Here is a 57,671-nt window from a genome sequence, read left to right on the forward strand (position 1 = left end):
CAAGTACAACACTCGATGAAAAAGTAAACTCAACTAAAAACCGGACGTGCCAAGTTCACTAGTCCGGTTTTTATGAAAAAACTTAATAATTTTGATTCACCTCTGACCCAAGAGGCACTTCTTTCGGAAGCTTATACGAAGCGCTAGGAATTTTTCGCGGCTCGTTATTAATGGCATCTGACGAATATACCAATATTCTTACGGTTCCACCGTATACATTTGATCGAATCAATATAGGCTGGTTGTATTTGTTCGTAAAGCGGAAATCGGGTCCATACCAGCTGACAGTAGCATCTCTTCCAGAAGGTACATAGCCAACCCGTTTGCTATGGGAGTATCGTTCTGTAATAGTCAACCCCGCTGTATCTACTGCATTGTACAGCGTTGAAGAAATTTGGCATATGCCACCACCAATGTCCTCCGACAATTCACCCTTTACAATCACCGGTGCCCGCTTATAGCCTTTTTCCCTTGTTCGTTTTCCAACCACTTTATTAAAGGAAAAAGTCTCACCAGGAAAAACAACGTGGTTATTGATTGCTTCACTTGCAAGTATAATATTATGAGAACGCTCTTTGTTATTTGAATTAAAATAGGTAGTATAATGTCCGATTCGATTTACTCTTATTTGTGAGAGCAGTTCGCTATCCACGTTTGGAAATATTGTATGCATGGGAGCTTCTATGTAAGAGGAACCTTTATTGAAAAAATATGTATAAAACAATCGTGTGAATGCCTCATGGTCCAGTTTATACCCTACTTTTTCAGCAACGATATTCCCATTGTTATCGAGAGAAGCGTTTGTTGGCGGTTTATAGATGGTCTTATCTAGTTTTTGAATAAATTCATTGTAGTTTTTTTGATCAATAAGCGGAAAATCTATTAATGGGTTTGAAAAATAAGCGCGATTCACATTTGCAATTGTTTTTCCTTCATGACTAACGACTAAATTGTCAGGAAGATTGTTCTGACTTCCTATCAATAATAATACTGACAACCAGATGAATTTCATAAGATAGCCTACCTCCCAGTGTTAGTATGGGTATAGGGATACCTTTTCATGTGTATATATACATGAAAAATCCTTAGGAGGGGAAAGGTTTTAGTCCTTCAAATTCTTCAAAAGGTTACGCATATCATTTCATTAACCAAAAAGTTATTGGCGCCCAGCCATACTATTTTTCCCTGGTCATCCTTTGCCAAAGGGCGCATCAAACCTCCCAATCATACTCCATCAGTTGAGCTGTATGTTTCGCTCGTTCTTCTCCAAATAATTTACTCACCACGTATAGAGACATATCAATTCCAGCAGATACCCCAGCGGAAAGAATGATTTTACCATTGTCAATATAACGAGCATCCTCGATTATTTCCGCTGATTCTGGAGCAACTGCCTTCAATTCATTCATCGCAAGCCGGTTTGTTGTCAGTTTCAATCCATCCAGCAAATTTGCTTTAGCTAAAATTAAAGCTCCTGTACAAACAGAGAGGAGAAGTTCCACGTCCTTCGATATTTCGCGAATCCAATTCGTGATGATTTTGTTTTCCATTTCGTTCCTAGAGCCCCAGCCTCCGGGGATAATTAATAAATCAGGCTGTGGACAGTTACCAATAGTGTACGTTGGGTTGATGCTGAGATTTCCCAATGCTATGATTGGGCGGTCATGTTCAGCTACGGTGTAAACGTTGAAGTCTTTTCCTCTGTTGCTCCCAGTAATAAATACTTCAAACGGTCCTGTTAAATCCAGAACTTCTACATTGTCGAAAATCAAGATCGCTACATTTCTTGGTTGCCGTATTTCCTCCATACCATCATCTCCCTAAAAATAGTATTGAAAGTAAGCAATTATGTTCTGTTAAGAATTATTTAGCAGATCTTGTTGTGTAGGGTGAACATAAGCCTTATTCTGCCATCATCATGATTGTTCTTTTTGGCATTTTACCATTATAAATGGAAAAGAAGGTTTATTTTCCATATTTTTATTTGGTTCACTTATTTCAGAAACCTCTATTAGTCTATAGTTTTCAAATTCTTGTTTTATCGAGTCAAAGTCATAAAAAAACATTTTTAGGCCTTCCATTATTTCGAAATAATCTTTTCCTAGCTGTTTGCCCTTTCCAAACATGGGAGCTTCTTTAGAAATCGTCGTAAAAATCATATATCCATTTGGCTTTAACTGTTGAAAGCAATCTTTAATAAACTTCTCACGCTCATGCTTACTCAATAAATGAATTAGGGCATAACAAAATATTCCATCATACAGCTTGTTATCAAAAGGCATATCAGTTACGGAACCAATAAAAGTATTCATATTTAGCCCATTTTCCCTTGCCAATTCGATTGCTGTCGTGGAAATCTCAATACCTGTTACATTGATTCCGTTGTCCATGAATATCTTTGCGTTTCTACCATAACCAATACCGGGGATTAATATATCTTTAACGTTTTTTTCTAGAAAAAAGTCCTTTGTCAAAATTGCGGAGTCTGAAGGTTCAAATCCCCACATCATTTGATTTTCGATAAAACTTGATTCCCAGAATTCTGTCATAACTCAAACCGCCTTTACAAATATCGGCTTATTCTTCCATACTTGATTGCTTTTAGTTATTAATTTTTTATGGCAATATTTAAGCCGATTTTATCGTTTTCAGTGATGGATCTAATAACTCTGCAAGGTACGCCTGCTGCAATCACATTCGCAGGAATATCTTTTGTTACAACACTTCCAGCGCCAATAGCTGTATTATCCCCAATTGTCACACCTGGAACAATGACAGCGGAACCGCCAATCCAAACATTATCTCCTATATTAATTGGCAGTGAGCGCTCATAACCTGCTTTACGCTCATCCGCATCAATGGGATGATTTGGCGTATACAAACCAACATTCGGACCAAATAGCACATTGTGGCCGATCGTCACCTTGGCACAATCCAAAATGGTACAATTAGAATTTGCGTAGAAGTTGTCGCCAGTCGAAATATTATAACCAAAGTCACAGTTAAACGGCGATTCAATCCATGCATTTTCTCCTATGGAAGGAATTAATTGTTGGATTACTTGATTTCTTTCAAAGCGACTAGACGGTTTTAAATGATTCAATTCAAATAATAAGTCTTTTGCTCTTTCTCTATCTTTTGTTAGCTCTTTGTCCCAAGTTAAATAGAATTCTTGATTTAGCATTTTATCTTTTGCGCTCATAATATCTTCTCCTAATGTAGCATCTTGTTGTATTAAAAATTAATATACACCCAATTGTACTAAGAAACCATCACACTTTACTTATATATATAAATACGACCCATCATCGAACTTTTCGTTGAGGTGTTAAAATGAATAGACTTTCAAATTTTACTCTATATTCGCTCTAAGAGGTGAGAATAGATAAAAAAACTGGAAGAGAAAATATCACTCTTCCAGTTTTTTTGGACAACTTTAATATATTTATTAATTTCGAATGAGATAATCAAATGCCCCTAGAGCTGCGGTAGCACCAGATCCCATTGAAATGATGATTTGTTTAAATGCGCTATCTGTACAGTCGCCTGCTGCAAAGACACCAGGGATCGTAGTAGCTCCACGCTTGTCTACAACGATTTCGCCCATTCTCGTGCGCTCAAGCGTTTCTCCTAACCATTCTGTATTAGGAACAAGACCAATCTGAACAAATACACCAGCTAATTCAATGTGTTGTTCAATTCCTGTATCACGTTCAATATAAGAAATACCGTTAACTTTGTCAGTGCCTGTAATTTCTTTTGTTTGAACGTTCTTTAATACTGTAACATTCGGCAGGCTGTAAAGACGATCTTGCAATACGGAATCAGCTTTCAATTCTGGCATAAATTCAAGAACTGTGACATGTTTCACAATGCCAGCCAGATCAATGGCTGCTTCAATACCGGAATTACCGCCGCCAATAACAGCTACGTGTTTTCCTTCAAATAATGGACCGTCACAGTGAGGGCAGTAAGCGACCCCTTTGTTTTTAAATTCAGCCTCACCAGGTACGCCAACATTACGCCAACGAGCACCTGTTGAAAGGATGACGGTTTTACTTTTTAGAATAGCCCCGTTTTCCAATTCAATTTCAATGAGATCTTTCTTTTCTAAACGTTTGGCACGCTGTAAGTTCATCACATCAACGTTGTATTCTTTTACATGTTCTTCAAGACTTGCAGCGAGCTTAGGGCCTTCTGTGTGTTTTACACTGATGAAGTTTTCAATGGCTGCTGTGTCCAAGATTTGACCACCGAAACGTTCAGCGACAATCCCTGTACGAATCCCTTTACGTGCTGCATAAATGGCCGCACTAGCACCTGCAGGTCCGCCTCCAACAACAAGTACATCATATGGATCTTTATCCGAAAACTCGGATGCATCAGGAGCACTGCCCATTTTAGCAAGTAGTTCCTCCAATGACATACGGCCGCTAGAGAATGACTCTCCATTTAGGAACACAGTCGGTACTGCCATGATGTCTTTGCTTTCAACCTCTTCCTTATAGGCCGCACCATCAATCATCGTGTGCGTAATGCCAGGGTTAAGAATACTCATCAAGTTTAATGATTGTACGACTTCAGGACAGTTTTGGCAGCTTAAGCTAATATACGATTCAAAGTGGTATTTACCTTCAATATTTCTAATTTGATCAATGACTTTCTGATCAACTTTCGGCGGTCTTCCGCTAACTTGAAGGAGAGCGAGCACTAATGATGTAAATTCATGTCCGAGTGGGATGCCTGCAAAAGTGATCCCAGTGTCTTCGCCGATACGATTGACACTAAAGCTCGGTGTTCTTTCTAACTGTGTGTTTTCCACTTTAATGTGGGATGACATGGTGGCTAATTCGTCAACTAGAGCCACCATATCGCTAGAAACCTTATCAGAACCTGCGCTGACTTTAAGCAGCACATCGCCCTCCATCATTTGAAGATATTGGGCTAATTGTGCTTTTATATCTGCATCTAGTAACATGGGTTGCACTCCTTATATCTTTCCAACAAGGTCGAGGCTTGGTTTAAGAGTTTCGGAACCTTCTTGCCATTTTGCTGGGCAAACTTCACCTGGATTGTTGCGAACATATTGCGCTGCTTTAATTTTGTTAACTAGAATACTTGCATCACGACCGATGCCGTCTGCATTGATTTCCGCTGCTTGTACAACTCCGTCTGGATCAATGATGAAAGTACCACGTTGTGCAAGTCCTGCTTCTTCATCTAATACGTCGAAGCTGCGAGAAATTGTTTGAGAAGGATCGCCAATCATAATGTATTCAATTTTGCTAATAGCATCTGAATGATCATGCCATGCTTTATGAGTAAAGTGAGTATCCGTTGAAACGGAATATACCTCAACTCCAAGATCTTTTAGAGCTGCATATTGATTTTGAAGATCCTCAAGCTCAGTAGGGCAAACGAATGTAAAGTCTGCAGGATAGAAGCAAACAACACTCCACTTACCTTTCAAGCTTTCATGAGTAACATCGATAAAATCACCGCTTCCTGCATTGTAAGCTGATGATTTAAATGGTAGTATTTCTTTTCCGATTAAAGACATATTGAATCTCCTCCTGATGTGTTTTGTAGAATTATAGTTAGGCCGATAATGTAGAACATATAGTCAATACTATAAATAGCCAATAATAAGATTAAGTTATTATTGCTTGCTTAACTATAATAATTCTAATTCAATATCAATTATTGTATAAAGAATGATCTTTGTCAACTATTATACCATTATGATCATTTTCATTGAAAATAAACATTTTTGTCACTAAAAAAAAGTAAATAAATTGATTTGCCTGATAAGATTTAATTTTCAATTATCATTCAACATTCTCAATTAATATGGAAGAACTGAAAAACTGAATAACAAAATAAAGCTGGAGTAATGGCAGGTTCCTCTGGAGGATACTCCAACTTTTTTGTCGTTTATTGATGCTTTTTGATCAATTCAACAAATTCATTCACGAATCCTTGAAGGAATCCTGTCGTTCCTTCATTCAACATGCCGTTTTCATCTAATAGTTCATGTACAGAGCCAATATACGCTTCCGGTTGCTGAACAACAGGCATATTTAAAAAAGCAAGTACTTGACGCAAGTGATGGTTTGAACCGAATCCAGCAAGCGCACCTGGCGATTGGCTGATAATTGCGGCGGGTTTTCCATTCCACGAACTCTCACCATAAGGGCGTGATGCTACATCAAGAGCGTTTTTTAATGCAGCAGGGATTGAACGGTTATATTCAGGTGTTACAAATAATACCGCGTCTAATTCTTTGATAGTATTTCGGAAGGCTGTATATTCTGCAGGAGTTTCTAAGTCTCCTTCATAATCTTGGTTAAATAAAGGAAGGTGGCCGATTTCAATAAACTCTGTTACATATTCTTCTGGGAATAAAGATGCTACATTATCAGCAACTTGTTTTGAAAAAGAATTTTTGCGAAGACTCCCAACGATAATACCGATTTTATTCACGCTATTCATCCATCCTTTTTTATTTTGAATTTGAGGTAATTTTAATAAGTACGATAAAAATAGGCAAAAAAAATGCTTTAACTTTTTACGAGTCTGTATGTCACCGACTTATTGCTTTTAATAAATTGACAAGCTTATCTTTTCCGATAATTTCTTATAATATTACTCAGCATTATTCAAAGTTTTTATGGCTTTAAATGAAGAAGACAGAGTATCTTGTCAGCCATTTTCCAGCGCGCGCTTTTCTGTTTACAAAAATGATGACAAGTATACGAAATGTAAACATTTGTTTACAAACTCGTTTACATGTATACAAATGCGTATACATCCACTTATAAAAGGATGTATACGCATTTGTTATTTTTGTTTACCTTTTTGTATACAAAAATCAGCTAGTTTACAAGTTGTTTACAGGTTTACGGTTTTGTTTCTTTTTGGCGGAGGTCATTGAAGATTGGATGAAACACATCTACTCTTAAATAAGAAAGACTTGTGAATACATAGCTTTTAGTTACAATAATTTTATATGAAAAGGGATGATCTTTTGTCTAAAACAAGGGTTGCGGCTGTGGATGTTGGAAATGATTCGATTAAGGCTATTTTTGGCGAATTAGAGTACGAATTAAATATACCTAATATTATCGCGAGGGATACGGAAGACCGTCCAGTTATTGGGGTTGAAGAATTAAATGATAAAAATCCATTAGACGGGATTCATATAAAAGTCCACTCCCCTGCTTTGAAAGAGAATAATGTCATTTATCGTGTCGGCAATTTGGCAACGAAAAGTAATAATGCCACTGAATTAGACCCTGGCAGCAGTAAATCAGAGGAAGACCAAACATTGGTGATGCTGTTTGCCACCTTAGCGTTAGATGCCGTTAGAGCAGAGAATGAAAATGTTTTCCCGCGTTCGAAAAATGTCGTTGATGCAAACTATACATTAGGAACCGGCCTCCCCCTTCGTGAGGTGAAAGAAGGAAGAGATGTTGGATACCGTTCGAAATTGGTTGGATCTGTTCACCAAGTAGAGTTTCTCGTCACACCTAAATACCAAGGCTTAAAAGTAAATATTAAATTTAATGAAGTAAAAGTCTACCCTGAAGGCTTTGCTGCTTATATTAATCTTGTTATGGATAATCAATTAAAAATCATTAATAAAGATTTAATTGATAAAAGAATTCTTATTCAAGATATTGGAGGCTTGTCGACAGATATCGCGGTAATTAAGAATCGCAATGTCGACGATGATAAAGCGCAAGGGTTTAACCTTGGTGTATCGGAATCCCTAGAGGCCGTTCGAGAAGAAATTAGGACAAAGCATGGAATAGAATTAGACAGCCGCCGTGATGTAGTCGAGATTATTACGAGGAAAAATGATCGGAATCATATTATGGTGAAAGGAAGCAGGACGAGTGTTCATGATATTACCGACCGGATTCTTCTAGAATTAGCGAAAAAGCAGTATCGCTTATTGCGCAATGTATGGCAGAAAAACTCGCAAACCGAAATTTGTTATTTTGTCGGCGGAGGGTCTAACGTATTGAAAGAATATATTAAAGCATTAAATAATAGTTTGGACGGATATAATATAGAATTTTTTGAAGATGAAAAAGAAAGTATTTGGATGATGGCAAATGCCTACTATAAATTAATCACTGATTTTGCAACGAAAGCAGAGAAGCAAAAGGCAGTAAAAGAGACAATAAAAGAGCCCGTAAAGAACTAGTGTAGGGATGATAATATGAAAAAGTCTGCTTCAGGTGAAATTAAGAGGGGACAAGCCATTTCTTTCCGTGTTCCATCTGATACGCCCGATCATTTACTAAAACATTTGCAAAAGTTAAAGGAAACGGAAAGAAGAAACTTTTCAAGCAAAATGGCCGAGTTTGTGCTGCGAGGAGTGGGGAATTCCTATTCAAGGGAACGGGAAACCATTACGATTCCCCTGCCTAAAAGCTTAAGCAAATCACAGCGAGATTGGTTGAAGCATGAACACTCCGAGGCATTGCTGGGCAGTATTGTTTATCATTTGTTATCTGATCCAGTTCGGTCTACATCATTACTCGCTTCTATGAATAGTAGTTCATTAGACATCAATCAGGCATTGTATCTGCAAGAAGAGACGCCTGATGAAAGTGAGTTTGAAGTGTCAAGTAGTCCATCGTCTAATGTTGACAACTCGGATGATGATTTAAGTGCGTTTCATTGGGAATCCGCAAAACAAAGCCAGCCTCACGTTGAGGAAGAAGAGAATGATGAAACGGAAAATAACTTGGATGATCTTCTGGGGGATTTTCTAGCCAGTATGAATAAATAAGAATAAATCGAAAGCTGACCGCTATTTTTGGTCAGCCTTTTGTGTTGGGGTTTATTGGCTGCGAGCGACTGCTTTGTCTAAATGAAAAGCAAGTTGAGCGTAGCGGGCGCTTTGGGTTATTTGATAGATTAGCGGCTTTGTGAAGAAGGGTTAACGCTCTTTTTGTTGAAGTTATTAGGCTAATAGGAAGCAAGGTAAATAAGACGGGAGGGAAATGTTTGGAGAAGAAAGAAAGTGTTCATGTCGCTAATGAGGGTCATAAGTTGTTTTCTGCTTTTACAGATTACTCATTAGGAATTTTTATCAGTATTGTTCTTGGGGTTATGTGGTCAAAGGTTTATCAGACATGGGCTATCGTTTATCGAGAAAGTCAATTTGACAATAATCAACCTATTACATGGATGGAAGATTCTCCGCCTACTTGGATAACTGCAACTGAGAGCCCTAATTCTTTTTTAACAGGTGTTATATTTTTCTTTGTTATAGTAGGGATTATATTCACCTTTTGTCTAAGAAAAAGATTTAAGGTTACAACTAGATAACGATTCATTCTTCTAAACAAACAGATGGTTTATTTTGAAGACTAGATATATTGATATTGGTATATATTATTTCAACAAAAATATTAACTACTTCATTATGGAAAAGTAGATATTTCCGCTTGGATCGAAACCCAAGCGTTGATAGGTGCAGTAGTAGTTTGTTATTCGGTATGCTATTTCAATTGTTAAAGATTATCTGTATTAATTCGTGGGGTTTCTGGTTCAAGAGACGCTGCTGCTCTGGCATTATCATTATGTCGATCTTTATTGTCACTATCTAATTTACTGTTTCTATCTATATGTTTGGAAGTTTTCTTTTTGTCGGCCATCTTATCACCTCCTACGGATAATATGTCCAATTCTTACCTTGAAAATGGCTGAAATTAATTAAAATTTCTTAGAAGGATTTAAAGGGGTGGCAGCTTCCTTGCCTATTGAGTTAAGGTCAGGTTGAAGAATTTGTTTTTATTCTAATTTAGAGAAGGGAGCCAGTTTATTATGATGATAAAAGGTATCGGAGGAATATTTTGGAGGACTAAAAATCTAGATGCTATAAAAAAGTGGTACGGTGAAGTGCTGAAGATCGAAATCGAAAATTGGAATGGGACTATTATTAAGCCACCTTCAGATAATGAAACGATCCTTTCTTTCTTTACTGAAGATGATCTTTACTTCCCAACAGAACAGCAAGTAATGTTAAATTTCCAAGTTTATAATCTAGACGACATGATACAGCATCTTGAACAAATGGGTGTACCTCTTGTTAAGGAAAAAGAGATAAGTGATTTTGGTAAATTTATTTGGATTAAAGATCCTGAGGGTAGACTAGTTGAACTATGGGAGAAATAACGGATTCGGTTGAAAAAGCTGGTGCTTGAGCGAAACAAAAAGCGGCTCCTTGTTTCATTCCGCGAAGGAGCAGATCAGCATTCAAAAAGAAACGAAAGAAGTGGCAAGTTAATGAAAGAATCCTCTCAAAGTTATCGTTTTGAGGGGATTCTATTATTTAAGTAGATCTCAAATTTTTAATTTAAAGGAAGAATTTAAATTTGTTTGTATTTGAGGGAGTCCTCTATAAAAGCAAATATTCTAATTTTCAATAAAAACACCTTTGACATGCATGTTTGTTTATTTGCTCCTTCTTATATGTCAGATTGCATTATACAATATAATCATTGTTAGTTTTTCATAAAAAGGGGGTTCGATCATGTTTGTACCCAAATTTTTTAAAGTGAATGATTTTGAGGAAATTAAAGAATTTATTAAAGCAAACTCATTTGGAACAATTGTCACAACAGAAAATGGTAAACCAATTGCTACTCATATACCATTGCAATTAAGAAAAGAAGGCGAGAAGTATTATATAACAGGTCATGTTGCTTATGGAAACCGTCAATGGAGAACTTTTGAAACTTGCGAGGAGGTACTCGTAATTTACCAAGGACCCCACGCATATATTTCATCTTCTTGGTATGGTCATGAAAATGTTCCAACTTGGAATTATCAAGCTGTCCATATATATGGTAAAGCAAATATTTTAGATAAAGAAGAATTAAAAGATGATCTCGCACAGTTGCTAAAAAAGTATGAAAAACACAGAAAAACACCAATATTATGGGATAAACTTTCTTCCGAGCTTTTAGATAGGGAGCTCAAAGGTATTGTTGGATTTAAGATTAAAATCAATGAAATTCAAGCTGCATATAAACTGAGTCAGAACCGAAATGAGGAAGATTATGTAAATATCATTAACCATCTGAAAGAGGAAAGAAATCCAATATCTCAACAAGTGGCAGATGTAATGGAAAATAGATTGTTAAAAGATAAATAACATGATAATTGGTTGGTTAAACCTACAAAGGAGATAAAAGTATGTTAAATGAAGCATTTCACATTGCTGTACCAACTGCATTTTTTGAAGATGAATCTATTAATATACAAGGGACAGTAGATCATATAAGGGATTTATATAAACAAGGAGTAAAATCTGTTCTTGTCTGTGGTTCAACTGGGGAACAACATAGTATTAATCTGAATGAAAAAATGGAGTTAGTTAATCGGTTAGTAGTAGAAAAAGACCTTATAGATAATATGGAGATTATATTTGGTGTTTCTTCCATTAGACAGAAGGATGCAGAGGAACTAGCTAAACACATTTGCAATACAAATATATCTGGCATTTTACTTGGATACTCGCCTTATATTTTACCTACACAAGCAGAAGCTCTAGTATATACAAAAGCCATTATTAATCATTGTCATAAACCAACTATTTTGTATAATAATCCAAATAGAACGGGATTTGATTTGTCACTAGAAAATATTGTTCAGTTAAGTAATATGGAATTAGTAGTGGGAATAAAAGAAGCAGGTAAAAAGGAAAAAGTGGAATTATTAAGAAAAGAAATTCAAAGAAATGACTTTCATTATTATGCAGGCGGGGAAATGGAATTGGAAGAGAAAGTAGCACTTGGATTTGATCGTCTATCCTCGATTGCTGGAAATATTTCGCCAAAAGAAATGAGCGAATGGTTTTATAAAATAGTTTCTAGGCAAGAAATTACAAAACAAGAAAGATTGAGGATAGACAATATTTTATTACACGTTTATCAAGGTTCCCCCTTGCTAAATATTAAAAAAAGTATTAATGAAAAGGGTATACCAATTGGAATCTGTAGAAGTCCAATTGGTAATAAGTAATTAAATATGAAACAGTATGAAGAGGGTTGTATATGCAGCCCTCTATTTTATATTGTAAAGTAGTTTGGGAATTATTTTACTTAAAGAGGAGCATTAATCGAAGAAGGATTAACGTTTTTTATGTTGAAGTTATTAAGTTAAAGGCTGAACACTTCTAGGCTAAAATGATGCTCTTAATTAAAATTGGTATAACGATAAAAAGCGTATTGTTATTTGAAACTGGGATTTAATATTATTAACTCAATGCCGTCTAATGCAAGAAGGAGCGGTTTTTACGACTTTGGCAAAAGGGGCTGACTCAATGAATAGTAATTTTGGTAAATACGATATACCACCTACACTCCAAAAGTTAATAGATTTACAAACGATCCTTAGTGATCGAGAACAATTTTATCATGGTTTTAATTTTTACCTTTCCCTTGGGAATTTCAGATATTTTAATACACCAAGTGATGTAATTGTATTTGGTAATATTGGTGTAGACGGTATTCATTATGGAATCCTTACTGATTATGGTTCTGTAAATGAACTGGAGGCCGCACCTATTGTTTGTGTTAGTCCGATGGATTTTGACCGTCCAATTCGTTTAGTTGCTAACAATTTATGTGAATTTTTAAGGATAAATATGAAGGACAGTGAACTGTTCTATAATCAGTTTGAAAGTGAAGAGAAATATTTAAAAGTTAAAGAACAATGGCGTGAAGAGGCTGAAAATTCCCCATATCAACCTACTGAATATGAAGAATTCGTTAAGCAGAGGGTCTCCAATTTTTTAATAGAGGATCTCAAAGTCCCTAATATTGACAATCCCTATCAGTACGTTCAAACCGTTAAACAGGAGCGACAAAGAAATATAAGCATCCAGACACAGGATGGGCTAGGTGTTACTACTCCGCTGCTCCCAGGTGAAGAACACATACACTTCCCAATCGATAAAGATGTAGATCCAGATTTGGAGATGCTGCAGGGTTATCTTTCTTCACAGCCAAAATCCTCACGATTAGCGGTACTTAGGGACTTGCAGCTAAATTATGTATTGAAAGATTACCCGGAACTATTTAAAATAGTCATTCATGCAATGATCAATATGGAACTTATTGATGAAGCTAAACGAATATATGAAGATAATTAAAATACAATCAACTTTTGATGGGCCATCTTATTTACCATTAATGCGTGAAGTTGTTAAAAAACTATTTTCTATACGGAAGACAGCTATTTTGGATAGAATTTTGCTTAACGTATAATAAAATTAAATGATGACAGAAACAAACACATCATACGTTCTATAAGAGAATTAACCTTAAATGGAGGTGGAACGCTTGAGGCCTCAACTAACAGAGACGTTGAATGTACAAGATTTTCGCAATTTTTATGAGGGATTAATAATAAAGATAAAAATCGCGAAGATGCCATTATCGCTTGGAAAACAATAAAAAAACTACCGGGCAGCAACAAATACAAAAGCCAATATACATATTCTTAACAGGGTGCAAGAACGGTAAAGGGCTTGCACCCAAATCCTTTAACCAAAGGTTTGCCCTGCTATCCCATATAAAGTTCCATTTCTTTGCGGAAACTTATCAGGATTAATGACCATCAAAGGTCTTTTTGTTACATCATCAAATCCTTGTTTTTCCAAAAGCTCCATAAAGTTCTCGTGTTCTGATGCCAGGTCAATTCTCAATTTTCCCATGTAGTTATTTACTAATTTATACATTAATAAAGCTGCTATTTCATCATTCGGTGTAACTAAGGGACCTAATAGTAGGTTTTTAGTTGCTTGAATAGATAATCCAAAACCGATTATGACTCCACATTCATCTTTAACAACTAGAGACTTTTTTGCTTGTTTTATTCTATGAAATAGAAATTCCTGTCTGTTTACTCCTGTTGCTTTTTCATCTAATTTCACAACTCCAGAAAAATCTGTTTCACAAAAAGGAGTTATCTCAACTTGTATTTCTTGAACTTTATTGGATGGAATGTAGCGATCACAAGATATTTTATATACATGACTTATCGTTTTAAAACCCATCTTTTTATAAACGGGTTCACCAGCATTTGTAGCAACTAACATAATAGGTGTTTCAGATGAAACTGAGTCCATACAGATTTTAGTAACTTCCTTGCCTAAACCCGCTCCTCTATACTCTTGACTTACAAGAACCATACCTATAGATGCCAAAGAATCATTATCATACAAAATAATTGCGGCTGCAGAAACTAATTCTCCTAGTTGACTTCTGTGTCCATATACTTTTCCTGTAGAAAAAATAGTCGATAATTCCTCCCGGTCATAATCCCATCCAACTGACTTTGTAAGACGTATTAGCGCAGGTATATCCTTTTGAGTTAAACTTTCTAATATTAATTCGTTTTTCTTTAAATTTGGATTCATGACAATCGCTCTCTCCTTTTACTCTTGACTTAAATATCTGGAATATATATATCCGAAGTGCCGTTAATAGAAGACTTGCGGGCCTGCAGAAAACTGTGGAAATAGTAAAAAAATTGCTATAATAGGGTTAACTAGCTGCTGCTTATGGACAATATAAATATAGTATCTCTTTTAAACCATTTAAGACTTCTTCCGGCACTTCTCTGACCTTGATGTCCCTACCTAAGAAAAGCAGCCAATTAGTCATTTCGTTCACCTCTTCAGAATTGTTCACATGGATAAAAGTTTTTAGAATGGCTGTTGTTTGATAAGGGTTCGTATAGGAAAGTGAAACTTTTAAGGGATGGTATTTTTTGAACTGGGCAATTGCTTTTGGGCCAAGTTCAAGGACAAGGTTGATTTCTTCTTCCTGCTTACTTAGTTTTTCTAAAATGTTTTTCTTGCTTAGTCTTTTTTTTATAGAATAAGGTTCAATATTGGTGAGATCATCAACTGGAACAATTTTCTTCTTTTCTTCCTTTAAGTCAAAGCCTTCTATCAGCCAATTGCCTTTTTCTTGATAGAGATGCAAGAGATACATAGAACAAGACTTTATTGCCTCGCCTTCTTTGATGGTAATCGATAAATAGCTATCCGAAAGAAGGAGTTGGATGAGTTTCTCTAACATAGGGTGAGGGAGGTCCGAAAGCTCAAGCAGGTCGGGATTATTCGGATTCGTCCCTGCAAAAAGTAAGATTTGATTTAAAAGTACAAGGTCATCCTGCTGGTTTTCTGAGATGAGTCCTAGTAATTTTTCAGCTAAAGACTGACGGCTTTTAAGATAAGGGAGTTGTTGATTTCTTGTGGCCATAAAGGCAATAAAAAGAGCTTTCACTTCATTATCAGTAAAGCGTACAACGGGAAGGATCGAATTGTGCATGACAGAATAACCTCCGTCCCTTCCAACTTCAGCAACAAGCGGCATCCCCATTGCTTCGATTTCTTTAATATCTCTTATCGCTGTCGAACGAGAGATGTTAAATTCTTGCATGATTTCTGTAATGGTAAAGTGGGAGCGGTTATTAATATACCGCATAATCGTATTAATTCGTTCAACTTTTTTCATTGGGGCTCCTAAACAGTATCATATTTTGACATGATTTAACGCTATCATAAACATATCAAGTGATGACGACAAGTCATTTGGTAAATTTTTTAAAAAAGGAAGGTTTTAAAAAATGGCAGATTTTACTCTAGAAGAAAAAGAAAGCTTTACCGTGTTGGGTACTGGAACCGAGCTTAAGAGTGATTACACAGATTTTGCAGGTATAAACAAGGAAAAATCAGACTTTTGGCAGGCTGTCAGACAAGATGGAAGGCTCGATACTTTAAAATCCATAGCTGCAAACGACTACCTTTTTGTCGTAAATGAAGCAGTGAATAACAAGATGATGCATTATGCTGGTGTTATGTCAGAGGCCTCGGCGCCAGAATTAGGAGAAACGAGAGTAATCCAATTTCCAAAGGGAGACTACTTAGTTGTGAGAGGCGAAGGGAATACAGTAGAAGAAATGAGTAATAAAGTGACAGGTATTGCTTTTGGTCAAGCCTTAGCAGAAGCAAATAATGTGGCCTATGTTGGAGGGCCCAATGCGGCTGTTGCGATGGGGCAGCGAGACGGCTTAGTTTATGGCGAAATGTGGATTCCTGTTGTTAGGAAATAAAGTGATAAAAGGAGGGATGAAAATGTCCTATGTCGTTGATTTTAAAAATGTGTCTACGGTCGGGTTAGAGTCTTCACCTGTGTCTGAAGCGCTTGCTGGCTTGCGGGCTAATGAAGCTCGGTACTTTATGAACAAATATAAACATGAATTTACGGTTTTGCCTGCTGTCGAAAGCCAAGAAACCGTTGATTATGTGAACCGAATTTTAAAAGAAGAACGTGATATAGAGTTTGCAGCAAAACCATTAGAAACTTCGCGATTTCAAGTGGAAAATATCAAATTTTCCTATGTCTTTTATGAGGATGGTCTCGCACTCAACGTCATGTATACGGTTGATGATCCAAAGAAGCGAGCGGTTGGTTTTAAGCTGTCTGAAGGGATGGAAGTGCCAAAGGAGTTGGAAGGGAAGTTTAAATTTGCTAGGCAGAAGTCTAAACTAGCTGGAACCATTCGGGGATCATTTTTCGTCATTAAAGGAGAGTATTAACGTAAGCAAAAGCGTAAGTTGTGGAGTTTTTCGTATATGGGGTTATTCGTTTAGGGGGCACATTTCTTGAGTGAGAAATGTGCCCTTATTGTGCGCCCAGCATGGGCGTAGTCTATAGGGTGCAAGTCCCGAACTGCGAAGGCAGAAGTAGCAGTTAGCTTAACGCAAGGGTGTCCACGGTGACGTGGAATCTGAAGGAAGCGAGCGGCAAACCTCCGGTCTGAGGAACACGAACTTCATATTAGGCTATTTACGATTGGGTGAGTTTGCAGTACAGAACAAAGCCCTTTCTGCCGAAGGTTGTATGTAGTAAATGAAGCAGATAGGTGGAGGGAAAGACTACGTTCTTACCTGGGGAGGTCTGATTGGAACGCCAAGTTCACTTGGTAACCTATCCAGTGATGGATAGCTGAACAATCAGAAGTCAGCAGAGGCCATAGTACCATTCGAACTCGAGAAGAATGGGAAGGGCTGAACAATTAAGAGAGAGCAACATCTTGGCATTCAGTAACCTGCGATGAACACAGATAACCGATAAGGCATGCTTGAAGGAGGATATGGTGAATCCCATGGGGGACTTCAAGATGGTGGAGCAGAACTGGCATAAGTGGAATCGTTGTTCACGGAAAGAGGCGTAACCAATGTTAATGGAACGAATACTGTCACGGGAAAACCTCCTTTCCGCCCTGAAAAGGGTGGAACGAAATAAAGGAAGTCATGGTGTGGATGGGATGTCCGTACAAAACCTACGAGAGCATATCAAGAAACACTGGGAATCCATGAAAATGGAACTTCTTGAGGGTACCTATACACCGCAACCCGTCCGCAGGGTCGAAATCCCGAAACCTGACGGTGGGGTGCGATTATTAGGTATCCCTACCGTAACAGACCGTCTCATTCAACAAGCAATTGCCCAAGTTTTAACGACTATATATGACCCGATGTTCTCAGACCATAGTTATGGATTTCGACCAGGTCGAAGCGCCCATGATGCGGTTAGGAAAGCAAAAGGTTATATACAGGAAGGTTATCGTTGGGTGGTTGATATCGACTTGGAGAAGTTCTTCGACAGAGTAAACCATGACAAATTAATGGGGACACTAGCGAAACGAATCGAAGATAAACGCCTGCTTAAGTTAATCCGTAAATATCTAGAATCGGGAATCATGATAAATGGCATTGTGACAACCAGTGAGGAAGGAACTCCACAAGGAGGACCTCTCAGTCCTTTACTCTCTAACATTGTCCTTGACGAATTTGACAAGAAGTTAGAGGAAAGAGGTCACAAATTTGTACGATACGCCGATGATGCTAATATCTATGTGAAAACAATGAAAGCAGGAAACCGGGTGATGGATTCCATCACCTTGTTTATAGAAGGAAAGCTTAAGCTGAAAGTTAATTTGAAAAAGTCAGCTGTAGACCGTCCTTGGAAGAGGAAATTTCTTGGATTCAGTTTTACCTTTCATAAAGAACCCAAAGTTCGGATTGCCAAAGAAAGCGTGAAACGGATGAAGAATAAAATCCGAGAAATTACCTCAAGAAAGAAACCTTATCCCATGGAATATCGAATAGAGAAACTAAACCAATATCTAATGGGATGGTGCGGATACTTCGCCCTGGCAGATACGCCAAGTGTATTCAGGGAGTTTGATTCATGGATTAGAAGAAGACTTCGGATGTGTATGTGGAAGAATTGGAAGAAACCAAGCACGAAGGTGAGGAACCTCATTAGACTTGGCGTTCCGAAAGGAAAGGCTTATGAATGGGGAAACTCACGTAGAAGTTATTGGAGAATCTCCAAAAGTCCGATACTACACAGAACCCTTGGAAACTCCTACTGGAATTCCCAAGGGCTCAAAAGTCTATTATCTCGTTACGAAACTTTGCGTCACCAATCTTAGTTGAACCGCCGTATACCGAACGGTATGTACGGTGGTGTGAGAGGTCGGGGGTTAATCACTCCCTCCTACTCGATTAATGGAATAAGACTTCTATACTAAAGGGATAATAAATGTATCGAGCGGGGGTTCTGATAGTGGATAGAAGATAGGTTTCATCATTTATTTTCGAAATGGTGATAAAATTTTGTATTCGCATTCTTCCAGTCACATCATTTTATGAGGAGGAAATAGATTGAGGAAAGCTTCGAAACCCCTATTATTATTGGCAGTCTGTTTACTAATGATTTTAAGTGGAACTGCAACTGGGTTTGCTGCGGAAAAGAAAAACCAATCAACTTCGGTATATGTAAAAGCGATGACTTTTAATCTAAGGCATAAAAACAACAATGATCCTTCCCCGCACTCTTGGAATGAAAGAATGCCTGCTATAAGACGCCTGATTAACAAGAAGAAACCCGATATCATCGGGACACAGGAAGTGTTATATACGCAATTGAAAGATTTGAAAAATACTTTGCCTAATTATCATTGGATTGGTGGAAAAAAGGGAAAATACTCTACCATTTTTTATAAAGAAAAAGCTTACAGCGTCCTAGAGTATGGCGATTTTTGGCTTTCCGCAACGCCAGAAGTGAAAGGTTCAAAAACATGGGGAAACAAAATTCCGAGAATGGTTATTTGGGCAAAGTTTCTTGATAAAAAAAGCAAAAAGCCATTCTATTTCGTTAATACCCACTTTGATCATCAATCCGCTAATGCAAGAAAAAAAAGTGCAAAATTAATTCTTAAAGCGACAAAAAAGTTCGATCCTGAGTTACCGGTTATTTTAACGGGTGACTTCAATGCTGGACCAGATAGTCTTCCACACCAAATATTAACAAGTGATGGGGAATTTGAAGATTTATGGGAAACCGCTGAGATAAGAGTTAATGAAGAATTAGGAACGTTTAATGGTTTCGAAGACCCAACAGGTAAAGGACCCGGCAAACGCATTGATTGGATTCTCGGAAAAGGCAACGTGACAACAAATGAGATTGAAATTGTAAATTATCGAAAAAAAGGTCAATTTCCAAGTGATCATTTCCCGGTGATTGCGGATATCTCCTTAACTTATAATAAGCAAGAGAATAATTGAGCCACAAACAAGGTTATATAAGAAAAGGACCAATCCATAAGGATTTGTGTTCTTTTTTTATATAATTAAATGATACAGTTGTTTGGCAGAACAATATTTCTACATAATCGTCCTTTTTTATAGACGATTTTTTTCTGAAAAAAATTAATCTCATTTAAGCCAAAACAAGCTTTCGTGTGTCTAATACATATAAGACATACATGGAAAGGATGAATCATCATAACCCGTTTAATAAAAAAAGCTCAAAAAGGGGATGACCAAGCGTTCCTAAAGCTTTTTCAACCATACCAAGAAGACCTATACCGAATAGCTTTCACTTATGTAAAAAATCAAAATGATGCTTTAGATGTCGTTCAGGAGACAGCATACCGTTCGTTTAAAAAGATAGATACATTGAAAAAACCTGAGTATTTTAAGACGTGGTTAATCAAAATCGCTATCAATTGTGCCATTGAATTAATTAGAAATAATAAAAAGGTCGTCCAATTAAAACCAGAATATGAGGAGTATATCGGATCAGAAGATAAAGATGTTTCCCTTTCGATTACTCTCCAAGAATTACTCGATCATTTGAATGAAGAAGAAAAAAGCATCGTCCTTTTAAAATTCTACGAAGGTTATTCGTTTAAAGAAATTGCGATTTTATTAAATATGCCTTTAGGGACGGCGAAATCTATTTTGTATCGGGCGTTGCATAAACTTCGAAAAGATTTTAAGGAGGCTAGTATTTGTGAATAATATAAAACAAGAGTTGGAGAAAATTGAGATTCCGAAAGAGTTAAAGGATAGAGCGATCTTAGGTGTTAAGCAAGCCAAAAGGGAAAAAAAGAGAAAGAAAAGCTACCCTAATTGGATACTTGGTTCGGTCGCTTCAGTCTTGATTTTGGGAGCAGGTTTTACTTTTGGTGGTTCATACATAGCGGATGCTGCTGAAACTTTAATCAATCAATTATTTGGTTCAAAAGAAAATTTAATGCAAGCCTATCCTGGCGAGACTCAAGAAGAAATTGGTTACTTTGAAAGACATTTAGAAACAGCAAAAGAGAATCTAACTGAAGATGAGTTTAACAATTACAGTCAATTAATTAAAGAACAGACCGAGATATGGAGTAAGGTACGAAAAGAAAATAGAGAACCTGATGAGAAGGAGGCTGCGAGATTAAATCAAATTGGAGAATTAGAGAAATCTTACACAGATAAATTTGCACTGAAGGAAGTAGAGCAGTACGCAAAGTTCAGCTTTCCTATTACAAAACCAACATATATACCTGAAGGATATAAACAAGTTGACGAAAACTACTCAATTGAAAATGTAGGTGAGGAACCCGTTGTTTCGTTAGGTTTTAGTGATGGGAAGTCTCTGTTTTGGACAAGCCAAGAGAAAATAAATCAAAAAGATACTATGGAGGACATGCTTGAGACAAGTCCTTATGAAAAATCCAAAACCTATTCTTTAAACGGACTTCAGTTTGATCTTGTTTCCCCTAAAGATGGGAGTGCTAGTTTCAAGGGTGGTATGAGGGTTTCTGTACCAGAAAAAGGATACAAAATAGTCATTTTCGCAGAAGTTTTATCAAAAGAAGAAATGGAAAAGGTTTTGCTGTCTATGGTTGAAAAATAAAGGATTTAGACTGTAACACGCAAACGAGTAGAGGCAGCGGCCCCTACTCGTTTCGTATTACTTGGGATCGGAACACGACTGCAGTGATTATAATAACAACCAATGCCGGCAATAGCCATCCAAGTCCTTTGTCATATAGCGGTAATGCTTTTTCATAGAAGGAAACAATCGGCACCATCCATCCAAAATAATCAATTTCTAATGATATACATAGTGATTTTAAACCGTCAAAAATGCTAATCAAAAAGGTAATCGCGATGGTTAAGACATATACCATTCGTTTGTGATGAAATAATGGTGATAGAAAGGTCAAAATCATTAATACAATTGCTAGTGGATACAGGAACATGAGAACAGGAACTGAGAATGTAATAATATTCGTTAACCCAAAGTTGGCAAAGATGAATGATATCGTAGTGAAAAATATGACTAACGTCTTATAGTTGAATCTTGGCAGTAATGTTTGAAAATATTCAGCACATGCTGTTGTTAAGCCAATTGCAGTCGTTAAACATGCAAGTATGATCATAATGGCTAGCATGATCAATCCAAATGTTCCAAAATAATACGATGCTGCATTGCTTAGGACGGGCCCGCCATTTTCAGAAATTCCAAGGATTTCCGTACTTGTTGCCCCCATATACGCAATACCAATGTAAATGACTCCAAGTAACGAGATCGCTACAAATCCTGATTTTGCAGTAGCCCCAAGAATCCCGCTTTTTGATGTGATTCCAATAGAACGAATGGCATTGATCACAATAATTCCAAATACGAGAGAAGCAATGGCATCCATCGTGTTATAGCCATCTAAAAATCCTTTTACAAACGCTCCGTTAGCAAACTCCCCTACTGGCGCTTGGATAGCTCCCATTGGCCGGGTGACAACCATGAACAATAAAATAAAGAGGAGGAGTACAAGTCCAGGTGCTAAAATTTTTCCTACATTATCGACTATTTTTGCAGGATTTAGTGAAAACCAAAGGGCCACAGCGAAAAATAGTAAGGTGAAAATGAGTAATCCACCTTGCTGAAATCCTTCACTTATAAAAGGAGAAATTCCGATTTCATATGCGACCGTTCCCGTACGCGGTAATGCAAAGAATGGACCAATCGTTAAATATAAGAGGCATGTAAAAAAGATTGCATATGCTGGGTCTACCCTGCTAGCAAGCTCTTGCAAGTTACGACTTCCAGAAAATCCCATCGCTAAAATGCCTAGTAGTGGCAAGCCCACCCCAGTAATTAAAAATCCTGCTACCGCAGGCCAAAGATTCGATCCAGCCTGTTGTCCCAACTGTGCTGGAAAAATTAAGTTCCCAGCCCCAAAGAATAGGGCAAATAACATTAGTCCAATTGCCGTATATTTTGAAAATGGTATTTTTTCATTCATATGATCTGTCCCTTCATAGATGCCGAATTTCATTTTCTATTCAGAAAATATTAATGAAATCTATGTTACTATCTAACATTCGAAAATTCAACAAATTGTGACAAAATTTTTAGATAATTGGTGTGGTATATAATTCCATCTGCACAATAATGATTTGAAAAAGGGAAGATAAAGGAACTCCGAGAGTTTTGAAATGGAAACTGCTCTCTTCTTAATATCTCAATATAAGAGAGACTGATGTATTTCCATTATTTTTCTCCTTCTTCTTTTCAGTATTTACTTATTTCAATACTACGTTAGTCAAATTTCTGCTAGAATAAAAAAGTATTTTAATATAACAATTTCTAGCTGAGGTGGATTGTTTGAATAGATTAACCAATAAAGAAGTTATATTTATTGGGTTTATGTTATTTTCAATGTTGTTTGGTGCGGGAAATTTAATTTTCCCAGCTTATTTAGGACAAGCCGCCGGGGAGAATGTGTGGCAGTCGGTAATGGCTTTTATTATATCTGATGCGGGTTTAGCTGTGTTGGCTTTCATAGCTGTTGCCAAGTCGGGATCATTGAATACGTTAGTTAATCGGGTTCATCCTGCTTTTGCCTTGCTATTTCCTATGGCGATTTATTTATCAATAGGACCTGCACTAGCAATACCAAGGGCAGGAAGTCTTTCTTATGAGATGGGGGTAAAGCCTTTTTTACCTCCATCCATCGCGTCGTCGCCAGCCGGACTTTTAATATACACAGTCGTGTTTTTTAGCATTGTATTTTGGTTTGCAAAGTCGCCTTCTAAATTAGTAGACAGGTTTGGGAAGATTTTAACTCCTGCACTATTAATCTTAATCGTTCTTGTATTTATTAAAGCTTTGTATACAGACTTGCCAAGCTTTAAAGAAGCTTCATTATCATATAAGAATTATCCTATCTCACAAGGGTTTTTAGATGGATATCAAACGATGGATGCAATTGGCGCGCTCATATACGGAATTATGTTCACGAATATATTTAGAAGTAAAAAAATAACTGGGAAGTCCTCGCAAGTGAAATATTTGGTGATGGTTGGACTGATCAGTGCTTCCTTGTTAGCTTTTTGCTACTTGATTATTGCGTATTTAGGAGCTTCCGCTTCGATGTTTGGGAAAGTTGATAATGGGGCTATCGTATTAAGTACTATCCTGCATCAATTATTTGGTCCAACTGGAAAGATTGTACTTGGCTTCATCTTTACCCTTGCTTGTTTAAGTGTCAGTATCGGATTAATCACGTCATGTGCGCAATATTTTTCAACGATTATCCCAAAATTCTCTTACACAAGATGGGCGATTCTTTTATGCTTAACAAGCGGACTTGTTGCAAATCTAGGCTTATCCCAAATTATAAAAGTATCTGTCCCAGTGCTCGGCATTATGTACCCCATGGCAATCGCCCTAATTATTTTGGGCCTTTTACCTGATAGATTTCCTTTTCAAGAACGTTCGGTTTATGTGGGGACGATTGGCTTGATTGGGTTGTTTAGCGTACTGGATATTATCAATTCTAGCCTTTTACAAGGATCCTTTTCAGAAGTGTTTTCCCTTATCCCTCTGTATGATAAGGGTTTTGGTTGGGTCATTCCCGGATTGATCGGTTTCACCTGCGGCATCATTTTTGAAAAGTTATCATTCACAAAGATCGTGACGCATAAGGAAACGGTGTGAGATGTGTATGTGGGCTGGTCATAGATACGTTTGCTAAGGATGTGCGGAGAGAGCCATATTAATAAAAAACAAAAACAATTTACAAAGTGGATCTTTTATTAGGCGATTTCCACGTATACGTGAAGATGTCTTGTTAACTAATTAGCAATGAGTTGATGGGAGATATCTAAAAAAAGTAATGAATAAGAAGGGGACGGCCAGTAACCTGAAGAGAGCAGCCAATTAATTAACATAACTGCCAAGGTAATGTGGAATCGAGAAAAAGTAAAAAAGGCTATCGAATGTAATCAAAACTATTCGATAGCCTATATTATTGGAAACCACTTGCGGATTTATTTAATTTTTCATCATGAAATGATTCTTTGCATACGATGCTTACAGTGTTTGAAGCAGTCGTTCAAGCTCCTCAATCTCTCCAATAGACAATATCTTCTCCGCCAATGGAAACAGCATTTTTTCTTCCTTTGCAAAATGTTGGGTCAAGGTAGCATGGGCTTGGACAGCGGATACTGTAATCGTTTGTGCTTCGATTTCATTAATGGTGTGTCCTGCTTGTGCAGCTTCTGTAAGAAAGTCATGAAGATGCTGCTCCGCCTTCTCGTGTTCATATTCCATCGATTCAATAGTTCTGTCATTTTCCCCGAGGCGGCGTGTCATCATGGGGAATAACCCTATTTCTTCTCTTTTAGAATGAGCTTTAAGCTTATCATTAAAAGCAGAAACTCGCTCATTCAATTTTTTAAACAACTCAATAACAGCGGGTCCCGACTCGAACTCTATTTCTTCCGTAATCTCATAGAAATGGTCCATATCTATCCGAAGAGATACATGCTCCCCTTGCAACTGTTGCAGTGGGGCGCTTAGGACAATTTTTGAAACGTCTTTCATCAAATACCTCCTTATTTTTTCCTTTACTGCACTTTTTTAGCTTATATTATAAACCACGATAAATTCGATGGCATGTTACGAAGTCTTTTTCAAGTATATGCTAAAAGTGCTGCTCGTTTTGTGATGATCATCACATGAAAAAACATGCAACAAGAAAAAGGGACAGTTTATTTTAAGGAAAAGTAATCCTGACCCTTGGTAGATGCAACGTTATTCGATTAAGCCTCCAACTTAGTAGCGATGGCCATCACCATTTCTTTCGTTACTTTTGGAAGATAAGATACTAAAACCTTATTAACCATCGGTCCCATTGGGCCTTTTGCGTTGATATCAAGATAGCCGGTTATCTTCGTTTTATTTTCACCAATCGCTTCTGCCAAGTAATATCCCCCGCCTTTAAGTTTTCCATTCTCCCCCTCTAATGAAAAAGTAACCTTCGTCGGTTCGATCCATTCTGTTATCGTCACCATCAGACTAATCTTTTTCTTAATAATCCCAATATCACTATAAAACTCCCAAAGAGACTGACGGTTCGTAAACCTCTTATGTTGAATATATCCCAAAATCAAAGGAGCCCAATTATCCATATCCTTCACAAAATCCCAAACCTTATAAATAGGCAAATCCACCTCAACCTCATACATTCCGCTCGGCATACCTCTTCCTTCTTTCCGTTTCAATATCACACCTTACGTAAGTATATGTTTGTTCCACAAAGAAGTGTGTGAGTGCCAGGCACCCAAACAACTCTGAAACAATTCGGAATTGTACGGGAATTGTTTGGGTGCCTGGCACTTAATTTCAATTAGATCATGCAGATTAATATTGTTATACTGTTAGTATTATGCTTAATTGTTATACTTTTGCTATTTTTGTGGTTTTTAAGTTTTTAAGAAGATAGTTAGGGCAAACTTTTCAGGAGCATAAATGACAATAGCAGAGTTGTATTTAACTTTATCTCAGAATATTACTTACCATATGAAAAAAATATATATAAACAAGGAGAACGTGGAAGAATCATGGGTTTTAAAGATGAATTCAAACGTGAATTGCGTAACATAAAAAGAGATGTCGAAAAAGAAGTACATAAAACGTGGACCTTTGATTATAAAGGACATCGTATTGAAATCATTAATCAAGTGAAAGAAGAGCAGCTTCTTATTGATGGTATTACGATTGACAGGAAGCAACGGAAGTATTTATTATCGCATATCATTCCGTATTCTAAATTATCAGGGACACTTGAACTGAAAGATGGCACAAAGCATAAGGTTACTGTTAAACTTGGCGGTTATGTCCGTCTTAATTGTATTGTGAAAATCGATAATCAAGAGATTTATAGTGAAGCAGTGAAACTTGCTTTTCTTCCATGGGATCATAAAGAAAAAATAGTTCCCTATATTCAACAACAATTTCAAATGAATAATAAAATCGGTGATTATTTGCCAGATGAAGAATACTTGTATGATGAAAATTCACCACGCTTGGCTGCTGGGTTATCCGATCATATTGTAAATGAGGTATCCACTCCGTTCTTTCCTAAAAAGCTGCTAAAACTTTTTAAAGAACAAGTTAATCAGCCAACGACGAAGACACGAAAAGCAACGTATGAAGCAGTTATTTATGATCATATTGCAAGCTACGGTGAAGAGTTTATTGAACTACTACAGCAGGCTCAATTGGACGAATCACTCGTGCAGCAAGAGGCAATATGGTTGCTGGAACATGCAGCACATAGAGAGGTAGTAAAATTTGCTATTTCTGTACTTGGTTGTACGAATTGTGAAGAGAATAAAGAGCTATTATCCATCATAGGAATGCATGAGGAATTTACACCATATGTCATATTTGCATTGAAAAATGGCACGATCCAGGCAAACGATCAAATTTGGCGACTCGCTCAATCTGCCCATGGTTGGGGGAAGATTACAGCGGTCGAACAACTGGAAGCAAGGACACCCGAGATCAAACAATGGCTTCTGACAACTGGCTGTGAAAACAGCGTTGCTGATGAATATTTAGCTTATCCGTGTGCGGCAAAAGGAGAACTTGATATTGCACTATACGAGGATACGATTTTAAAAGATCTATATGATGGAGCGGGTCTTATCATTCTAGGGCTGCTTAGCGAAAATGCTCCACAAGGCATGGACGAATATCCGCATGCTAGCGCTGTTCTTTCGCGCTTCGTTCACCATGCCCAAAAATTGTGCGAGACACTCGAAGATTTTTACCCGCTTATGAAAATAAGTGAATATGTACATGAAGAACGTTTTAATGATCAATGGAAACGATATGAGCGTACTTCTCTTCAGGAAGCGATTCAACTATTTGTAAATGATCCAAAATGGTCACAGCTCGCTATAGAAGCGCTTAAAAAAGATTACAATAGGAAGGCACTCGAGATTGCCCGTTTTTACGAAAATGATGTCACACCATTTTTGTTTGAAAGCCTTAAAAAAAATCCAACAAACAGTGATTTATTTTTTGCTATTATGGAAACTAATCAGAGGCAACATATTAAAGATCTCTGCACCTTTGCAGAAACTCATCTTTCTTTATCAAATCTATCAAATGATGAGCAAGATTGTCTGTTATATATTATTCAAGAACTATATGAGCACGAAGGTGTCGGACTGATGCTTATTCATGCTGCCCTTACATCGGACAATGGGGGCTTGCAATACCACGCGTTAAGCGTACTGGAAGGATGGGAACCATCGATTTGGCAACAATCTGATATAAAGGAAAGCATTAAAGAAATCGCTGCTACAACAAAGGATAAAGAAGACCGTCAATTGGCAAGACGATTATTAAATAGATAAACAGAGAAATGATTGTATATGAACGAAAAGATAGTCTATAAAAAAGACACGATTAAATGTGATCGTGTCTTATTTTATGAATGAATATTGGCTAAGCGGTTCTTGAAAAAATAATTCAACATTCTGATATTCTCCTATCAATCTACAAATGATACGATAAAAGAAGATTAACCATGGAGATGAGGAATTTTCTATGTTCCAAGAAAAACTGAAAGAACAGTTAAATAAAAATAAGTCCCTATTTATCGGGGAGGAATCCGCATTTCGTTCGGCAGTGTTAATTCCTTTAGTTCAAGTGGGTGATGAATGGCATGTCCTTTTTGAAGTGCGTTCTTCGACGATGAGGAAACAGCCAGGCGATATTTGTTTTCCTGGAGGTAGAATCGACCCGACAGACGAATCCCCTTTGGCGGCAGCTTTGCGGGAAACACATGAAGAATTAGGGATCGATCCAAAAACGGTTACGGTTTTAGGGGAATTAAGTCCTTATATAGCTTTTCCTTCATTTGTTATCTATCCTTTTGCAGGAATTGTTGATTATGATCAAATCATTCTTAATAAGGAAGAAGTTGAGGAGGTATTTACGGTGCCCGTCAAATGGCTATTGGATTATAAGCCTTATATGCATTTAGTATCCATTGAACCAAAGCCAGCCCTAGACTTTCCTTATGAGAAAATTATGAACGGCACTCAATATCAATGGAGAACTCGTTCAATAGAAGAATGGTTTTTTGAATATGAAAAGTATACAATTTGGGGTTTAACAGCAAGGATTTTAAAGCATTTTATAGAGATCATTAAATAAGTGATGTTTTTGTAACTGTCAGCAGACTTGTTCAAGTGCTCAAAATAATATGAAAGAGTATTGTCATTTAATTCAAAATGCTCGATAATCAAAAGGATTAGTGGACGATTGATAAGGGGGATGACAAATTGAAATTACGAGTTTCAGCTGTTCAGTACCATTTGCATACGATCCAATCATTTGAGGAGTTTGCGAAGCAATGTGAACATTATATTAAAACCGCGCAAGAATTCGGATCGGAATTTATTTTGTTTCCCGAGTTTTTTACGACACAGTTATTATCGATTGGAAATGAAGAAGAGGCTAGTTTATCGATTGATGAGCTTCCTAGCTTCACTAAACAATATAAAGAATTATTTACTAATTTTGCAAAAGAAACGAAAATGCATATTATTGCTGGCACACATGTGATTAAAAAGAATGATCGCCTATACAATGTGGCCCATTTATTTTATCCAGATGGACGAATTGCGGAGCAGGCGAAACTGCATATTACTCCAACAGAGGTTGAAGAATGGAATATGTCTGCTGGTGGTGGGCTTGAAGTATTTGATACAGATAAAGGAAGAATCGCTGTCTTGACGTGCTATGATATTGAATTTCCGGAAATCGTCAGAATGGCGAAGGCGAAGGGAGCGGACGTTATTTTTTGCCCATCTTGTACGGACGATCGTCACGGATTCCATCGCGTTCGCTACACGAGCCATGCACGTGCGATTGAAAATCAAGTGTATGTTGTCTTGACGGGTACAGTAGGTTCTCTGCCAACAGTCGATTTCATGAGAGGCAATTTTGGGCAGGCAGCTGTCATTACTCCAAATGATGTTCCATTTCCTCCGCAAGGAATTATGGTACAAGGTGAAATTAATGATGATATGATTGTGACCGCTGATCTCGATTTATCGTTATTAAATGAAGTTCGTGAACGTGGTTCAGTGACCACATGGCGTGATCGTCGCGTCGACTTATATCCTGATTGGGAAAAGAGCGAGTAGAGGGATGACGATGGCTTATCGGAGCGAATTCTATACTTTTGATCAAGATAAACCAGTCCCTATTGTCATTCGGAATTATACAAAAGAAGACTTTGACGAACTAATTCAAATTCAGGCTGAATGTTTTCCACCGCCTTTTCCATCTGACTTATGGTGGAATAAAGAGCAATTGACGAATCATGTTACATTGTTTCCTGAAGGCGCCTTATGTGTGGAAGTGGATGGCGAATTAGCAGGATCTTTAACAGGGGTTTGCGTCCATTTTGACCCTGCCCATCCAACTCATAAATGGGAAGAGATAACGGATAGTGGTTATATTCGCAACCATGACCCACAAGGAAATACGCTCTATATTGTTGATATTAGTGTTAGGCCAAAGTTTCGGAAGCTTGGCCTTGGCAAATGGTTGATGGAGTCGATGTATCAAGTAGTCATTCAGCTTCGTCTTGACCGTTTACTCGGCGGTGGCAGGATGCCGGGCTATCATAAAGTGGCGGATCAATTGACGCCGAATGAATATATAGGTGCCGTCCTTAAAGGAGAAATGAAGGATCCTGTTATCTCCTTCCTTTTAAAGTGTGGCCGGACACCCGTGTCCATTATCGAAGATTACTTAGATGATGAGGAATCCCTTAATTATGCTGTTTTAATGGAATGGAAAAACCCGTTTAGATAGAGAGGAGAATAAAGTTCATGGAATACAGAAGAATTACGAGTATTAAAGACCCATTTTTTGTAAAAATGCATGATTTAATGAAAGAGGTTTTTCCACCAGAAGAGGTGCTCGAATTTGACTTATGGAAAGAGCCATTAGAAGACCCTGGTATTAGAGTGTTTGTCGCTGTTCTAAACGATGAAGTAGTTGGGGCTACAGAATATCGCTACTATCCTGATTGGAATATCGCGATGACAGACTTCACGATTATTGGCCGTCCTGGTTTAAGTCTTGGCCGATTTTTAGCTCGAAATCGCGAAAAGGATCTTCATACGCTGGCGAAAGAAAATGGAAAAGAGTTGTTTGGTATGTTTGCAGAAATTTACGATCCATATCAGCTTGAAGATCATGAATTTGGCGGTGTGAAACCAATGAATCCATTCGTACGCCGTGAAGTTTTATCCCATCTCGGATACAAACGTACTGATTTATCCTATGTTCACCCGTCTTGGGAAAATAACGGAGAAGCTGTAAAGGGACTTGATTTTTGCTTCATGCCAACGGATGAAAATGTATCGGAAATTTCAGCGAGTCTCGTTGCAGACTTTTTAACAAATTATTACTCCGTTTTATCGAACAAGCCTCAAGAATGGGTGCAAATGGTGGAAGATATTAAAAACAAAGAAAGCATACGATTACTGCCGTTATAATGATGAAAGCCGCTGTTTACACTCAGCGGCTTTTATGTCCCCTTATTTTTTCAGCGAAAAATTGAAAGCCATATAAAAGCAATGAGTCAAAAAATAAAAGAAGGGATAATTGAATTTTTTTCATGCGGACCAATGATGCGATTCCGAATTTTGTCAGCCACTTATCTATTAAAAAATATGTGAAAAATGAATCTATAATTACATTTATAATTAAATATCGAAAAATTTTGCCATATGTAAATTTAAGAATCCACATGGAACCAACCATGAATGGTCCCCATACAAAAGGAAAGGAACCTGATAATTTAGGATGAAGTTTTTCATACCACCACCACCAAGCTCTTTTATGAGCTATACCATTTTCCAAACGTGTGAGGAATACACTAAATAAGCCAACAGGAAGAAATCTTTTGAATGAACTTTTTCCAAATGAAAGAAGTGATAGCCACGAAATGACCAACATCAGGATTAATAATAATTTGTTACGTCTCATTAATTTCAGGCATCCTCTCACATGAACTGTGAAAGTAGTATTTCCTGAAATGAGGAAAATATGTGGAAATAATTAGAAGCATGGACGTGCTCATCATAAAGTAACCCCCTGCCTATAAGGGAGAGGGCCGTTTATTAAGCAACAAAATCTTGTTTGTCGATATCTTTAGCTTCTTTTTTAATATAAAATTTTCCTCGCGTAAAAATCGCGATGATGACGGTAAGGATAGCGGCCAAAATAGCGGCAAAGAAAGCGGCCGTGCTTTGAAGAAATGTTCCCATAAAGCCTAAAGCGGCAATGGTGCCAAGCACACTAGAAATGACAAGGGACAAGACGCCGACAGGATTCCATTTATGCAAGTACTCTTGGCGTGCTTCATAATATCGAGGGCCCATTTTCAATAGTTTTTTTACAATCGTTGCATCTGTTACTAAGATCGCAGCCCACGACAATAGAAAAACTCCTTGGAACGTCATAACGGCTTCCAAGTGATTAACAATATTCATAAGCATTAAAATCATTGCGGATACTCCAGTAACGACAACCCAAAAACGTCTGCCTGGGGTGAATTTAAAAATATTTTCAAAGAAATTTGATAACGATAAAGAACCACTATAAATGTTTGTCACGTTAATTCTAACTTGAGTGAGTATGGTAAATAACGCACCCCAAATACCTAAAAGAAGGACGATATACACTCCAGGGTTCGGTTCGCCGAGACGAACACCAAACCAGATTCCGAGGCCTCCCATTACTCCGAAACAAAAAATCTGAGGTATAAAACCAATCGCAAAGATCCCGAATTTATGATCTTTCGGTTTTAAAAATCGTGCATAATCAGATGCGAGTAGAGGGGTAAGTCCCATAATTCCATGCTGCATACCGATACAAAGTAATAAGGCAGTTCCGCCCACGTGAACCCCTTCCGGCATATAAGTCCAAAAAGCCCCATCGAAGCTTGAAGGCTTCATCGCGGCCATAATGATGGCAGCTATCAAAAATAGGAAAAATAGAGGCAAGGACCATTTTTGTAATTTATCGAGTTGTTTGATTCCAAACCAATTTAATGGAATGACGATCGTTCCGAAGAAAAGAATGAGTGCCCATTTGGGGATTGAGGGGAAGAATTCGTATACGGCTGTAACTAATATTAGCCCTTCCAATGCACAATACATAATAAAGTTCGTCGCGTAAATAAAGGAAGTTAAGGATGCTCCAATATAACCAAACCCTCCTCCTCTGGATAGAAGGTTAACATTCATTCCCGACTTTGCAGATAAGTGGGCTATGAACGTTCCGAGAATTCCCGCAACAATAATCGCATAAACCGCTGAAATAATCGCATTGATTGCACCAAATTTAAGTGCCATCACACTTCCCATTTGAAAATAGAAAATGGCTGTTGCAATTCCAAAAGTAATATTGGTAATGCTCATCCACCCCATATTTCTTTTGTTGCGTGGTACGCGGTCTAATGAATAATCATCGCCTAACATTTGGTTGCTTTCTTTGTGATCTCTAGTTGTAGTCAAATCCATCGAATCATCTCCTTTTTGTGTATGTCTTCACATGGCAGACTTATCAGCCTCTCTTTCACAAAAAACACAACGTTTTAATGTTATCGAAATAATGTATATTACACAAATTCCAATTTTCTGCGAATTATAGAATGATCAAGGGCTAAACGCAATGGATCTTCCATATACTCCGTCTATCGTACGATTTTACTCGATTGCTTAGGAAAGCTTAATCATTAATACGTGTTTGTGTACTAGCCTAGATAACATTCTTGTTGAAAACGAGAAATATGATAGACTCGACTAAAGAATATAAATACATGGTTTGCAATGAAATGATTGATATTGAGAAAGGAAGTGCAAAACAATGGATTTTGAAACAGTTATGCAGGAGCTTGAAGCCCTCGGCAAGGAGCGAATGAAAAAAATATACATATCCAATGGTGCACGCGAGCCGCTTTTTGGCGTGGCGACAGGTGCTATGAAACCAATTGCAAAGAAAATTAAAATAGATCAAGCTTTAGCTGAAGAACTTTATGCTACCGGCAACTACGATGCCATGTACTTTGCCGGTATTATTGCCGACCCAAAAGCTATGACTGAGACGGATTACGATCGTTGGATGGATGGTGCTTATTTTTATATGCTGTCCGATTATGTAGTGGCCGTCACTTTATCAGAGTCAAATATTGCACAAGACGTTGCGGATAAATGGATTGCGAGCGGCGATGAACTGAAGATGTCAGCGGGCTGGAGCTGCTATTGCTGGCTATTAGGAAATCGAAAAGACAGTGAATTTAGCGAAAGCAAAATTTCCAATATGCTTGACATTGTGAAAAATACGATTCACGATTCTCCAGAACGAACGAAATCAGCTATGAATAATTTTCTCTATACTGTAGGGATTTCATATGTGCCGCTTCATGAAAAGGCAGTCGAAACCGCACAGGCAGTTGGTATCGTTGAAGTCAAGCGAGAAAAGAAAAAAAGCAGCCTCCTAAATGCTTACGAAAGTATTCAAAAAGAAATGGATAGAGGAAAGCTTGGTTTTAAACGCAAATATGTTAGATGTTAACAAGTAGGTGCTTATCTAGGTGTTGGTCCACGAAGGATTGACACCCTTTTTGATGAATGGCAGTTATCCATAGCAGAATAAGCATAGAACTTTATCACTTTTTACTAGCTTATCGATATCCAAATCTATTTCTTTTGAAGCAATTCTATCAACTATGAATCTGCCTTCTAATTTTAGAGAACAGAAATTGACAAAATATGCTAAAATGAGCATAAAGTAGTAAGGAGAAGGGGTGATACATCTCTTGCGTAAATTAGCTATTGCCACACTTAGTTTATTTTGTGTCGTCCTTTTTTATTTTACGATTCATTCAGGAAGTAAAGTTTTTAAATCGGATTGGGAGTTGCCTACAACTGCAGAATATGTGGATACAAAGCATCGTCTAGTATTAATCACACAGGAGCTAGAAACGCCTTTTTGGGATAAGGTTGCAAAATCTGCATTGGAGCAGGCGAAGCAGGAATCCGCTAGTTTAGAAGTTTGGGGAAGCTACGGCAACAACCGAGACGATTTTTTGAAAAAAATTGAAATCGCTATCTATTCGCAAGTGGATGGAATTATCGTACAGGGCTTGGACACGGATGAGTTTAAAACCTTGACGAAAATAAAAGCCGCCTCTTATGGGCTGCCCATTATTACAATCGCAAACGATGTTCCTATGGGTGAAAGTCTTAGGAAGTCGTATGTCGGCTCAGATCAATACTTAGCTGGGAAAATGATTGGTGGACAGTTAGTTGCGGATATGGGTACTGAAGGGGAAGTAGCGATCATGGTTGACATCCAACATCAATATTTCCAAGACGAGCGCTTGTCAGGAATTAAAGAAGTATTGCAGGAATATCCAAAAATAAACATTATTGAAATCGAGACACAGGATACGAGAGAGCAAGTCATTGCAAACACGAAAAACGTATTAAACACGAACCCGAATATAGATGCTTTTATTGCGATTAATGCAGATATACTCCCTGCTATGATTCAAGAGATCGAAAGCAGATCACAAATTGAACTTTATTTCATTTATGCATGTGACGATAATTATGAATCAGCATCATTGCTTAATCAGGGGAAGATCGACGGATTCATTGAGCAGTCTCCAGAAGAGATGGGAACGATGAGTGTAAAACTGCTTTTAGAATGGCTAAATAATGAAAAAGTGCCGCTTGATTTAAATGGATATCTAACTGATATTCGAATTGTAAAGGCGATGGATGCAAGATGAACAGTATTCAGAAAAAAATATTAGTGCTCGTCATAGCGGTTTTATTTATTATGGTGGCCATTTGGATTTCACTCACCTACTATAATCAAAAAATGCAAAATCAATACAATGAAATATTAGAACGCTATTTAATGATGAACGAAGTGACAAGTGAAAGTCAGCAAATTGTAGCTGCTCTTAATAACTATTTAATTGAACCAACAGAAGTTAATTTAAAGGAGCTTAATCTGAATAAAGAAAAGATTATAAGGACAAAAGATGAAGTTTCAAAGTTTCGGAATATCGATAATGATAATGCGCTGACAAACTATGAAAACTTAATCGACAGTCTTGTGGAAACAACGAATCAGTCCGTCCTGACCCGTACGGAGCAGCAAACAGAAGATTACTTGAGTGCATTTTCTGAAGCAAGTCGTGTTTCAAAATATATTTCTGAAATGACCCTTACATTAATTGACACAGAACTTAAAACGTATGATCGTTTTTATCGCAGTATTATCGATAGTTCGGAAGAATTAAGAATGCTGGGAATTTGGCTGCTGCTTTTGATTACTTTGCTGCTACTGTTATTAGCTCATTGGTTTTCGATAAGAATCACAAGGCCGGTCAATAAATTAACGGAAGCAGCACATGAACTATCATTAGGTCGATTTGATTTAAAAATTGAAGTAGACTCCGATGATGAAATCTCATTTCTCGCTAAAACATTCGATAAGATGCGCATCAATATTAATAACTATTTATCTGAAATAAAACAGAAGGCACAGCTAGAAAATGAACTCCAGCAAAGTAAGCTGCTATTACAGGAAAGTCAGCTTCGCAGCTTGCAAAGTCAGATTAATCCTCATTTCCTTTATAACACACTGGACATACTATCTAAAAAGGCGTATTTAGAAGGATCTGAAGAAACAAGCGATCTGTTAGTTAGTGTTGCCGGACTTTTACGCTATAACCTTAATAAATTAGAAAACTCTGCTGCGCTATTTGAAGAGGTACAAGTTCTTAAACAATACATAGATATTCAAAATGCAAGATTTACAGATAGGCTGCATTTTCAGATGGAAATTGATGAATCTTGTTTATCTATAAAAATTCCCCGCTTAACATTACAGCCAATTGTAGAAAATGCTGTCATCCATGCAATTGAACCGGCAGAGAATGGTGGAAGTATCTATTTTCGTGTTAAGGATGAAGCTGACTATGTGCGAATAGAGATGGAAGATAATGGGCCAGGGATGACAGAAGAGAAAATAAAACAAATACTCCAAGTAAATAAGAAAGAAGCTGGAGGACACTTCACTGGAATTGGAATAAATAATGTGGTGAAGCGCTTAAGTTTGTTTTACAACAGTGATGATGTATTTGAAATTGAAAGCAAAGTTGGATTCGGCACAAAGGTTATTTTAAAAATACCTAAAATGAGGAGAGTGGAAGGCATTGAAGCGACTCCTAATCGTCGATGATGAACAGATTGTAAGGGAAGGCTTGCAAGCCATACTTTTAAAAAGCTTTCCCGATATGGAGATAGAAGAAGCGAAAAATGGAAAAATGGCATTAGAGAAGGCGGAGTCGTTCATACCCGACTTAGTATTAATGGATATAAAGATGCCAGGTATGAGTGGACTTGAGACGATACAGAAAATAAATGAAATAAACCCTACCATTAAGTTTATTATGATTACGGCGTATGCCGAATTTGAATATGCAAAATCAGCGATGAAGCTAGGTGTGAAGGACTATTTGCTTAAGCCAAGCAAAGCAAGTGAGGTCATACAAACTGTTAGTAAAGTCATCAATGAGATTAATGAAGAAAAAAAATCTCGACAAGAGAGCATCCTCCAACAAAATGCATTGAAAAAAGTATTAACGATTGTAGAAACGGATGTTGTCACTCAGTTATTATTCGATCATGTACACGAAATACACTTAGATGAGTTGGTAGGACTGTTGCATACTCCGATGACGAGCGAGAAGTTTGTTATGAGCATTTTACTGCCACATGATTCAGAAAGCTTATATGCGGAAATTAAAAAAAGGGTTCGAAAAGTTGGAAGTGCGTGGGTTGGTACATTATATGGAAGACAAATTCCGATTATTGTATTTAGGCAGCATCATGAGTCTTTTCGCTCTCAAGCTATTACTCTTGCACGAGAAATTTTATCTGTAGCAAATTCGGAGGATAGATCTGGCTGGTTTGTTGGAATTGGAAACGTTTGCGATTCCTTGGATAAAATACGGCAATCTTACCAAGAATCGCTTATTGCGACAAGGGATAGTTCACTTCCTGTTAAATATCTTTTTTACTCAGATATACCATTGGCTGGTTCGAGAATAGATGGCTACCATCCAAAAAAAATTGAAAATAAATTGTTTGATCAAATTCGAAATGGACATTGGACCGACATCACGAAAGATGTATCTGAATTAATCGGTTTTTTTGAGAATAAGGATGTAAGTCTTATCGAAACACAGCAGCGCGTTTTAGAACTGCTATGGATTATTTCTCGGGTATTAAATGAAATCGGCGTTGAACCTGATACTCCTTTGTATTCATTTCAAATAAAAGATTTCAGGCAATTGCGCACTGAAACGAATCATTTACTAAACCAGATGTGGCAGTCTTATACTGACTATCAAAACCGAGTTGAGGATGACACGATAAAACAGATTAGACATTATATTATTGAACATTCTCATAAAGAAATTTCTTTAGATCGCATTTCGCAAAAATTTGAACTAAGTCCCATTTATATTAGCAAGCTGTTTAAAGAACAGTTAGGTGTTAATTATATCGCGTTCTTGACGGAATGCCGATTAGAAAAGGCAAAGAAATTGATGTTGGATCCTGAAAAAAGTTTAAAAGAAATTACATTTGATGTTGGCTACCAAGACCCCAACTATTTCAGCAAGGTTTTTAAGAAAATGTATGGCGAGTCTCCAACAGAGTATAGAAGATCATTGCTGGGAGCAAAGGCATAACTAGAATGAAATGGTGTGAAATGAATGAAACAGACCTTTTTGAAGGTTCGTATCCTATTACTAATGCTTGTTTTCATCCTTGCCGTCACTGCCTGTGAACAAAAAAATGGTTTATTAGATCATCAAGCTCTAAAAGAAGATCTTTTATTACATAAATTAAATAGTGAAAGCCATAAGGAAGAGGACGATAAAACCATTATTGGCTTTTCCATGGATACATTGGCCGAGGATAGATGGCTAAGGGATCGAGAACTGTTTAGGGAAGCAGTAGAAGGCTTAGGGGCAGAAGTGAAAATTTTTGCATCAGAGGGAGATGATGCTTTACAAATTTTACAAGCAGAAACGTTGATTAATGAGGGCATTGATATATTGGTCATCGTTCCACATAATGCGGAATCAACAGCAATGATTGTCAAAAAGGCCCACTCTGCGGGGATTAAGGTGCTGTCTTATGATCGATTAGTTCGAAATTCCGAAATCGACTTGTATGTTTCTTATGATAACGAAATGGTGGGTGAACTTCAGGCAGAAGCGATAACTAAATTAGTTCCTAAAGGAAAGTATGTGTATATCGGCGGGGCCGAAACAGATTACAATGCCCATTTATTTAAAAAAGGTGTTTTTAATGTTCTTCAGCCCTTAATTGAAAAGGGGCATATAACCATTGTGTACGACCAGTGGTCAAAGGATTGGCTTCCTGAAAATGCATATGCCAGTATGAAAGAGGCTTTAAAAGCAAACAACAATGAAGTCGATGCCGTAATTTCCGCCAATGACGCAACTGCAGGTAAAGTCATAGAAGCATTAGCAGAACAAGGTCTCGCTGGAAAAATACCTGTTGCAGGTCAAGATGCTGATCTTGCCGGAGCACAGCGAATCGTTGAAGGTACTCAAACGATGACAGTATATAAGCCGCTCAAGGAACTAGCTAATGTAGCAGCTGAACTTGCAGTAAAGCTTGCTAAAGGGGAAGCAGTAAGTGTAGAAAGAATGGTCAATAACGGAAAATCAGAGGTACCTTCCGTGCTTCTATCTCCTATTGCTGTGGATCAAGAAAATATCGATGAAACGATCATTGCGGATGGCTTCCATACTAGACAAGAAGTATATAAAGAGAAATAAAGTTTTAACATTAAATTGCATAACGGGTTCTACTGTAAGAACTATTTCCTGCCCAACCATCTTGAAAAAGCTAGATTTCAGAACAAGGATTCTATAATATTATTAAAAAGGGAAAGGGGAGTTATTCATGACACAAGAGGTACGTCATCATTATTATCAAGAATTAATTGATTTACAAGATGTAGAAGGGGTAGAAGCCCAAATTCGAAGTTTACTTGAGATTCAAATCGAATCCGTTTCTGACCTAGAAAAGTGGTTAAAAGATGAAAAGAATTTAATGATTAAAATCACGGAAGCGATGACAGGTCACCAAGTCGACTTCTATCGCAACACAGAGGATGCAGAAATTAAGTCGACTTATCTTCACGATCAGCAAGTCATTCAACCACTTTTAATGACATATAAAGCTAAATTGAATGAGAAATGCTGTACGTCTCCTTATTTTAATCAATTAGATGAAAAACACTATGGCTTGATGCGACGAGTTCGCGAGTCCGAAATTAAACTGTTCAGAGAAGAAAACATTCCATTAATGGTAAGAGAGCAAGAGCTCTGTACGAAGTATAGTGAAATTATGGGAGGATTAACAGTTGAATGGGAGGGGGAGGAGAAGCCTTTTCCATTTATCCAATCCCAACTTGATCATTTAGACAGAGCAATAAGAGAAAAAGCTTATCACAAGATTGGTTCTGCTTTCCGACAAATTAAGTCCGATATGGATGCTATTATGGACGAACTCGTTCAACTACGCCATCAAATCGCTGTAAATGCAGGCTTTGAAAATTATCGTGATTATATGTTTGTGGCTAAAAATCGTGAGTATAGTGTCCAAGATTGTTATGACTTTCATGAAAATGTAGAAAAACATATTATTCCGGCTTGGAACAGACTTGCTGATGTTTTTAAATCCAAGCTTGGTGTCGATACATATCGCCCTTGGGATAACACGGCTAAATTAATGAAAAACCCACCATACTCCGATGTGTCTACTCTTATGGATGGCGTTTCTGAGATTTTAGGGAAGACCGACCCATATTTTGCAGACCGTTTCGATTATATGAGAGAGAATGGGTTACTAGATCTTGGGGATCGAAAAGGAAAAAGCCCAGGTGGTTTCTGTACTCCTCTGCCTGTTTCAGGCGATACCTTTGTCTTTGCGAACTTTAGCCCATCCTTTTTCTCTCTGATCGCATTAATTCATGAAATGGGCCATGCAGTGAATGGGTATCTCGAGTTTTCAGAACACGGTCCTACAGAAGACTATCAGCACCGAATGGAAATTGCTGAACTATATTCTCATGGAATGGAATTGCTCTTATTGGATAAGTTAGATCGTTTTTATCCAGAAGAAGAAGATTTTAAGAGCGCCCAGCGTGAAGAGCTGAGACGGGCATTTACAATGTTATACGGCCCATTGTCAGGGGATCTCTTCCAGCATTGGATGTATACAAATCCAAATCATACTGCCAAAGAGCGTGATGAAAAATACTTTGAAATCTCAAAACGCTACGGCTTAAACCCTGTCGATACATCTGGCTTGGAGGAAGAAATCGGGATGAGTTGGGCAGGCACCCTTCATTATTTCGAAGTTCCTTTCTATAATATTGAATACTCCATCTCGATGCTTGGTGCTCTACAATTACTTGAGAATTATCAAAAAAATCCAGAGCAAGCTGTCGAATCCTTTAAAAAAGGGGCGAGTGCGGACTACAATCAATCCATCGCAGCTGTTTATGAAGAAACTGGCGTCAGTTTTGATTTTTCAGAGCCGGCCGTTAAGCGAATGGGTGAATTCCTAGAAAAAGTCATTCAAGACATTCATTAATATAGTTGAAGCACGTGGACGGTCCTTAAAGGGAACAATCGGGGCTTTGTAAAAAGGCACATCTAGCGGTTAATTTTAACGCTAGATGTGCCTTAATTTATTTTTGTGGCAAAACTTGCTCTTAAAATTTTGCTTGTCTTTGGCTCACATGATGTGGGTCAGGAAGTCATTGCGGCGTTCATGAATGTACTAACTAATGCAGGCGAAGCGGCAGAACGTTGCAGCCTTCGCTTCCTTCCTCATTAGGCGCCCAGCCCCTCAAGGTCAAATAACCTGAGTCAATAAAAGTCAAACGCGACTTTTTGCATCAGGTTATTTATGTATCGTGGCTGAGTAGCCGCCTTCCAGTTTTTTTATAATATTAAAAAATGCCAGATGAAAGTAAGAAATTACTATAAGTAAGCGTTTTTATAGGCTGACCGCATTGATATATTTAAATTGAAGTTAAATCCATATATTTGAAAGGGGTTTCAATATGAAGAAGTTTAAAGTTATGTCCGCTTTACTCGTTGCTATGCTAATGGCGTTTCTAGTAGTTGGCTGCAGTAATGATAATGCATCGAGCAGCGAAGGCAGTGATAGTGGAAAAAAAGCTAAAGGCGGCAAGGTAAACGTTGGGATTGTTTTACCTACTAAAGACGAACCAAGATGGGTGCAAGACGAAACACGTTTTAAAGATGCGTTAAAAGATTCCGATTATACGACTGAAATTTTGTTTAGCCAAGGTTCCTCTGCTAAGGAAAAAGAAAACGTGGAAACACTTATTAGCAAAGGGATTGATGTTTTAATTATTGCCCCGCATGATGGTGCAGCAGCTGGTGCTGCAGTAGAATCGGCAAAAAAAGACAAGATTACTGTTATTGCTTATGACCGTCTTATTACAGATACAGACGCGGTCGATTACTACGTTACATTTGATAGTGTGGCTGTAGGTGAAGCACAGGGTCAATACTTAATTGATCATGCTGGTGATGGAAAGGGCATTCCGCTATACCTTTATGCTGGTGCAGCTTCAGACAATAATGCCTTCTTATTCTTTGAAGGTGCATGGAAAGTTTTACAACCAAAAATTGCGGATGGAACGTTTGTAATTTCAAACTCAAGTGAAGCAGAAGGTCTAAAGGATAAGGCAGAACTTTCTCGCGATGAATTAGGAAAAATCCTAGGACAAGTAACGACAAACTGGGATCCAAACGAAGCGAAAAACAAAGCTCAGACTCACTTAACAGCTGCGAGCAAAGACAAAAAAGGCGATGTGGTTATTCTTGCTCCAAATGATGGTACTTCCCGTGCGATCGCAGATGTATTTGGATCTGACCCTGATGTTTCAAAATATGTAATTACTGGTCAAGATGCTGAAAAAGCTTCTATTCAATACATTATTGATGGTAAACAATCCATGACCGTATTTAAAGACGTTCGTACACTTGTTTCAGATGCAATGGGAATGGCTATTGACATTCTGGACGGCAATACCCCTGAAACAACGGGCTCTTATGAGAACGGAAGTAAAGAAGTTCCTGCGAAACAAACAGATGTTATCGTTGTTGAACAAGAGAATGTTAAAGGGGAACTTATTGACTCCGGTTACTACGAAGAGAGCGATTTCTCTGGACTATAAAAACGTAAATAACTAGAACAATATTTATAAATAGTGATAGATGAAGGTCTATCACTATTTCCCCATTGTAATAGTTGTTTTGTTGAGGAGGAAAAACATGAGCGAATATATTCTGGAAATGAAGCAGATTACGAAGGAATTTACAGGAGTCAAGGCGCTCAGCAACGTTAATTTCAAAGTGAAGAAAGGGGAGATTCACTGCTTAGTCGGTGAAAACGGAGCAGGTAAGTCTACGCTTATGAAAGTACTTAGCGGTGTTTACCCTTATGGGACATATGAGGGGGATATCGTATTTAATGACAAGGTTCAAAAGTTTAATAAAATCACTGACAGTGTTGAAACGGGAATCGTCATTATTTATCAAGAGCTTGCCTTATTTCCAGATCTCTCAGTTTATGAAAATATTTTTATTGGCAATGAAGTAAATCATAAAGGGGTTTTAGATTTTAACAAAACGATTGTTGAATCTAAAAACTTGCTGGAAAAGGTGAATCTAAAAGTCAATCCGGAAACGTTGATTAAAGACTTAGGAGTTGGCAAACAGCAGCTCATTGAAATTGCGAAAGCGTTAAGTAAAGATGTAAAATTGCTAATTTTAGATGAACCGACTGCTGCCCTTAATGAAGATGATAGTGAGAACCTATTAGACTTGCTGCGGGAGTTAAAAAAGCAAGGGATCACTTGCATCATGATTTCCCATAAGTTGAAGGAAGTCATTTCCATTGCGGATAAGGCGACTGTCATCCGAGATGGAGAAACGATCTGCACGCTTGATGCTTCTAAAGGAGAAGTGAATGAGAGTGCGATTATTAAAAATATGGTTGGTAGAGAAATTGAGGATATTTATCCTAAAAGAGCGAAAAAGTCTTTAGGTGATAAAATCCTCGAGTTAAAGAATTGGAATGCCTATGATCCGCAATTAGGACGCCATGTCTCGAAAGATATCAATTTGCATGTTAGAAAAGGTGAAATTGTCGGCATTGCGGGATTAATGGGCTCTGGCCGAACAGAACTTGCGCTTAGTATTTTTGGCAACTCAAAGTCTTATAAGTTGCAAGGGGAGCTATTTGTTGGTGGACGTCGTTCCAATTTTAAACATACTAGTCAGGCTATTAAATCCGGAATTGCCTATGTTACAGAAGATCGTAAAGGAGATGGCTTGTTTTTACTCCAGGATATTAAAAATAATATCTCCGCTGCCAACCTTAATGGAATTTCAGCAAATGGAATTATTAATCAAAATGAAGAAATCAAGATTGCTGATCATTATAAACATTCATTAGGTATTAAAGCATCATCATTACAACAGCTAGTTGGTAATTTAAGTGGGGGTAATCAACAGAAAGTCTCATTGGGCAAATGGCTATTTGTCGGCCCTAAACTACTTATTTTAGATGAACCAACTCGAGGGATCGATGTTGGCGCTAAGTTTGAAATTTATTCAGTCATGAATGAACTAATAGATCAAGGTATGAGTATTATTATGATCTCTTCAGAACTTGGGGAGATTCTTGGAATGAGTGATCGCATCTATGTGATGGCTGAAGGTCAAATTAAAGGTGAGCTATCATCCACGGAAGCCGATCAAGAAAAAATCATGAAACTTGCTACGCAATAGGAGGTTAACATTATGAAACTATTGAATGAAGCGAAGCATTTAATTAAAGATAATATTCGTGATTACGGTATGTACATTGCTTTAATTGTTATTATGGTTACATTTTCAATCCTAACAGATGGTTTATTCATGTCCTCCAGAAATATTAGCAACTTACTAGATTCTGCTGGATATATTGCCGTTTTAGCAGTAGGTGTTATGCTCGTTATTGTGATTAGACATATTGACTTGTCGATTGGTTTCTTAGCTGGATTTCTTGGAGCTATCGCGGCAATATTACTTATGCAAGTAGGGTGGCCAGTTTATATTGTTATTCCCATTATCCTTATCCTTGGAATATTTGCCGGATCGATTACAGGTTTTCTAGTAGCTAAAATAGGTATTCCCGCCTTTGTCGCAACACTTGCTGGGTGGCTTATTTATAGAGGAGCCATTCTATTAGCTACAGAAAAGACTGGAACGATCATCATTAATAATGATGCGTTTAACGCGATTGGAAATGGATTTATTCCATCACTCATGGTCATTAATGGCGTGCATCTATTATCATTGATAGCAGGTGCCTTGGCCATCGTATTTTATATTTACAGTACGATCGCTAACAGAAGAAATAAAATAAAATATAATTTTGAAGTTGTGTCTAAGGAGATTTTTCTTCTGCAGTTAATTTTTGTATCAGCTATTATTGGTTATATTACTTGGATCTTAGCTAGCTACAATGGATTATCCTGGACAGTTATCATTATGCTTTTAGTCGTTATGATCTATCACTTTATAACAACAAAGACTGTTGTAGGCCGGCATATTTATGCGGTCGGCAGTAACCCGGAAGCAGCGCACTTGAGTGGAATTAACGTAAGTAAAATTACATTTCTTGTATTCGGTTCTATGGGGATGCTATCCGCATTATCAGGTATTTTATTTACTTCCCGCTTACAATCAGCTACAACTACTGCAGGTACATTATTTGAACTGGATGCCATTGCAGCTGCCTTCGTCGGTGGTGTTTCAGCAGCGGGTGGGGTTGGGAAAGTAACAGGAGCTATTATTGGTGCTCTCGTTATGGCTACCCTTACGAACGGCATGAACTTGATGGGCGTAGGAATTGCCCCTCAATACATCATTCGTGGTGGTGTATTGGCTTTAGCAGTTATTTTTGACGTATTTACTCGTAAACAAAGAGCATAAATCATGTGCGATTTTATGAGAGACAATGAGCCAGCTATGAAAAATAGTTGGCATATTTTTTATTCTGCTACAGCTATTCACATCTCATGAGTGGTTATAAGAATATCTTTTGTTGAAATGAGGACGAACACATGATACTTTTTAATAATTTTAAAAGTTTAAGAATGAAAATTGTAGTTGGCTTCTCTCTTGTCATTTTATTGTTCGTAACCTTTGGTGTATATATCTATCATTCAGTTCACAACGTTAATACCGATACCGAAAGGATGATCAGCAAAGATCTTCAATTATTGATTGCTGGAGAACAAATGGCTGTTAGAATGGCCAACAGTATAGGGCTAGCAAGTGGTTACGTTGTATTTGGCTATAATGACAATAAAGATATATTTGAAGATGAAACACAAAAAGCACAGCATTATGAAAAGATTGTGAAGGAATTGGGTGCATCAGCTGAATTTGAGGAACTTATCCAGCGGGCTAATGATTGGAGAGAGCATGTTAACAGCGATATATTTAATGAAGTAGAATCAGGCAATAAAGAACAAGCTACTTTAAATTTAGCAATTGCGTCAAAAGAAGCCCGTAATATTATGGAGGGGTTTGAGACGATCGCAGCGGATAGTGAAGCACTAATCCAAAAGCAAGGGAACAGTATTATTAATAATGGAAATACAACATTGTACATAGCGTTAATCGCCATTATTTTAGTCATTGTTATAAGTGTAGCCGCAGCATTCACTACTTCGACTATCATTACGACTCCTGTAAAAAAGGTAATGGAGAGATTACAATTAATTTCGAGTGGGAATCTCAGCCACGAGCCGCTAACAACGAAATCACGAGACGAAATTGCTCAGCTTGTTGCATCGACAAATGAAATGAATAAAAATATACGTAGTTTGATCAGTGAGATCAATCATGTATCCCATTCTATTTCTAAACAAAGTGAGGAGCTGACTCAATCGGCGAATGAGGTGAATACTGGTTCATTACAAATATCTGCCACCATGCAAGAATTGGCTACCGGCACGGAAACTCAAGCTATGAGTACGAGCGAATTGGCTTCTATAATGGTATCTTTTTCTGCCACTGTCGATGAGGCTAATGAAAATGGTGAACGTATAAAGCAAGCTTCTGATCATGTGTTGCAGATGACGGACGAAGGTAGTCAATTGATGCAGGCTTCGAGTGAGCAAATGGCGAAAATTGATCAAATTGTGAATGATGCTGTTGATAAGGTAAGAGGATTAGATGAAAAATCAAATAAGATATCCAAATTAGTTTCGGTTATACGAGAGATTGCCGATCAAACGAATTTACTTGCATTGAACGCAGCAATTGAAGCCGCTAGAGCGGGAGTACATGGAAAAGGCTTTGCAGTAGTAGCAGATGAAGTCCGAAAACTAGCGGAACAAGTATCTGCGTCTGTGTCAGATATTACAACCATTGTAAATGACATACAAGATGAATCCAGCTTAGTTGCGGAATCGCTTGAAGACGGATATAAGGAAGTTACACAAGGAACGAGCCAAATTAAAGCAACACAGGAAACCTTTAATGGAATTGGTGCAGCCTTAACAGAAATGACGAACAACATTCAAATTGTTTCTGAAAATATCTTAAATATTGCCCAAAGTACTAAAAAAATGGACGAATCCATAACGGAAATTGCCACAATTTCCGAAGAATCGGCTGCAGGAGTAGGGCAAACATCAGCTTCATCTGAGCAAATTAGCAGTTCTATCGAAGAAGTAGCGAAAAACTCCGACGACCTCGCTAAGTTAGCAGAGAACTTAAATGGTCTAGTTAATCGATTTGTTCTTTAAGTAGAAATGAGTGTAATGTCTCTTCTGAAAATTTGATGGAGTGCCTATGGCGTGAAAACAGCCATGTAGGACTCTTTTTTAGTTTTTAGGTAGACTGCGTTAATAAACTGTAGATTGACTACCCTTCACACCTAATATTTAGGCAGTTAAGAGACTTTATATTTTGACGTGGGATATTTACTAGTACGGTCAGTAAAACGAAGACAACGGCCAGTAACCCCGTAATAATGACTCGTAAACTGAAAATTACTGCCAGTCAAATATCGAAATAGCAACTACGATTACATTAAAGAAAGCCCAGCCATATAGTATTCAGGACTTTTTATAAGAAAAAGAACTATTGAGTAGAATTCCTACCTTTTTCCAGAACTTGCATAGTTTTAATGCCCTAAAATTCCAGTAAATATTTTATTCTATAAACAATAGTGGTAAACTATAATAATAAGAATATAGTTCCTCAGGAAAAGATGTGCGAATTACATCCTTTCTTCAAATTATAGAGTAGTAAGGAAGATCGAAATGAGTAATAGACAAACTGACGTTATCTTAATAGGTGCCGGTATCATGAGTGCGACTTTGGGGACATTTCTGAAAGAATTGGTTCCAGACTGGGAAATTACAGTGTTCGAAAAGCTCGAAAATCCGGGAGAAGAAAGCTCTAACGAATGGAATAATGCAGGTACTGGCCATGCTGCGCTGTGTGAGCTTAACTATACACCCGAAAAGCCTGACGGGTCTATAGATATCACGAAAGCGATTAAAGTAAATGAACAGTTCCAGCTTTCAAGACAGTTCTGGTCTTATCTTGTCAACAGTCATCTGATTCATAATCCACATGATTTTATCATGCCAATCCCTCATATGAGTCTAGTAGAAGGGGAAGAGAATGTATCGTTCTTGAAAAAGCGTTTTGAGGCGCTTTCGAATAATCCTCTGTTTCAAGGGATGGAATTTTCTGATGATCCTGAGAAACTGAAGGAATGGATCCCGTTGATTATGGAAGGCCGTTCGTCAAATGAACCGCTTGCCGCAACGAAAATTGATTCTGGTACGGATGTTAACTTTGGTGCTTTAACGCGTATGCTATTTGACCATTTAAAGAGTAAAAATGTTAAGGTCAACTACAAGCATAATATCAAAAATATTAAGCGCAACGAAGAAGGCTTATGGGAATTGAAAGTGCTTAATATGGAGAGCGGAAAAATCGAGTACCATACTGCAAAATTCATCTTTATTGGTGCAGGCGGCGGAAGCTTGCCTTTACTGCAAAAAACCGGTATTCCTGAATCTAAACATATCGGAGGCTTCCCGGTTAGCGGCCTATTTTTAGTATGCAATGACCCGGAAGTGGCAGAGCAGCACCATGCAAAAGTGTATGGAAAAGCAAAGGTGGGCGCTCCTCCAATGTCTGTTCCGCATCTTGATACACGTTATATCGATAATAAAAAGTCATTGTTGTTCGGTCCGTTTGCCGGTTTCTCGCCGAAGTTCCTAAAAACGGGATCGAATATGGATTTAATCTGTTCTGTAAAACCATATAATATCCTTACGATGTTAGCAGCAGGCGTAAAGGAATTGTCTCTAACAAAATATTTAATCCAGCAAGTATTGTTATCTCACGAAAAACGCATGGATGAACTGCGCGAATTTATTCCGAATGCTAAAAGTGATGATTGGGATATCGTCGTAGCAGGTCAACGTGTACAAGTAATCAAAGATACAGATACTGGTGGCAGAGGGACCCTTCAATTTGGTACGGAAGTTGTGACTGCGTCTGATGGGTCAGTCGCTGCATTGCTCGGTGCTTCACCAGGTGCATCGACTGCTGTTCACGTTATGCTTGAAGTTTTGGAAAAATGCTTCCCGCAATACATGAATGAATGGGAACCGAAGATTAAGGAAATGATTCCTTCTTACGGCATGCCGCTTTCTGAAAACCCAGAGTTTTTCCATACAGTTCATGCATCAACAGCGCAGGCACTTGGTTTAAGTGACCACAAAGAGTTGCAGACAGCGGGGCAAGGTGTATCATAAAGTAAATATAAGTTGTTAAGTCATTGATGTGTTTTTACATATCAATGGCTTTTTTGTTCTTTTTTTTAATATTGCGTTCTGTTTCTATAGTTCCAGGGAATAATGGAAGGAGAAAATTAAGTGAAGGCGAGGGCACTATTTGATAAGAATAAAGCTAATGGAACGATTGGAAGCCCGCAAAGATGAAATGATCAAAATTCACCGTTATTTACATGAGAATCCGGAACTATCTTTTGAGGAAGAAAAAACAGCTAAATATATTTTAGATTTTTATGATATAGCTGAGAACACTTGTGATTTCAATCATGAGATGAATCGGCTTCGAATCGGGCGTGACTTCATGTCACGTTAACGTAGGAACTGTGGGGATAGCCTAATCCATTAGAAGCCAATGGGTTTCTGTACTTAGGAATCTTACGACTTTAGCCGTGAGAGGTTCAAATTGGATGTACGCCAAAAGGGGTGGAAAAACCTTATTTTAACCATAATCCGAAATTTGATATTGACGAAGATTCCCTAATCGTTGCTGCAAAAGCAGTTGGCTATGTCGTTTGCGGATACTATGGAATAGAATAAGCTGCACAAGAAATCAGTAGAGGCAGCTCGAGGCTAATCGAATAAAACAAGCAATACAAGATATTCATTAGTAATATTCTTGCCTTGCTTGTTTACTTTGTTCTGTATATTTAAATTATTCGATATACAATTAAATATATTTCTCTATAAAACGTAAAACCTCCGTAAAAGCTTCCTTCACCTGTGGTTGGGACATATTTTGGTCAAACACATGTTTTCCATTTTTAATCGTAATGAGATTATGTGGAACATTTCCTTTTTTTAATGTCTCTGCAAATTGAACTGATTCATCATAAGGTACGTCTTCATCACAATCCCCATGTAAAAGTAGTGTTGGTGGATAAGTTTTATCCACTTTTTCTATTGGACAAAAGGCTTTCAATTGGTCTTTGTCTGAAGCTAGGTTCACATCCGTTACATAGTCTAGCCATTTTCCTTGCTGACGACAAAATAAATAAATAGCATATCTTTTTTCAATCGGTGCTGAAGAAATTTGGTGAGGCTTAATCAATTGTTTTGCTAATATTTCCGGTACGATCGTAGTTTTAACATAGTGTGGGCTTGGCTTTAAATACCAGTCGCCGAGAATATTTCCATATCCATAAAATGAAACGATGACATTTGGTTTTTCTTTAAACGTTCCGGTAGTTAATGCGAGATAAGCTCCGGCAGAACCACCAATGACGCCGATTCGATTTCGGTCAAATTGAAAGAAATTCTGGTTTTTCACCCAATATAGCGCATCCTCAATATCCTCGATAATTTCAGGAAGTTTCGCTTCTGGAGCAAGACGATAATCAATTGAAAATACATGATACCCAGCATGATTATATAACGCCACTTGTTCTTTTAATATGTCCTCTTTTGTCCCCCAAACGAGTCCACCGCCATGAATGTAAACAATTAATGGGGCGCTTTCATCTTCGACGGCATACAAGTCACCTTTGACTTCGCAATCGTTTATTTTCTTATATACATACGTTGTGAGCATTTCAATTTCCACCCTTTGTATTTTCGATTAAAAAGCATTTATTTAACTTTATTCCATATTTTCGTAAGACGAGTAATCGCAGTAGCGAATGTTGCCTCCACTGGATGCCGCTACATTTATGAAAGGGAATTTATGGAACAAAACGGGATTTTCTTGTTATAAATCATACATCAAATTAAAAGCTGTGGAAGAAGAAATCCCCATTTTTAATGTTTTTTTAATATCGCATGTCTCTTGAAACCTTATAAATCCAGGGATTGTCTAATTTTTTAGGTTTTTGTAATGTAACCACTTTCAATTTTATTCGATTGTAATGGGCCCTATTATATACTCCAGTTGTACAAACAAAAGTCGCCAATTTATTAATTAAGCGAGACGGCGTGAATGTAACTAAAAATACTTTACGAGGTGATTTAAGGTGCTTTATACGATTATTAAAAAGAATTCTTATCAAGATTCTATTAACCTTATGCTCCTAACAAATGCAGTAGCTGCAACAGAGGGAGTGAATAAAGTACAAATTATGATGGGTACACCTGCGAACAAGGATATTTTCAAAGGTGCAAATCTATACACAGATGAGTTGGAAACAGCTGAGTCCAATGATATGGCCATCGTAATTGATACAGATGACGAAGGAAAAGTACAAGAAGTGCTAGAAAAAGTTGATCAATATTTACAAGATCAATCTATTAGCGGCGGTTCCGAAACATTCGAAACAGTACGTACTTGGGATCGTGCTAAAAAAGCATTGCCTGATGCAAATGTTGCTCTTATATCTGTACCTGGACAATATGCTGCTGAAGAAGCACATAAAGCTTTAGATATGGGACTTCATACTTTCTTGTTCAGCGATAACGTATCAGTGGAAGATGAAGTTGCTTTAAAACAAAAAGCACATGATAAAGGCTTGCTTGTTATGGGTCCTGACTGTGGTACTGGAATTCTTGATGGTATTCCAATGGCGTTTGCTAACGTCGTAAATAAAGGCCGTATTGGTATTGTTGGCGCTTCTGGAACTGGTATTCAAGAAGTTACAGCGATTATTGACCGTTTAGGTGAAGGTGTCAGCCATGCAATTGGTACAGGTGGCCGTGACTTAAAAGAGCCAATTGGCGCGATTACGATGATGGACGGAATTAAGGCGTTAGAAAATCATAATCAAACAGAAATTATTGTTGTTATTTCTAAGCCGCCAGCAGAATCAGTACGCAAAGAAGTAGAAGCATTGCTTCACAGTTTATCAAAACCAGTTGTCGCAATCTTCCTTGGAGAAAAACCAACAAAACATGAAGGCAATATTTATCAAGCCTATACGTTGGAAGAAACGGCACTAATTGCTGTTGATTTAGCAAAGAAAAATGATATTAAAGAAAACTATGCAGATGGTGACTATACAGCAGATAATGCTGAACTTGCAAATGGTCAAAAGACAATCAAAGGCCTATTCTCAGGCGGTACATTAGCTTCTGAAGCAGCCGTGTTAATTTCTGATGCACTAGGTTTAGGCAGCCATATTACAAATGTTGATGGTTATGTTCTAAAACAAGACGGCCATGAAGTTGTTGACCTTGGAGATGACAAATATACGCAAGGTAAGCCACATCCAATGATTGACCCTGAAACAAGAGCACGTTTCATTGAACAAGCTGCAGATGATCCAAGCACAGCAGTTGTCGTATTAGATTTCGTACTTGGTTATGGCTCACATGATGATATGGCAAGTGCATTGCTTCCATATATTCAAAAAGCTGTTGCAAAAGCAAAAGATCAAGGCAGAACATTGCATGTTGTTGCATCTGTATGTGGTACAGCCAATGACCCACAAAGCTATGGAGACCAACGCAAAAAATTATCCGATGCAGGAATTATCGTGAAGGATAATAATAACCAAGCTGTCCGTACAGCATTATCAATTGTTGGATTAAAAGTAGAAGATCCACAAAAAGTGCTTGTTCCTTATGAAGGAGAAGTAAGAAACTTTGATTTAACCGTTTCAGAAGAGATTACTAATCTTTTAAATAATAAACCTAGCGTCATTAACGTTGGATTAAAGAGCTTCACAGATGCGATTATCGCTCACGGCGGCCGCGTCGTTCAATACGATTGGAGACCAGTTGCAGGCGGTAATGAAAAAATGAGAAAAGTTTTGAGCTTACTGAACTCAGAAACAGAAGCAAATGAAGCGGTTGTTGAAAAAATTACAAATTCAGCTCCTTTCCTCATTGATGTTGTACCAGCGAAAGAAAAAATTGCTGAATTAAATGAAGGAAAAGTATTACTACATGCTGGTCCACCAATTAAATGGGAAGACATGACAGGCCCAATGCAAGGTTCTTGTGTCGGCGCGGGGCTGTTTGAAGGCTGGGCTGAAACAGAAGAAGAAGTAAGAAGCATGCTTGAAAATGGTGAAGTTACATTTATCCCTTGCCACCATGTGAATGCAGTAGGACCAATGGGAGGAATTACTTCAGCAAATATGCCAGTATTTGTTGTTGAAAACCGCTTAGAAGGTAATGAAGCTTACTGTATTATGAACGAAGGAATCGGAAAGGTGCTTCGCTTCGGTGCTTACTCTGAAGAAGTTATCACTCGTCTACATTGGATGAAAGATATTTTAGGGCCTACTATTGCAAGAGCTCTAAAACTTACAGAGGACGGCTTAAACTTAAATGTAATGATTGCAAAAGCAATTACAATGGGTGACGAATTCCACCAACGTAATATTGCAGCATCCTTAATATTCTTAAAAGAAATCAGCCCACTTATTGTACAACTTGAGATGGATGATAAAGATAAAAAAGATGTAATCCAATTCTTAGCTGACACAGATCAATTCTTCTTAAATATCGCTATGGCTACAAGTAAATCAGTCATGGACGGAGCAAGAACGATTAAAGAAGGTACTGTTGTTACAGCAATGTGCCGTAACGGAAAAGATTTTGGTATTCGTATTAGTGGAATGGGTGATGAATGGTTCACTGCACCAGTTAATACACCACAAGGCCTATTCTTTACAGGCTATTCTCAAGAAGATGCAAACCCAGATATCGGTGATAGCGCGATTACAGAAACATTTGGCGTCGGTGGTATGGCGATGATTGCAGCTCCTGGTGTAACACGTTTCGTAGGTGCAGGCGGTTTCCAAGATGCACTAAAAACGAGTGAAGAAATGAGCGAAATTTGTATCGGACAAAACAGTAACTTTACAATTCCTACATGGGATTTCCAAGGTGCATGTCTTGGAATCGATTCTCGCAAAGTAGTAGAAACAGGAATTGAGCCAGTCATTAATACTGGTATTGCTCATAAAGAAGCAGGCGTTGGACAAGTTGGTGCAGGTACTGTTCGTGCTCCTAAAGAATGTTTCGAAAAAGCTTTAGAAGCATACGCAAAAAAACTGGGCTTAATCTAAAAAGACAATGAACAAAACTTTCTATATAGAGGAATATGCAAAAAATATTCCTCTTTTCCTTACTGAAAATGAAACAGGCTATATCCACAGCGTCTTTAACAATGGAGTAAATATCAAATTAGGCAAGCGTCTATTATTTATAGGCACGACAAAAAATGGCCAACTTCCTTTTGGCGCCCATCTGTCCAAAGAAGTGAATGAGCAAATTCTTAAGGAAATAGATAAAGATAGTCCAGTTCATTGGAATCATATGGCACAAACCCTTAGCTTTAATGACGGAAATGTGATCCTATCATTTGCAAAAGCACGAGTATATGAAAATACAATAAGTGTTTCGGGTGATATGGATGCAATGTGTCGCAGCATTGAAACAATATTAATTTCGTTATTAAACTATGATGCCACTACTGGTTTAGATGTACCAATTGAACAGTTTGTTTTAGATTATTTACAAAGAAAAACAACAAGCGATTCGATAGATGAAACTATATTATTACAATTTAATAAACTAACACACTCTTTATTTACAGAAGATAAAGAGACGTGCCTCACCGCTCTGCGTTATTTACTAGGAAGAGGAAGGGGACTAACCCCATCTGGTGATGATCATATTGTTGGATTACTCGCGGTACAAGCGGCGTCTCGTCCGTTTCACCCTACCTTTAATGAAGCTGTTCTATCATTAGTAGAAAATGAATCGATTACGACAGATGTTGCAAAAGAGTATTTATACTATGCTGCTAATGGTCAGTTTAGTTCGACTGTCGTAAGCGTTATCGAACATTTAATAGAGGATACAGATGTATTACCTGAAAAACTCGAAAGTTTACTAGCCGTTGGACATAGTTCCGGCGTAGATACGATTTTTGGAATTTTATTAGGTCTATTAGCTTGGAGGAGAAAATAAACATGTCAGAAAAAGTAGTAATTGCCCTTGGCGGAAATGCCATTTTGCAGCCAAAGCAAGAAGCAACATATGAAAACCAATTAGAAAACGTACGAAAAAGCAGTGAAGTGATTGCGCGTATTGCAAAACAAGGTCACAAGGTAGTCATTACACACGGTAATGGTCCACAAGTAGGGAATATTTTACGTCAAAATGAAGAAGCGAAGCACGTTGTTCCCGCATTACCGCTTGATGTATGCAGTGCAGAATCTCAAGGATTCATTGGCTATATGATGGAACAAACATTGAAAAATGAACTTCGTAAAGTTGATCTTGACCGTGACGTTGTGGGTATTTTAACACAAACTGAGGTTTCTTTAGATGACCCTGCTTTTACAAATCCGGATAAACCAATTGGTGTTTTTTATAGCGAAGAAGAAGCAAAACAACTTGCTGAGGAAAAAGGCTGGGTAGTAAGCGAAGATGCAGGCCGTGGCTGGAGACGCGTTGTTCCTTCACCAATGCCGCAATCCATTGTTGATGCACCAACCATTAGGCGTCTTGTAGAATCAGATGCGATTGTTGTAGCATGCGGCGGCGGTGGAATTCCTGTCGTTTTAAATGAAGATGGCACATATGAAGGTGTAGAAGCAGTTATTGATAAGGACCGTAGTGGCCTTCGTTTAGCTATCGAAACTAAAGCAGATACATTTATGATTTTAACAGATGTTCAAAATGTATTCGTAAATTATGGTAAGCCAGACCAAAAAGCGCTTGAGACTATTTCTTTAGAGGAAGCGAAACAATATCAAGCAGAAGGTCAATTTTCAGCAGGAAGTATGGGCCCTAAAATGGAAGCAGCCATTAAGTTTGCAGAATTAGGCGGAAAAGCTATCATTTGTTCCCTTGACCAAGCTGATCTAGCAATGGAAGGCAAAGCGGGTACACAAATTTATAATTAATCTATATGGTATTAGACCTGCATGTACTTGTAGGTCTAATACCATATTTGTGCATATAGGGTGTAAAATATGAATGGTTTGATAATTTTAGAGTGATATGATTAAATTTACTTTTAATCCGAATTAATATCGTACCGTTAGAGATGATGAACTTTTCTCAACCATATAGATGCATGTAATATGAATAGACTCCTGGAATCACGGGGCGTAAATTTGCTCCATTTTCAAAACCTTTTCAAAAAAGACATGCCAAAGAAACGTCACATATTTATTTTTAAAAAAGGTTGTTTTGTAACATTGTTGCTTATCAAGATTGTGCCTTGGTTGATTTCCGCTACAGTTGCTCGGGGCGGGCGGATTGTCTAGCTTCAGCGCCTAGCCCCTCGAGGTCATAAGTCATATTACTACGTGGCTAAAAGGCAAGCCACTGCGTAATTTGTCTTATGCTTGTCGGGGCTGTCAAGGCGCATACGCATTTCCATGAGCCTCCTCGGCGTAAACGCCTGTGGGGTCTCACCTGTCCCGCTGAACCCGCGACGGACAGGAAGTCCTAGTGTCGGCGTTGGCCACAGGACGTGGCCGTCTTTAGCCGACCAGGAGTCTCGCACTTTCGCTACAATCAACCATTAACAGATTTTGTTTTAAATTGTTGATTCTAGTGTAAGGTATGTGAGTTCATAGACGGAAAATTTCCTGCTAATGCATATAGAGGAGCTTAAAAAGCAGATTTAAGCGGAGATATTCCGATTAACAGCTCAAAATGAGACAAAATCTAGGGATTTTCATTATATAAACGAAAAAACTTCCTTTATTTTTAAGGGAAGAGGGGTATTTCTCAACTTAAACGGAATTTATCCGTTTATTTTTCAAATACAGTGAAATCAACATTCGGTTATAACAGAGCCTATGAGCAAAAGAATATCTCAGTTGATTGGAGTGGAAGGCGGCTACTCCTGGGGGATCAGCGTGAAAGGTGAGACCCCACAGGGCGTGAAGCGGCCGAGGAGGCTCACCACACGCCCCCCGGAAAACGACCGCCTGGAACGGAAATCAACGG

50 protein-coding genes and 2 pseudogenes are annotated in these 57,671 nt (G+C 37.8%); 36 read left to right on the forward strand and 16 right to left on the reverse strand.

Translation table 11 applies throughout. The features are described 5' to 3' along the window. Positions 1-82: 82 nt before the first annotated feature. From KHA96_RS08540 to KHA96_RS08570, 7 genes are all read right to left on the reverse strand, one after another. Complete coding sequence (locus KHA96_RS08540; protein WP_213128896.1) at positions 83-1,012, reverse strand: VanW family protein; 930 nt, start codon at positions 1,010-1,012, stop codon at positions 83-85. Positions 1,013-1,211: 199 nt separating this feature from the next. Next, positions 1,212-1,808 carry a DJ-1/PfpI family protein gene (locus KHA96_RS08545; protein ID WP_213128897.1) on the reverse strand — a complete coding sequence of 199 codons (597 nt, stop codon included), beginning with the start codon at positions 1,806-1,808 and terminating at the stop codon, positions 1,212-1,214. A gap of 108 nt (positions 1,809-1,916) precedes the next feature. Then, a complete protein-coding gene (locus tag KHA96_RS08550) occupies positions 1,917-2,549 on the reverse strand; it encodes a class I SAM-dependent methyltransferase (RefSeq protein WP_213128898.1) in 633 nt (210 codons plus the stop codon). A gap of 59 nt (positions 2,550-2,608) precedes the next feature. Then, entirely contained in the window at positions 2,609-3,202 is a 594-nt protein-coding gene (locus KHA96_RS08555; protein WP_213128899.1) for a sugar O-acetyltransferase, read from the reverse strand. Between the two features lie 246 nt (positions 3,203-3,448). After that, a complete protein-coding gene (ahpF, locus tag KHA96_RS08560) occupies positions 3,449-4,978 on the reverse strand; it encodes an alkyl hydroperoxide reductase subunit F (RefSeq protein ID WP_213128900.1) in 1,530 nt (509 codons plus the stop codon). Positions 4,979-4,990: 12 nt separating this feature from the next. Next, complete coding sequence (gene ahpC / locus KHA96_RS08565) at positions 4,991-5,560, reverse strand: alkyl hydroperoxide reductase subunit C (RefSeq protein ID WP_213128901.1); 570 nt, start codon at positions 5,558-5,560, stop codon at positions 4,991-4,993. Between the two features lie 374 nt (positions 5,561-5,934). Continuing rightward, positions 5,935-6,483, reverse strand: coding sequence for an NADPH-dependent FMN reductase (locus KHA96_RS08570; RefSeq protein ID WP_213128902.1), 549 nt, complete (start codon positions 6,481-6,483; stop codon positions 5,935-5,937). Between the two features lie 544 nt (positions 6,484-7,027). Here KHA96_RS08570 and KHA96_RS08575 point away from each other — a divergent pair. The 3 genes from KHA96_RS08575 (at position 7,028) to KHA96_RS08585 (ending at position 9,345) form a co-directional block, all read left to right on the forward strand. Further along, complete coding sequence (locus KHA96_RS08575) at positions 7,028-8,212, forward strand: ParM/StbA family protein (protein ID WP_213128903.1); 1,185 nt, start codon at positions 7,028-7,030, stop codon at positions 8,210-8,212. Positions 8,213-8,227: 15 nt separating this feature from the next. Next, entirely contained in the window at positions 8,228-8,803 is a 576-nt protein-coding gene (locus KHA96_RS08580) for a hypothetical protein (protein ID WP_213128904.1), read from the forward strand. Between the two features lie 218 nt (positions 8,804-9,021). After that, positions 9,022-9,345 carry a hypothetical protein gene (locus tag KHA96_RS08585; protein WP_213128905.1) on the forward strand — a complete coding sequence of 108 codons (324 nt, stop codon included), beginning with the start codon at positions 9,022-9,024 and terminating at the stop codon, positions 9,343-9,345. A gap of 185 nt (positions 9,346-9,530) precedes the next feature. Here KHA96_RS08585 and KHA96_RS08590 read toward each other — a convergent pair whose 3' ends face one another. Continuing rightward, positions 9,531-9,674 (reverse strand): hypothetical protein, encoded by a 144-nt coding sequence (locus KHA96_RS08590; RefSeq protein WP_213128906.1) that lies wholly within the window; start codon positions 9,672-9,674, stop codon positions 9,531-9,533. A 172-nt stretch (positions 9,675-9,846) separates the two neighbouring features. On the opposite strand from KHA96_RS08590, the gene KHA96_RS08595 reads away from it, so the two are divergent. The 4 genes from KHA96_RS08595 to KHA96_RS08610 all read left to right on the forward strand — a co-directional run bounded on the left by KHA96_RS08595 (position 9,847) and on the right by KHA96_RS08610 (position 13,177). Continuing rightward, positions 9,847-10,194 (forward strand): VOC family protein, encoded by a 348-nt coding sequence (locus tag KHA96_RS08595; protein WP_213129880.1) that lies wholly within the window; start codon positions 9,847-9,849, stop codon positions 10,192-10,194. Positions 10,195-10,552: 358 nt separating this feature from the next. Then, a complete protein-coding gene (locus KHA96_RS08600; RefSeq protein WP_213128907.1) occupies positions 10,553-11,176 on the forward strand; it encodes an FMN-binding negative transcriptional regulator in 624 nt (207 codons plus the stop codon). Positions 11,177-11,217: 41 nt separating this feature from the next. Continuing rightward, the gene (locus KHA96_RS08605) at positions 11,218-12,045 is read left to right on the forward strand and encodes a dihydrodipicolinate synthase family protein (RefSeq protein ID WP_213128908.1); all 828 of its coding nucleotides are present in this window, start codon (positions 11,218-11,220) and stop codon (positions 12,043-12,045) included. A gap of 301 nt (positions 12,046-12,346) precedes the next feature. Further along, positions 12,347-13,177 carry a hypothetical protein gene (locus tag KHA96_RS08610; RefSeq protein ID WP_213128909.1) on the forward strand — a complete coding sequence of 277 codons (831 nt, stop codon included), beginning with the start codon at positions 12,347-12,349 and terminating at the stop codon, positions 13,175-13,177. Positions 13,178-13,570: 393 nt separating this feature from the next. Here the strand turns inward: KHA96_RS08610 and KHA96_RS08615 are convergent, their stop codons facing one another. Both KHA96_RS08615 and KHA96_RS08620 read right to left on the reverse strand, forming a co-directional pair. Then, the gene (locus tag KHA96_RS08615) at positions 13,571-14,446 is read right to left on the reverse strand and encodes a GNAT family N-acetyltransferase (RefSeq protein WP_213128910.1); all 876 of its coding nucleotides are present in this window, start codon (positions 14,444-14,446) and stop codon (positions 13,571-13,573) included. 142 nt (positions 14,447-14,588) lie between these two features. After that, entirely contained in the window at positions 14,589-15,551 is a 963-nt protein-coding gene (locus tag KHA96_RS08620; protein ID WP_213128911.1) for a helix-turn-helix transcriptional regulator, read from the reverse strand. A gap of 112 nt (positions 15,552-15,663) precedes the next feature. On the opposite strand from KHA96_RS08620, the gene KHA96_RS08625 reads away from it, so the two are divergent. The 6 genes from KHA96_RS08625 (at position 15,664) to KHA96_RS08650 (ending at position 21,296) form a co-directional block, all read left to right on the forward strand. Then, the gene (locus KHA96_RS08625; RefSeq protein ID WP_213128912.1) at positions 15,664-16,149 is read left to right on the forward strand and encodes a GyrI-like domain-containing protein; all 486 of its coding nucleotides are present in this window, start codon (positions 15,664-15,666) and stop codon (positions 16,147-16,149) included. Positions 16,150-16,171: 22 nt separating this feature from the next. Further along, entirely contained in the window at positions 16,172-16,636 is a 465-nt protein-coding gene (locus KHA96_RS08630) for a phage tail protein (RefSeq protein ID WP_213128913.1), read from the forward strand. Between the two features lie 641 nt (positions 16,637-17,277). After that, complete coding sequence (gene ltrA, locus KHA96_RS08635) at positions 17,278-18,540, forward strand: group II intron reverse transcriptase/maturase (RefSeq protein WP_213127439.1); 1,263 nt, start codon at positions 17,278-17,280, stop codon at positions 18,538-18,540. A 232-nt stretch (positions 18,541-18,772) separates the two neighbouring features. Further along, the gene (locus KHA96_RS08640; RefSeq protein WP_213128914.1) at positions 18,773-19,675 is read left to right on the forward strand and encodes an endonuclease/exonuclease/phosphatase family protein; all 903 of its coding nucleotides are present in this window, start codon (positions 18,773-18,775) and stop codon (positions 19,673-19,675) included. A 231-nt stretch (positions 19,676-19,906) separates the two neighbouring features. After that, on the forward strand, positions 19,907-20,413 hold the full coding sequence (locus tag KHA96_RS08645; protein WP_349305754.1) for an RNA polymerase sigma factor: 507 nt from the start codon (positions 19,907-19,909) through the stop codon (positions 20,411-20,413). Further along, complete coding sequence (locus tag KHA96_RS08650) at positions 20,406-21,296, forward strand: DUF4367 domain-containing protein (protein WP_213128915.1); 891 nt, start codon at positions 20,406-20,408, stop codon at positions 21,294-21,296. The genes KHA96_RS08645 and KHA96_RS08650 overlap by 8 nt, the downstream gene beginning before the upstream one ends. A gap of 43 nt (positions 21,297-21,339) precedes the next feature. Here the strand turns inward: KHA96_RS08650 and brnQ (KHA96_RS08655) are convergent, their stop codons facing one another. Continuing rightward, positions 21,340-22,689, reverse strand: coding sequence for a branched-chain amino acid transport system II carrier protein (gene brnQ, locus KHA96_RS08655; protein WP_213129882.1), 1,350 nt, complete (start codon positions 22,687-22,689; stop codon positions 21,340-21,342). Between the two features lie 362 nt (positions 22,690-23,051). Between brnQ (KHA96_RS08655) and brnQ (KHA96_RS08660) the strand changes: the two genes are divergently transcribed. Further along, the gene (gene brnQ, locus KHA96_RS08660; RefSeq protein WP_213128916.1) at positions 23,052-24,386 is read left to right on the forward strand and encodes a branched-chain amino acid transport system II carrier protein; all 1,335 of its coding nucleotides are present in this window, start codon (positions 23,052-23,054) and stop codon (positions 24,384-24,386) included. Positions 24,387-24,761: 375 nt separating this feature from the next. Here the strand turns inward: brnQ (KHA96_RS08660) and KHA96_RS08665 are convergent, their stop codons facing one another. Together KHA96_RS08665 and KHA96_RS08670 are read right to left on the reverse strand one after the other, a co-directional pair. Next, the gene (locus KHA96_RS08665) at positions 24,762-25,274 is read right to left on the reverse strand and encodes a hemerythrin domain-containing protein (RefSeq protein WP_213128917.1); all 513 of its coding nucleotides are present in this window, start codon (positions 25,272-25,274) and stop codon (positions 24,762-24,764) included. A 218-nt stretch (positions 25,275-25,492) separates the two neighbouring features. After that, the gene (locus KHA96_RS08670; RefSeq protein ID WP_249315415.1) at positions 25,493-25,954 is read right to left on the reverse strand and encodes an SRPBCC family protein; all 462 of its coding nucleotides are present in this window, start codon (positions 25,952-25,954) and stop codon (positions 25,493-25,495) included. 339 nt (positions 25,955-26,293) lie between these two features. Here KHA96_RS08670 and KHA96_RS08675 point away from each other — a divergent pair, with 339 nt between their 5' ends. The 5 genes from KHA96_RS08675 (at position 26,294) to KHA96_RS08695 (ending at position 31,264) form a co-directional block, all read left to right on the forward strand. Further along, on the forward strand, positions 26,294-28,099 hold the full coding sequence (locus KHA96_RS08675; protein WP_213128918.1) for a hypothetical protein: 1,806 nt from the start codon (positions 26,294-26,296) through the stop codon (positions 28,097-28,099). 193 nt (positions 28,100-28,292) lie between these two features. Beyond that, positions 28,293-28,904, forward strand: coding sequence for an NUDIX hydrolase (locus tag KHA96_RS08680; protein WP_213128919.1), 612 nt, complete (start codon positions 28,293-28,295; stop codon positions 28,902-28,904). A gap of 128 nt (positions 28,905-29,032) precedes the next feature. Beyond that, positions 29,033-29,899 carry a carbon-nitrogen hydrolase family protein gene (locus KHA96_RS08685; RefSeq protein WP_213128920.1) on the forward strand — a complete coding sequence of 289 codons (867 nt, stop codon included), beginning with the start codon at positions 29,033-29,035 and terminating at the stop codon, positions 29,897-29,899. Between the two features lie 10 nt (positions 29,900-29,909). Further along, positions 29,910-30,575, forward strand: a complete 666-nt coding sequence (locus tag KHA96_RS08690) for a GNAT family N-acetyltransferase (protein ID WP_213128921.1) — start codon at positions 29,910-29,912, stop codon at positions 30,573-30,575. Between the two features lie 17 nt (positions 30,576-30,592). Then, on the forward strand, positions 30,593-31,264 hold the full coding sequence (locus KHA96_RS08695; protein ID WP_213128922.1) for a GNAT family N-acetyltransferase: 672 nt from the start codon (positions 30,593-30,595) through the stop codon (positions 31,262-31,264). Between the two features lie 22 nt (positions 31,265-31,286). Here the strand turns inward: KHA96_RS08695 and KHA96_RS08700 are convergent, their stop codons facing one another. Both KHA96_RS08700 and KHA96_RS08705 read right to left on the reverse strand, forming a co-directional pair. Continuing rightward, on the reverse strand, positions 31,287-31,757 hold the full coding sequence (locus KHA96_RS08700; protein ID WP_213128923.1) for a hypothetical protein: 471 nt from the start codon (positions 31,755-31,757) through the stop codon (positions 31,287-31,289). Between the two features lie 134 nt (positions 31,758-31,891). Continuing rightward, positions 31,892-33,295 (reverse strand): purine-cytosine permease family protein, encoded by a 1,404-nt coding sequence (locus tag KHA96_RS08705; RefSeq protein ID WP_213128924.1) that lies wholly within the window; start codon positions 33,293-33,295, stop codon positions 31,892-31,894. A gap of 346 nt (positions 33,296-33,641) precedes the next feature. Between KHA96_RS08705 and KHA96_RS08710 the strand changes: the two genes are divergently transcribed. From KHA96_RS08710 to KHA96_RS08770, 13 genes and pseudogenes are all read left to right on the forward strand, one after another. After that, a complete protein-coding gene (locus KHA96_RS08710; protein WP_213128925.1) occupies positions 33,642-34,349 on the forward strand; it encodes a DNA alkylation repair protein in 708 nt (235 codons plus the stop codon). Between the two features lie 244 nt (positions 34,350-34,593). Beyond that, on the forward strand, positions 34,594-35,571 hold the full coding sequence (locus KHA96_RS08715) for a substrate-binding domain-containing protein (protein ID WP_213128926.1): 978 nt from the start codon (positions 34,594-34,596) through the stop codon (positions 35,569-35,571). Further along, complete coding sequence (locus tag KHA96_RS08720; protein WP_213128927.1) at positions 35,568-37,034, forward strand: sensor histidine kinase; 1,467 nt, start codon at positions 35,568-35,570, stop codon at positions 37,032-37,034. Before KHA96_RS08715 ends, KHA96_RS08720 begins: the two co-directional genes overlap by 4 nt. Further along, positions 37,009-38,550 (forward strand): response regulator, encoded by a 1,542-nt coding sequence (locus tag KHA96_RS08725; protein WP_213128928.1) that lies wholly within the window; start codon positions 37,009-37,011, stop codon positions 38,548-38,550. Before KHA96_RS08720 ends, KHA96_RS08725 begins: the two co-directional genes overlap by 26 nt. A 24-nt stretch (positions 38,551-38,574) precedes the next feature. Further along, positions 38,575-39,672, forward strand: a complete 1,098-nt coding sequence (locus KHA96_RS08730; protein WP_213128929.1) for a sugar ABC transporter substrate-binding protein — start codon at positions 38,575-38,577, stop codon at positions 39,670-39,672. Between the two features lie 127 nt (positions 39,673-39,799). Continuing rightward, complete coding sequence (locus tag KHA96_RS08735) at positions 39,800-41,497, forward strand: M3 family oligoendopeptidase (RefSeq protein WP_213128930.1); 1,698 nt, start codon at positions 39,800-39,802, stop codon at positions 41,495-41,497. Positions 41,498-41,972: 475 nt separating this feature from the next. Beyond that, positions 41,973-43,118 (forward strand): sugar ABC transporter substrate-binding protein, encoded by a 1,146-nt coding sequence (locus tag KHA96_RS08740; RefSeq protein ID WP_213128931.1) that lies wholly within the window; start codon positions 41,973-41,975, stop codon positions 43,116-43,118. A gap of 97 nt (positions 43,119-43,215) precedes the next feature. Next, positions 43,216-44,736, forward strand: coding sequence for a sugar ABC transporter ATP-binding protein (locus KHA96_RS08745; protein ID WP_213128932.1), 1,521 nt, complete (start codon positions 43,216-43,218; stop codon positions 44,734-44,736). Positions 44,737-44,748: 12 nt separating this feature from the next. Beyond that, on the forward strand, positions 44,749-45,924 hold the full coding sequence (locus KHA96_RS08750; protein WP_213128933.1) for a sugar ABC transporter permease: 1,176 nt from the start codon (positions 44,749-44,751) through the stop codon (positions 45,922-45,924). Positions 45,925-46,055: 131 nt separating this feature from the next. Next, positions 46,056-47,750 (forward strand): methyl-accepting chemotaxis protein, encoded by a 1,695-nt coding sequence (locus tag KHA96_RS08755; RefSeq protein ID WP_213128934.1) that lies wholly within the window; start codon positions 46,056-46,058, stop codon positions 47,748-47,750. Between the two features lie 480 nt (positions 47,751-48,230). Then, positions 48,231-49,784, forward strand: a complete 1,554-nt coding sequence (locus tag KHA96_RS08760) for a malate:quinone oxidoreductase (RefSeq protein ID WP_349305755.1) — start codon at positions 48,231-48,233, stop codon at positions 49,782-49,784. A 157-nt stretch (positions 49,785-49,941) separates the two neighbouring features. Continuing rightward, positions 49,942-50,136: a hypothetical protein gene (locus KHA96_RS23495; RefSeq protein WP_249315607.1), complete on the forward strand. Its 195-nt coding sequence runs from the start codon at positions 49,942-49,944 to the stop codon at positions 50,134-50,136. An 89-nt stretch (positions 50,137-50,225) separates the two neighbouring features. Then, positions 50,226-50,360, forward strand: a pseudogene (locus tag KHA96_RS08770) (amidohydrolase); the annotation flags it as partial. Positions 50,361-50,490: 130 nt separating this feature from the next. On the opposite strand, the gene KHA96_RS08775 reads toward KHA96_RS08770, so the two are convergent. Continuing rightward, positions 50,491-51,351 carry an alpha/beta hydrolase gene (locus KHA96_RS08775; RefSeq protein ID WP_213128936.1) on the reverse strand — a complete coding sequence of 287 codons (861 nt, stop codon included), beginning with the start codon at positions 51,349-51,351 and terminating at the stop codon, positions 50,491-50,493. Positions 51,352-51,769: 418 nt separating this feature from the next. Between KHA96_RS08775 and fdrA the strand changes: the two are divergent. The 4 genes and pseudogenes from fdrA to arcC all read left to right on the forward strand — a co-directional run. Next, positions 51,770-53,512 (forward strand): annotated as a pseudogene (fdrA, locus tag KHA96_RS23020) (acyl-CoA synthetase FdrA); the annotation flags it as partial. Then, entirely contained in the window at positions 53,489-54,766 is a 1,278-nt protein-coding gene (locus tag KHA96_RS23025; RefSeq protein ID WP_481748235.1) for a YlbE family protein, read from the forward strand. The pseudogene fdrA and the gene KHA96_RS23025, both read left to right, overlap by 24 nt. A 7-nt stretch (positions 54,767-54,773) precedes the next feature. Further along, positions 54,774-55,673, forward strand: a complete 900-nt coding sequence (locus tag KHA96_RS08785) for an oxamate carbamoyltransferase subunit AllH family protein (protein ID WP_213128938.1) — start codon at positions 54,774-54,776, stop codon at positions 55,671-55,673. Between the two features lie 2 nt (positions 55,674-55,675). Further along, complete coding sequence (arcC, locus tag KHA96_RS08790; RefSeq protein WP_213128939.1) at positions 55,676-56,614, forward strand: carbamate kinase; 939 nt, start codon at positions 55,676-55,678, stop codon at positions 56,612-56,614. Positions 56,615-57,671: the final 1,057 nt, after the last annotated feature.

It is taken from the genome of Bacillus sp. FJAT-49711, from assembly GCF_018343715.1.
Lineage (GTDB): Bacteria > Bacillota > Bacilli > Bacillales > Bacillaceae_C > Lederbergia.

Excerpts from the sequence above, each read along its gene's own strand:
- KHA96_RS08625 (WP_213128912.1), top strand. The coding sequence starts at position 15,664 with ATGGCAGATTTTACTCTAGAAGAAAAAGAAAGCTTTACCGTGTTGGGT.
- KHA96_RS08675 (WP_213128918.1), top strand. The coding sequence starts at position 26,294 with ATGGGTTTTAAAGATGAATTCAAACGTGAATTGCGTAACATAAAAAGA.
- KHA96_RS08600 (WP_213128907.1), top strand. The coding sequence starts at position 10,553 with ATGTTTGTACCCAAATTTTTTAAAGTGAATGATTTTGAGGAAATTAAA.
- KHA96_RS08610 (WP_213128909.1), top strand. The coding sequence starts at position 12,347 with ATGAATAGTAATTTTGGTAAATACGATATACCACCTACACTCCAAAAG.
- KHA96_RS08745 (WP_213128932.1), top strand. The coding sequence starts at position 43,216 with ATGAGCGAATATATTCTGGAAATGAAGCAGATTACGAAGGAATTTACA.
- KHA96_RS08605 (WP_213128908.1), top strand. The coding sequence starts at position 11,218 with ATGTTAAATGAAGCATTTCACATTGCTGTACCAACTGCATTTTTTGAA.
- ahpC (WP_213128901.1), bottom strand. The coding sequence starts at position 5,560 with ATGTCTTTAATCGGAAAAGAAATACTACCATTTAAATCATCAGCTTAC.
- KHA96_RS08590 (WP_213128906.1), bottom strand. The coding sequence starts at position 9,674 with ATGGCCGACAAAAAGAAAACTTCCAAACATATAGATAGAAACAGTAAA.
- ltrA (WP_213127439.1), top strand. The coding sequence starts at position 17,278 with ATGTTAATGGAACGAATACTGTCACGGGAAAACCTCCTTTCCGCCCTG.
- KHA96_RS08755 (WP_213128934.1), top strand. The coding sequence starts at position 46,056 with ATGATACTTTTTAATAATTTTAAAAGTTTAAGAATGAAAATTGTAGTT.
- KHA96_RS08740 (WP_213128931.1), top strand. The coding sequence starts at position 41,973 with ATGAAGAAGTTTAAAGTTATGTCCGCTTTACTCGTTGCTATGCTAATG.
- KHA96_RS08705 (WP_213128924.1), bottom strand. The coding sequence starts at position 33,295 with ATGGATTTGACTACAACTAGAGATCACAAAGAAAGCAACCAAATGTTA.
- brnQ (WP_213129882.1), bottom strand. The coding sequence starts at position 22,689 with ATGAATGAAAAAATACCATTTTCAAAATATACGGCAATTGGACTAATG.
- KHA96_RS08750 (WP_213128933.1), top strand. The coding sequence starts at position 44,749 with ATGAAACTATTGAATGAAGCGAAGCATTTAATTAAAGATAATATTCGT.
- KHA96_RS08785 (WP_213128938.1), top strand. The coding sequence starts at position 54,774 with ATGAACAAAACTTTCTATATAGAGGAATATGCAAAAAATATTCCTCTT.
- KHA96_RS08680 (WP_213128919.1), top strand. The coding sequence starts at position 28,293 with ATGTTCCAAGAAAAACTGAAAGAACAGTTAAATAAAAATAAGTCCCTA.
- KHA96_RS08545 (WP_213128897.1), bottom strand. The coding sequence starts at position 1,808 with ATGGAGGAAATACGGCAACCAAGAAATGTAGCGATCTTGATTTTCGAC.
- KHA96_RS08710 (WP_213128925.1), top strand. The coding sequence starts at position 33,642 with ATGGATTTTGAAACAGTTATGCAGGAGCTTGAAGCCCTCGGCAAGGAG.
- KHA96_RS08735 (WP_213128930.1), top strand. The coding sequence starts at position 39,800 with ATGACACAAGAGGTACGTCATCATTATTATCAAGAATTAATTGATTTA.
- KHA96_RS08540 (WP_213128896.1), bottom strand. The coding sequence starts at position 1,012 with ATGAAATTCATCTGGTTGTCAGTATTATTATTGATAGGAAGTCAGAAC.
- arcC (WP_213128939.1), top strand. The coding sequence starts at position 55,676 with ATGTCAGAAAAAGTAGTAATTGCCCTTGGCGGAAATGCCATTTTGCAG.
- KHA96_RS08555 (WP_213128899.1), bottom strand. The coding sequence starts at position 3,202 with ATGAGCGCAAAAGATAAAATGCTAAATCAAGAATTCTATTTAACTTGG.
- KHA96_RS23025 (WP_481748235.1), top strand. The coding sequence starts at position 53,489 with ATGAGAAAAGTTTTGAGCTTACTGAACTCAGAAACAGAAGCAAATGAA.
- KHA96_RS08615 (WP_213128910.1), bottom strand. The coding sequence starts at position 14,446 with ATGAATCCAAATTTAAAGAAAAACGAATTAATATTAGAAAGTTTAACT.
- ahpF (WP_213128900.1), bottom strand. The coding sequence starts at position 4,978 with ATGTTACTAGATGCAGATATAAAAGCACAATTAGCCCAATATCTTCAA.
- KHA96_RS08620 (WP_213128911.1), bottom strand. The coding sequence starts at position 15,551 with ATGAAAAAAGTTGAACGAATTAATACGATTATGCGGTATATTAATAAC.
- KHA96_RS08580 (WP_213128904.1), top strand. The coding sequence starts at position 8,228 with ATGAAAAAGTCTGCTTCAGGTGAAATTAAGAGGGGACAAGCCATTTCT.
- KHA96_RS08695 (WP_213128922.1), top strand. The coding sequence starts at position 30,593 with ATGGAATACAGAAGAATTACGAGTATTAAAGACCCATTTTTTGTAAAA.
- KHA96_RS08630 (WP_213128913.1), top strand. The coding sequence starts at position 16,172 with ATGTCCTATGTCGTTGATTTTAAAAATGTGTCTACGGTCGGGTTAGAG.
- KHA96_RS08700 (WP_213128923.1), bottom strand. The coding sequence starts at position 31,757 with ATGAGACGTAACAAATTATTATTAATCCTGATGTTGGTCATTTCGTGG.
- KHA96_RS08595 (WP_213129880.1), top strand. The coding sequence starts at position 9,847 with ATGATAAAAGGTATCGGAGGAATATTTTGGAGGACTAAAAATCTAGAT.
- KHA96_RS08665 (WP_213128917.1), bottom strand. The coding sequence starts at position 25,274 with ATGAAAGACGTTTCAAAAATTGTCCTAAGCGCCCCACTGCAACAGTTG.
- KHA96_RS23495 (WP_249315607.1), top strand. The coding sequence starts at position 49,942 with ATGGAACGATTGGAAGCCCGCAAAGATGAAATGATCAAAATTCACCGT.
- KHA96_RS08775 (WP_213128936.1), bottom strand. The coding sequence starts at position 51,351 with ATGCTCACAACGTATGTATATAAGAAAATAAACGATTGCGAAGTCAAA.
- KHA96_RS08690 (WP_213128921.1), top strand. The coding sequence starts at position 29,910 with ATGGCTTATCGGAGCGAATTCTATACTTTTGATCAAGATAAACCAGTC.
- KHA96_RS08550 (WP_213128898.1), bottom strand. The coding sequence starts at position 2,549 with ATGACAGAATTCTGGGAATCAAGTTTTATCGAAAATCAAATGATGTGG.
- KHA96_RS08720 (WP_213128927.1), top strand. The coding sequence starts at position 35,568 with ATGAACAGTATTCAGAAAAAAATATTAGTGCTCGTCATAGCGGTTTTA.
- KHA96_RS08730 (WP_213128929.1), top strand. The coding sequence starts at position 38,575 with ATGAAACAGACCTTTTTGAAGGTTCGTATCCTATTACTAATGCTTGTT.